We start from the raw sequence: 57671 nt of genomic DNA, 5'->3' as shown, positions 1-57671 counted from the left end.
CGAGGAGTAATCTCCTTCTCATCATTGAGCAATGTCCCGTCTACATCAAGGACTAACAGTTTATACTTCATGACCTCGAGTTTTTTGTTTAGATTACAAAGGTAAAATATTTAAGGCAACATCCCTGTTTCTTTAGGGAAAATTATACCATAAGGTACAGAAAGAAACCTGCGTCCGGACTCACAGAAGATGCGGGAATCATCGTTTCACCCGATAACCGGACAGAATGAAAGCACCACGCTTCAGGTCTGTAAACAAACGTACCGGACTGTTACTCTTAAGGATAAAAGTCCGGTCAGTACATCCAGCCTCTCGCAACGACTGCCAAGCCGAAATTTTCATTAAGAAGGTGTTTTTGTATGGACAGAAAGGTCGATGCCCTCTCTTACCTACCAACCGGAACTAAGCCTTAAAGAAAGGATATCCGACATGGGGGTGTCGACACATCCGACATGGGGGTGTCAGCATGCCCGACATGGGGGTGTCGGACAACGTTGGTTTAAAGGATAAAAGGGTTAGGGTGGAATGTATCGGGGGAAAGCTCGCCGACCCAATGCCATATACGACAAACGGTGGACAAATAGCACTGCACTGCAACTCGTCCACCGTCTTGATCCGGTCTTTTTTATGAAGCGAATCAGAATTCGCTTGTAAAGTGGAACCGGATATTTTTGAAATCCATCTGTGCCATCTGAAGCACATAGTTCGAATCGGCCAGGAAAACATCGCGTCCTTCACGATCCTTGGCCATATACTGATATTTACGTTTCTTGAATGCTTCCAACTCTTCCAGGTCATCGCTTTCAATCCAGCATGCTTTGTACAAACTCAACGGCTCCCAACGGCAAGAAGCATTGTATTCGTTCAGCAAACGATATTGAATAACCTCAAACTGCAACTGACCTACCGTACCGATAATCTTGCGACCGTTGAACTGATTGACAAACAACTGGGCCACACCTTCGTCCATCAACTGGTCGATGCCCTTGGCAAGCTGTTTCTGCTTCATCGGATCGGCATTCTCTATGTACTTGAACATCTCCGGTGAGAAGCTCGGCAAACCACGGAAATGAAGTTGTTCTCCTTCGGTAAGCGTATCGCCAATCTTAAATGTTCCGTTATCCGGCAAACCGATAATATCTCCGGCCCAAGCCTCGTCAATAGTCGTCTTACGTTGTGCCATAAACTGGGTGGGTGAGGAGAAACGCACAGTCTTACCATGACGTACATGCAGATAAGGGGCGTTTCGTACAAACTTACCTGAACAGATTTTGCAGAAGGCTACGCACGAACGGTGATTGGGGTCGATGTTAGCCGTAATCTTGAAAATAAAACCGGTAAATTTAGGCTCCTCGGGGATCACCTCACGTTCTTCTGCATGTACGGGACGGGGGGCGGGGGCAATCTCAACAAAACAGTTGAGCAGTTCCTGCACACCAAAATTATTTAAAGCCGAACCGAAAAAGACTGGTGCACACTCTCCCTGCAGATATGTTTCTACATCAAATTCGGGATATACACCTTCTATCAATTCCAAATCACCGCGTAACTTATCTGCCAGCGTATCGCCGATCTGCCGATCCAACTCGTCAGAATGAATATCTATTTCCACTTTCTCCGTCACCACTTGTTTGGAAGGTTGATATAGGTCCAGTTTCTGTTCGTAGATATTATAAACTCCCTTGAAACGGGGGCCTTGTTCGATAGGCCAAGACAGAGGACGTACCTGAATCATCAGTTCTTCTTCCAATTCATCCAGCAAGTCAAACGGATCTTTACCTTCACGGTCCATTTTGTTCACAAAGATGATTACCGGCGTATTCCGCATCCGGCAGACTTCCATTAGCTTGCGGGTCTGGGTTTCCACACCCTTCGCTCCATCTACCACGATGATGACACTGTCTACCGCCGTCAAGGTACGATAGGTATCTTCGGCAAAGTCCTGGTGCCCCGGAGTATCCAGAATATTAATCTTATAGTCCCGATAGTCAAACTCCATCACCGAAGTTGTCACCGAGATACCACGTTGTTTCTCGATCTCCATCCAGTCGGAAGTTGCCGTCTTTTTGATCTTGTTACTTTTTACTGCTCCTGCCACCTGAATCTGTCCGCCGAACAACAGTAACTTCTCAGTCAACGAAGTTTTACCGGCATCCGGGTGTGCAATAATGGCGAAAGTGCGCCGTCTTAGTATTTCTGTATTATCTGCCATATTTCGAGAATTGAGGATGAAGAATCAAAGTGTCTCCATTCTTAATTGATTAATGCAACGCTTCAGGCTCTCCTCCCAATGCGGGATCTCAATGCCAAATGTATCTTTTATCTTTGTTTTATCGAGTACGGAATAGTGTGGACGGGGTGCCTTTGCCGGATAATCGGCGGTATGCAACGGTTTTACCTTACACGAAGCAATGCCCGCCAGGCGATGGATGGCTATGGTAAAGTCATACCAGGAACAAACTCCTTCGTCACTGAAATGGTAAATGCCGCGGACAACGCCTTTATTGATCGCTGCAAAAATAGCCTGGGCCAAATCATTAGCATAAGTCGGTGTACCGATCTGATCGAAAATGACTCCCAAAGAATCACGCTCCTGCCCGAGACGAATCATTGTCTTTACAAAATTATTGCCATAGATGGAGTACAACCATGCCGTACGAATTACCATAGCTTTCTCGCAATGATCCATCACGTTCTGTTCGCCCGCCAGCTTGGTAGAGCCATAAACCGAAGCCGGACAAGTAGGTTCCTCTTCCGTATAAGGAATATGCGCTGTACCGTCAAACACATAATCGGTAGAAACTTGAATCATTGCAGCGCCATTAGCCTGAGCCGCCCGTGCCAGATATCCCGGTGCTATATTATTCAGTTTGTCGCAAAGTTCGACATTATCCTCAGCCTTGTCTACCGCTGTATAAGCAGCGCAGTTCACGATGATGTCAATCTTATGTTCACTCACATAGGCATAAACAGCCTGTTCATCACAAATGTCCAACTCCTGTACATCCGTAAAAAAATACGTATGCTGCAGGTTTTCTCTGGCAAGTACCTGCATTTCATTGCCAAGTTGCCCGTTGGCTCCGGTGACCAATATATTCATTTCGGTATTTTTTTAGTTGGATTCACCACAGAGTAACACGGAGTCTCACAGAGTTTTAATCTCTTGTTTATAGGATATTAAGAGAAAACCATCTCTATGGAGCCCTGTACTACTCTATGGTGAGTCTGATTCGTTTTATTCCAGTTTTAACTCTCCTTTTCTATCCTTATCATAATAGTTGGCCAACATAGACAAAAAGCTACTGATAGCTTCCATTGCCTTCGTAGTCTCCGGACTGACCGGCTTCTTTTGCAAGCGCAACAGCATCATGCCATACAAAGCTTCGAAACAGGTTTCCAGCTCCGGTTCTTCCTTCTGACCGTTTTTATTTCGTAATTCTACAATAAAGGGTAATGCTTTGAAATAAGCCGAACTATAGAAAGGAAATTTAGGTGATGCCAACAGGGCAGCGTGCAATTCGGTCAGGTTAATGATTACGTTCCGGTTAATCTGGAGATGTCCTTTCTCACGAACTCCCTCTTCCCGCATCATCGAAGCCAGATTGGCATACCATTCTGTCAGTTCACGACGCTCTTCATCGCTCACTTGATAACGGGAAACGATATTCTCCTCAATCCGGTCGACATCACAATCATTGGCACGGATCAAATCCTCTATCTGCCACATATAAATAAGGTATTCGGCAATGTTCTTCTCCTTGAGTTGTTGCGCTATTTTCATCTTCTGTCTTTTCTCCTATCAATAAATAGATTCTCCCAGCAAAGTGAATATGAGTCCGAACACGGATACTGCCATCACGATACTGCCAATCACCCGGTTCAAAATCCAGATACCCCGCAAATTGAATCGCGTCCGCACTTTATTAACAAAGAAAGTTATTCCAAACCACCACGCCAGCGCTCCGAGGGCAATGGCCAGATAGCCCGTAATCTCTTCAAAGACCAATACTCCGGGTTGTACAAAAGCAAAACGGGCAAACAGACCGATAAAAAGAAAAATAATAAGCGGATTGGAAAGTGTAACTGCAAAGGCGGTAATGAAGTTGTGGAAATAAGAACCTTTATTGGCCGATACAGGCCGAATGGATTGCACAGGATTGCTGCGGAATGTATAAATACCAAAAGCCAATAGCATGATACTTCCGAGGAGTTGCAGATAAAAAATATTTTTATTGATATAATCGAAAACGAAGCTCATGCCATATCCCGTCAAAAGAGCATAAGCAATATCACTCAACGAAGCCCCCAGTCCGGTGACAAATCCATACCAACGCCCTTTGTTCAAAGTACGCTGAATACAAAGGACACCTACAGGCCCCAGCGGCGCAGAAACCACAATGCCGATAACGAATCCTTTAACCAGTATATCAAGTATAGTCTCTATCTGAATCATTCCGCAAATATCGCATTTTTTTATGATATGCCAGTATCTTGTTAACGTTTTCTATCACAATTTTGTCCTATTAACCGGTACACATCTTCATTCTCACCTACCACCCACACTACATCTCCTTCTTCAAAAGGAACATTCACGTCAGGCGTCATCAAAGCTTCTCCTCCCCGCTCCACGCCGGCAATCAGGCAATGGTATTTATCACGAATGCCCGATTCACGCAGCGTTTTGCCCAGAAAAGCAGAGTCTGTATCGATCAACAATTGCTTCAAAGTCATTTCACTCTTTTCAAACACTCCCGAATCGATCACAGCAACATGTGACATCTCTTCTGCGAAGGTATTCAGCTGGTCATCAGTACCGATCACTTGTATTTTGTCCATCGGAAACAGACGGATAGAACCACCCGGAATGTTAATCCTACGTTTTCCCCGAAGAATGGAGACTACATGCACTCCATACTTCTTACCCAGATTCAGTTCAAGCAAGGTTTTTCCGGCCCAAGCCGACTCTCCCGGTATTTCAAAATCAGTCAGATGCAGATCTCTTGAAAGCAAACGTCCGGCATAAGCCGGTTTTTTCTCTCCCAAATACTCAGCGCGCATATCACGTGAACGAAGATTCTGAAAAAATTTACGTTCTATCAAAATGGATTGTTTTTTTAACTGCCTCGAAAGTATCATCAGAATCACCAGTAACAAAGCCACTCCGAACATCAGTCCTACCGAAGCTTTAAACAAACGGGTAATGACAAACATAACAAACAGAACTGACACTGCGACACGAAATACAACCGTGGAAACCAGCGGTCCGCGATTGACACGATTATCATTCCACAAAGTTATAAATTCGACCGAGTGATTCTTCTTCACCATAATGGCCCGCAAAAAAGGGGATATGCACAAGATAGTAAAAACAGCTCCTGCCAATGGGCCCCAGATACCCGGCAAATGTTCGCGTAGCAAAGGTACTACAAAACGGAACGAAAGGGTAATTACCGAAATACTGACAATGGAATACACCACCAGAATACGTGCTAAGGCAAACAATAGCTTCCGCCACAAACTTTCGTGATTGACAGTCCGCGTACCGGTAGTATATCGCATCAGGAAACGTCTCCAGGATTCGGGTAACTTACGATCGACGAAGTTTGAGGCAGGCTCGGCAACACGAATCATATAAGGGGTCAGAAATGTCGTGATCACGGAAACAGCTACTACAATCGGATATAGGAAATCACTTGTCACATGTAATGATAAGCCCAGAGAAGCAATAATAAAAGCAAACTCCCCTATCTGCGTCAGGCTAAAGCCACACTGCATGGCAGTCTTTAAAGGCTGTCCTGCCAACATAACCCCCATTGTTCCGAAAAAGGCCTGTCCCAGAATCACTGCCAACGTAATGACTATGATAGGAACCGCATATTCAATAATCATCGCAGGATCTACCATCATCCCGACCGATACAAAAAAGATAGCACCAAATAAGTCTTTCACAGGCTTTACCAATCGATCGATAGATTCCGCCTCAATTGTCTCGGCCAGGATAGACCCCATAATGAAAGCACCAAAAGCAGCCGAGAAACCGGTATTGGCAGCAATAGCCACCATACCGAAACAAAGAGCCAAAGATACGATTAACAGCGTTTCTTCACTCATCAGTTTCCGACAGCGCTTCAGGAACTCGGGTATGGCATAAATGCCAACGACAAACCAAAGAATAAGGAAAAAAAGTAACTTACCGATACTGCCCAGCATTTCTGTCCCTTCAAAGTTATTGCTGACTGCCATCGTCGAAAGCATGACCATTAAAACAATGGCAAGTATATCTTCAAGAATAAGAATACTGAGTACTAAACCGGTAAACTGTTTCTTCCGCAATCCTAAGTCATCAAATGCCTTATAAATAATTGTAGTAGAAGACATGGCGATCATACCTCCCAAGAACAGGCTATCCATACGTTGCCAGCCGAACCCCATCCCGACGGCAATGCCAAGAAGAATCATACAGAAGATAATGGTACAGGCGGCAATAACAGCCGTACCTCCCACCTTGACTATCTTCTTAAAACTAAATTCCAATCCAAGAGCAAAAAGCAAAAAGATGACTCCAATATCAGCCCAGGTTTTAATATTGGCTACATCCATCACCGAAGGTGTATAGGGCATATGTGGACTGGCAAGAAATCCGGCAACCACATAGCCCAGCACAAGCGGTTGCTTCAACTTCTTGAATAACAGAGTCATTATACCGGCACAAATCAGAATCAGGGCGAGGTCGGCTATTAATGTTGGAAGTTGTGACATTCGAATAGAATTTAAATCGAATGCAAAATTAGTGTTTTCTGTTAACTAACAACAGAAAAACTATAAAATCACACTTTATAATCTACTCATCTCCCCTTCCACCTGTCGGGCTTTCGAACCGGCAAGTGAATGTCCCAGTTGTGCAGCATGTTCAAAACATTCTTTTGCTTTGTTCAGAATATAGTATCTGGTATTTTTAATATTCCGCTTATCTTTTCTTCCTTTTACTTTTGGTAATTCTTCTACGACAGAGTGTAGCTCAGTACCTAATTTATACCACATTTCCTGTTGTTTATTCATTAACTCCTGGCTCTGAGCATCGATCGTCACCTGTTGGCTCGCAATTGTATTTTTCTGATTAGCTATTGTTTGTTGTTGGTTCGCAATCTCCTGTTTGAGATTGTTGATTTCAATCTCTTTTTGCTCAATAATACTTTTCAATTTATCCATCGTTGCCAACAGGTTCTTACTGCCGTCACTACGCTTACCTTCAACTGCACTTAAGCGCTTTTTCAGAGTCTGAAGTTTCTGATTGATCTCTTCTGCTTGACTCAATTCCCCCACTCCATGCTCTACATTCACACGCAAAGAATGTGTATTGCCGGCTATCTGATTTAATTCCGTCACCACATTATTAATAATTTTACTTTTCTCTAAATTATCTTCAATAACAGCCGCTTGCTGTTCGTTCAACTCCTTATACTCGGCAATCTTAGCATCATACTTACTTTTAGCAACCATCTCAGTTGATGAGTTGCTGCAGGACACGATAATAAAAAACAAAAATGGAATCGAATAAATCACTTTGAAATTGTCCATGTCGTTTGTTCATTTATATTAAATACTATTTTAATTTTATCCAAATCTTTATCATAGTGGATTGCTCCATTACCCAGTTCTCCTGAAACAAATATCATTTTATCAGAATTAAAATCCAACTTATACACTTTAGGAGAAGATTTACCGGTTATCAAAAGTTGAAACGTTCCATCTTTCACCTTTTTTATAATACCACTGGATACTTGGATCTGCCCCACAATAGATTTACTAACAGTATAATTTCCTTCCAGTCTATCCGGAGCAATCAATTCCATCTTTATTTCATTCCGATCAATTTCTTTTTTATCCGGCATGGGATTAAAAAACAGTCCTATCAGAACAGTTATAAAAGCTATTGCAAAAATGATAAGTAAATTGGTTATTAATGCCCTTCTTCTATCTCCCTTTATTTGTGCCGGAAGCGTATGATTACTCACCACATGATAAATCTTCACACATTGCCCGACCAGCGGGTAAATGGTTAAAGCAATACCCATTATAATCAAAGGCCGCGGAATCAAAAATAAAGCCGCTATTGCCAATGAAACAATAGTCACGGTTTCCTGTTTAGATACACGCGAAGTGAACAATTCGGAATATGGTTCGGAACTTGTTTCAACTTCATTGAGATCCGCTTCGTGTCCTATAACCAAAGCAGTCTTTTGAGCATCGCTCAAACTACGATAAACTTCCTGCTGCTTGGCTGGTTCCAAAAGACTCATTAAAAAGATATCTGATACAATATTTCGTTTCAATGCATACATTAAAACAAAAAAGAAAGCGGCAACAAACGATGTTTTCAAAACATAATCTGTAGCGGCAATCTGAAAATTCTCCATAAAAGGAATTCCAATAGCCTGCAACGCTATCGCATCTTCCATTCGTCCACTGGACAAAATAATAGCCGAAGCTGCTGCAGAAATTGAAAATAATAAACCAAGTCCCCAATTAATGATCTTTTGAGTCCACATAAGGGCTATAACATTCTCTCCCAATAAACGCTTCACTAGCAGAAACATCATCCAACGGCATAAAAGCATTATCAGACATACAAACATGAAGGTCAACAACCATGATTTAAAAATATAATACCCAAATGATGTTATTTTTAAAATGGGGGTTAAAACACACTTTCCGTAAAAGTTCTCCGAAGGAGTTCCTATGTATTCCAAACAAGTAGAAATTACTGAAATTGCAGAGTTGATTCGATATTTTTTATATGAAGGTAATTCATTCAACTCCTGAATACGAACTGAAGTGTTTTGCAGAAACAATGGAAGAGTTTCTTCTACACCTCTCTCCTGTATTTGCTTTTGCAAATCTAAATAATCCAGTCCGGAAGTTGCTCCTGTCATATTGCAATAAACCCGATATCGATTACCCAAACGTATTTGAATGAGTTTCGGATTTTTCGAAACAAGCACCAACATCCCTCTATGCTTAAAATCTCTTGACTCGGATATCGAATCTACAAGATCATTAAAACATTCATCAGCATAAGCCCCCATTTGGATGGGCTCGATACTATCTACGGCAAAAAGAATTGGAACAATCCCGGCAGGATAATCAAAATTAAGAAATTCTTCTTTCACTCTATTGCTCAATAGATCACCCGTATCAAAAACTTTAGGGGAATATAAACATTGCTCAGTATCGTCAGTACAAGCCGAAAACAAAAAGAGAGCAATAAAAAACGACAAAAACAAAGATGTCTTTTTCATATAAAAGCCCGTAAGATTAACAATGTAAATTATAGTAAGTTAGTATGCAGTTCAAAGAACAAAAGCTGTTCTTCAATACACATACAAATTCAGTAAACCTTCTGACAAAAGAAAAATATGAAAATCTTCTGATATTCCGCATCTCCGCAAACAGAACATTACGGTTACCGATAAGATTCGTCATTGTCGGTAGTTTCCGTTATCACCAGAATTACACTACCTTTATTAAGAAAGCAACGACAAAATCCATTTTCTAATATCCGATTTTCTAATACCAATAAAATATTTGTTATGTAAGTGTAATACCTCTATCAAATCTTATTATCAAAGATCCTAATTTTCACTTAGTAGATCTTTTCTAAGAAAGAAATGATAATCATTGAACAATCGATTAACATTCTTTCAATATCTTAAATTTTCTATTTAATATCTTTTAGTGTTACAGCAAATATAGTGCTTAGATTTATTATTTCCAATGATTAAGAAAAAAATTATTCCAATATTTACTAAATTCATGTTATAAGGCTCACTATTTACCATCATACAACGATATTTAATACACATTTGTCACTGAAAACAGTGATACGCCTATCACTTTTATATTACACATTCAGTTCATAGGAAACAAAATACAATCATTTAATTGATCTAATTATTCTTTCTATTGCATTATATATATAGATCAAAAATACAAATAAATATTAATTCCAAGAAATCAAAAAAAGTAGAAATCAGAATATAATGCAAATATAATAGCCTATATAGGCAGAAATAGAGATTATTCTGAAATAAAAATATTTCATAGACATAACCAAGAATAATATTAGAAAGGAAATAATATGTTTGAGTATAGAGACAAATTGACTAAGGAAGACTTTTATATCTATTAAATGAGACCTCTAATATTCCAAACATATCCGAAAGAACGTAAACTTTCCATTTAAACAAAAATCCCCCTCTGCCTTTAAAGACAGAGAGGGATTTCAACGCTTTATTCGTCAATATTCTATTTACGGAAAGGCGGTTTTACTACTACAGCTTTCAACTTACGTCCACGCATATCAATACATATTTCTGTACCGATCTTACTATATTCAGGTTTCACGTATCCCATACCAATACCAATCTTACGAATAGGAGACATTGTACCTGATGTTACTACCCCGATTTTATCACCTTCCGCTGTTGTCAACTCGTAACCATGACGAGGAATCCCCCGGTCAATCATTTCAAAGCCCACTAATTTGCGAACGGTGCCTTCAGCTTTTTGTTTTTCAAGCATCGAACGATTTGTAAAGTTCTTGCCGTCCACAAATTTAGTGATCCATCCCAGTCCGGCTTCAATAGGAGACGTAGTATCGTCCAAGTCATTACCGTACAGACAGAATCCCATTTCAAGACGAAGAGTATCACGCGCACCAAGCCCTATCGGTTTTATGCCAAACTCAGCTCCGGCTTCAAAAACTGCATCCCAAATCTTCATGGCAGCATCCGGATAAAAATATAGTTCAAATCCACCTGCTCCGGTATATCCCGTATTGGAAATAATCACATTCTTCTCACCGGCAAACTCACCGACTTTAAATGTATAATAAGGAATATCGGCAAGATTAATATCCGTCAATTTTTGCAGAGCTTGAATGGCTTTCGGACCTTGTACAGCAAGTTGTGCCATATTATCTGAAGAGTTTTCCAACTCAGCACCTTCCGTATTGTGAGAAATGCACCAGTTCCAGTCCTTCTCTATATTCGAAGCATTAACAACCAAAAGATATTTTTCCGGTTCATATTGATAGACCAGTAAGTCATCAACGATACCCCCGTCTTCATTTGGAAAACAAGTATATTGAATTTTACCCGGCACCAAAGCTGCCACATTATTTGAAGTCACTTTCTGCAAAAAATCCAACGCATGAGGACCTTTCACCCAAAATTCGCCCATGTGTGACACATCAAAAACACCGACACCGTTACAAACTGTAAGGTGTTCGTCGATGATACCCGAATACTCAATAGGCATGTTATATCCTGCAAACTCGTGCATCTTAGCACCAAGTGCAATATGTTTCTCGGTAAATGGAGTGGTTTTCATGAAATGAGAATTTAAGAATTATATAAATAATGATTACTTCGAAGCTACCAGTTCAGCGATCTTCACAATGACCTTCATTGCCTTTTCCATATTCTGGATGGGAACAAATTCATAGCGACCGTGAAAATTCAAGCCACCGGCAAAGATGTTGGGACAAGGTAACCCCTTGAATGATAATTGTGCGCCATCCGTTCCTCCACGAATAGGTTTCACATTCGGTTTCACCCCTACGGCTTCCATTGCAGCAAAAGCAGTGTCGATAATATGCATTACGGGTTCTATCTTTTCACGCATGTTATAGTACTGGTCACGCAATTCGAGCGTAGCAGTGCCTTCACCAAACTCTGCATTGATCTTATTCACCAAATGTTCTATCTCTTTTTTACGATCCTCAAATTTATTACGGTCATGGTCACGAATAATGTAGGATACAGTGCTCTGTTCCACATCTCCTTGGATACCGATTAAGTGGTAGAAACCCTCATATCCGGAAGTATGTTCCGGAGTCTCGTGCCGGGGAAGCATAGTAATAAACTGATTGGCTATACGGATCGAATTGATCATTTTATGTTTAGCATATCCCGGATGCACATTACGTCCTTTAAAAGTGATCTTGGCAGCGGCAGCATTGAAATTTTCAAATTCCAACTCTCCAACTTCTCCTCCGTCCATCGTATAAGCCCACTCACAACCGAACTTCTGAACATCAAACTTATGAGCACCCTCACCTATTTCTTCATCCGGATTGAAACCGATCCGAATTTTACCATGCTTAATTTCAGGATGCTCCTGCAGATAGACAACAGCTGATACTATTTCGGCAATACCTGCCTTATCATCTGCCCCTAACAGAGTTTTACCATTGGTAACAATCAGATCCTCACCCTTATGATCGAGCAACTCAGGAAACTGACTCGGTGAAAGTACGATATTCTCTTCGGCACAAAGCACAATATCCGAACCATCGTATTTTTCTACAATACGTGGAGTGACATTTTTTCCACTCATATCGGGACTCGTATCCATATGTGCTATAAAGCCGATGACAGGCAATTCTTTCTCTGTATTGGCAGGTAAAGTAGCAAAAAGATAACCGTTCTCGTCCAATGTTATATCTTCTAGCCCCAACGACTCCAACTCAGACTTTAGATATTCCGCAAATACCATTTGGCCCGGAGTGCTGGGGGTAAGTCTTGTCAGTTCATCCGACTGTGTATCAAAGCTTACGTACTTCAAAAAACGTTCTACTAAATTCATATCTTTAAAATTTAATAATTTGCTAAAATCTTATTTTTCACGCCTGTAAAGGTAAAAAAAGAGCCGTGAACTGCCAAGCAATTCACGGCTCTTTTTTTATACATAATCTTATATTCAGTCACTAATAGCCACTTAGAAACAACTGGATCCGTCAAAACAATGGGTACAAACTTTACACTTTGGCAATCCGATGGCTTCAATCAGTGTTTCAATCGTGTTGAATTTGAGAGACGAAAGTCCGAAACGCTTGGCGATGATGCCTACCATCTTCTCATATTCCGGCGAACCTGTAGTAGCATATTTATCCAGATTCTTATTTTCATCTCCCTCCAGTTCTTTTATTATCTGCCTGGTGATAAGTTCCATATCCGACTTTGAAGCCGTAAAACCAATAAACGGACAGCCATAAATAAGCGGTGGGCATCCGATACGCATATGTACCTCTTTTGCACCATAATCAAAAAGAATCTTCACATTATCATGCAACTGCGTACCACGCACAATGGAGTCATCACAAAAAATAATACGCTTATCTTGAAGCATAGCACGGTTAGGGATCAACTTCATCTTTGCCACCAAAGAACGTAATTCCTGCTTGCTCGGAGTAAAACTACGGGGCCAGGTAGGAGTATACTTGGTAATAGCACGATGATAAGGAATGCCTTTCCCTTCTGCATACCCCAATGCCTGCCCGATACCCGAATCCGGAATTCCACAAACACAATCAGCATCACAGTCATCTTGTTCACCCATTTTCAACCCGCTCGTAAAGCGTACCTCTTCTACATTCCGGCCTTCATAACATGAATTGGGAAAACCGTAATACACCCACAAAAATGAACAGATTTGCATTTTGTCATCAGGCTTGCGAAGTTGTTCAAGACGGTCAGCCTGCATACGGACTATTTCACCGGGTCCTAAATAGCGTTCTATTTCAAAATCAAGATTCGGAAAACTGTTAGATTCACTCGTGGCTGCATAAGCGCCCTCCTTTTTCCCGATAACAATAGGAGTACGTCCCCATTTATCTCGTGCGGCAATCACTCCATCTTCTGTCAACAGAAGCATAGAACACGAACCTTTTATATGGTTATATACATTCTCTATTCCTTCTACAAAATTTTTACCCTGAATAATCAATAAAGCGATAAGTTCCGTTTGATTGGTACTACCCGAACTAAGTTCGGCGAAATGCATGTTTTGTGAAAGTAGTTCCTCTTCGAGTTCTTTAAGGTTTGTGACCTTAGCAACCGTAACAATGGCAAATCTACCGAGATGTGAGTTAATAATAATAGGTTGGGCGTCTGTATCACTGATAATACCGATACCGGCATTTCCTTTAAATTTATCCAGTTCTTCCTCAAATTTGGTACGGAAATATGAACTCTGCAGGTTATGAATCGAGCGGATAAATCCCTGTTCTTCACTATATGTCGCAAGTCCTCCCCGTTTTGTTCCCAGGTGTGAGTTATAGTCTGTGCCGTAGAATAAATCGGTCACACAGCTCGTTTTCGAGACTGTTCCGAAAAAACCTCCCATATGATTCTTTTTTGATGTTGTTTTTAAAAAGATGGCGCAAAAGTACAAAAAAGATTCGTGTTGGCATAGGTTTCTCCTAGAAATCACTTTTTCAAACGTTCCTCCAGAAAAGCTTGTAAAATACGGGCATGATTATAAACCGGCTCCTTCGAAGCATACAAAAGAGTCACTGATTCACAGGATCGTATCCGGGATAAAAACTCGGACGTTTTATCAGAAGTTTCAAGTTCTTTTCGATACATCTCTGCAAACTCTTTCCAGTGTCCCGGAACATCGTCATGAAACCATTTTCTTAAATCAGATGAAGGAGTCAGTTCCTTTGCCCAATAGTCATACTTTAAATGTTCTTTTTTCATTCCGCGCGGCCAAAGGCGATCTACTAAAACACGATACCCATCTGTATCAGAAGGATCCTCATATACACGTTTTATTTTTATTTTAGTCATACCTAATCCTATTTTAATAAAATAACCCATAAAAGCCGAAAAGGTTTATTTTAAAAACACCCTCAAACGGGCACAAAAGGCTTTTCACGAAAGTTACAGACATAATCGATTAAACGACCTCCTTTATTTCTCATAACGGAAGTTACAAAAGATGAAATATAGAACATTCCTGTTTAACATACCCCTTACTAGTGCTACAAAGAGATCATAATAATGAATACCTATTTAATAAAGACAATATACTGAGAAACAAACAAATGGAAAAGTGATTCCACAGACAAATTGTCCGGATTTCATTCATAAGCATATAATCTTCTATTTCACAAAGCTTTGCATCTTTACAAAATCAGACAATCTTAAAATAAATGAAGAAATATTTGCAACCAACAAAAACTATTTATATTTTTGCGACCGTTTTGCGAATTAGGCGTATCAAACGCCGGATTATTAAAAACAATTATTGGCGAATAATAACAATTAATGTTTAACCAAACCAATTTAAAATTTAGAGAAATGAAAAAAAGTATTTTTATGTTTGCATTGGCAACATTGATGAGCGCAAGTGTATTTGCTCAAGACAATGATGCAAAACGTCTTCCGGGATATAAAACAACCTTTGAAGGCAATGGATTTTGGAACAACTGGTTCATGTCAGCAAACTTTGGTGCACAATCTCTGTTCGCAGAAAATTCAAAAGACGCTAAATTCAGAAACACAATCACTTTCATGCCGACACTTTCTGTAGGTAAATGGTTTAATCCTTACTGGGGAGTTCGTTTACAAGGTACAGGCGGTTCACTGCACGGATTTACTTCTGGCGCTAACTCAATGTTGCACTATCAATATGGTGCTGTTCACGCAGACTTTATGTTCGGACTGATCAACTTCTTTGCTCCTTATAAAGAAAACCGTCGTTTTGACATCGTTCCTTTTGCAGGTATTGGTGGAGCATTTATTCGTAAAGGCGACCAGTCGTTTACAATCAATGCAGGTATCCAGGCACGTTACCGTATCTCAAAACGTTTCGATATTAACGTTGAATACCAAGGAGCTATCTTGGATGACGATATGGTGGTTCGCGGTGGTTTCCCGAATGATGGAATCAGCGGTCTGACAGCCGGTGTTACTTTCCGTTTCGGCAAAACAGGTTTCAAGAAAGGCTACTCTTCACGTCAGTACAACGCTATCAAGAGCAACTACTCTGATCTGGAAGCAAACTACGCAACTTTGAAAAAAGAAAATGCTGCACAACAAGCTGAAATAGCAGAACTGAAAGCACGTAAACCGGAAATTGTCAAAGAAGAAACAATAATCGACAATTCTGAAATCAAGGCTCTTCCGAGTACAATTACTTTCCCATTCAACAGCAGCAAAATCGAGCTTTCACAGGAAGTTAGTATCTTCAATATTGCTGAATTCCTGAAAGCAAATCCAGAAATCCGTGTTCGTCTGACAGGTTATGCTGACAAACGTGGCTCAGAACAAGCCAACAGAATTGTTTCTGAAAGACGTGCCAATGCAGTAACTGAAGTGTTTGTCAACAAATACGGAATTGCAAAAGACCGTATCACTACAGAGTTCAAAGGTACCAGCACTAAGTTTGAAAATGATGACTGGAACCGCGCAGTAGTGGTAGAGCTGATCAAGTAATAACAATTATATTACCTTCAAAAAAGCGCATTGATTGAGAATATCAATGCGCTTTTATTTTAATGATCTTTTTTCAGCTCTGCCGCACATTCAGCACAACAGCCTTTCAAGACATAATTTATACTTCGTACAGCAAATCCCTCGGGTAAATCGACCACAGGAACGTGGATATTCTCAAGGCAAAAAGTCTTATGACAATATTCACAATAAAAATGTGTATGTAGATCCTTTACCGCACAAGTACATTCACTATCACAAACCGCATATTTCAAAGACCCTGTACCATCATCTACACTATGTGCCAAATGATGAGAGACAAACAAAGTAATCGTACGAAATATGGTCGACTTATCAACTGTATCCAGCTTATTTTCCAAATCAAGAAGTGAAACAGCCTGCTCCGTCTCCATCATGGCCTTTAAAACCAACATCCGTATGGCTGTAGGTTTTATGCCTCTCTGCTCCAATATCTTCAAACACAAATCTTCCATTATCATTTAATCATTTTCTGTATACGAACAGCATTCATAATTGCAATCAATGTAACACCAACATCCGCAAAGACAGCTTCCCACAAAGTAGCTATACCGCTTGCCCCTAAAATCAGCACCAACAACTTCACACCAAATGCCAACAATACATTTTGCCAGATAATCCGACGCGTACAACGCCCAACCTTAATAGCTGTTGCCACTTTCGAAGGCTGATCGGTCTGGATGACTACATCCGCCGTTTCAATGGCGGCATCGCTACCCAGTCCTCCCATAGCAATACCCACATCACTTAGAGCAAGTACCGGAGCATCATTCATCCCATCACCAACAAAAGCAATCTGATTGCCCTTCTCCTCCTTCAATCTCTCAATATGCTCCACCTTTCCCTCCGGCAGGAGATCACCATAAGCTTGAGTTATTCCCAACTTATTTGCAAAAATGCTAACAATACTCTGTTTATCGCCCGACAATATCTGAATATTCTTAATATTTAACTCTTTAAGTGCCTTGACAGTATCTGACGCATCGTCTTTTAACACATCCGATAAGATGATACAACCTATATATTTATCCCCGACAGCACATACAACCGTTGTTTCTGTTATTGAAAACACAGCCTTCGGAAACTCAATGGAATATTTCGATAACAATCTGGCATTACCTACCAGCACCCTTTTTCCATCAATCTCAGTCATCAACCCATAACCTGCAATCTCTTCTATATTCTTAGTGACAATCAGATCAATCCCTTTATCTTGAGCATAAGCTACAATAGCCCTGGCTATCGGATGGTTACTGTTTTTCTCAATGGAAGCCACTACACGCAATAAATCTTCTTCTGAAGTCCCGGGAACAACCCGACAAGATTCTACTTCGAAAACTCCTTTAGTCAGAGTACCTGTTTTATCGAATACGACTGTATTCACACGAGTTATGGCATCCAGATAATTTCCACCTTTAAACAGAATACCCAATCGGGATGCTGCCCCAATTCCCCCAAAATACCCTAATGGAATACTGATAACCAATGCACACGGGCAAGAAATCACCAGAAAAACCAATGCTTTATACAGCCAATCATTAAAAACAAACCCAAACAACGGATTTATAAATGAATAAATATATGGAATCAACACAATCAGAAATGCAAAGCCGATAACAATAGGAGTATAAACACGTGCAAATTTTCTAATAAACAATTCTGCAGGTGCCTTACGTTCGGAAGCATCCTCTACAAGTTCCAGAATACGAGCCAATGCACTTTTATCAAAAGGCTTTGTCACTTTCATCCGAATTACTTTGTCTGTGACAATCATACCTGCAAGTACCTCTTCTCCCCTACTAATATCCCGGGGAACACTCTCTCCGGTAAGAGCTGCCGTATTGAATGCCGCCACTTCATCCAACATTACTCCATCCAACGGTACACGCTCACCGGCTTTTATCTCAATAATTTCATTTATAAGAACCGATCTCGGATCCACCGTAACAATCTCATTACTTCTCACAACCACAGCCTTTTCAGGTCGAACATCCAGCAAAGCGCTGATATTACGCTTAGCCTTGTCTATCGCTTTATCCTGAAATAATTCACCAACCGAATAAAATAACATAACGGCAACTCCCTCCGGATATTCACCAATATAAAAAGCACCTAACGTTGCAACCGACATCAACGTAAACTCACTAAAGAAGTCTTTCTGAAGAATACTCTCCCATGCTTCTTTTATCACAGGTAAACCTACAGGCAGATAAGCCAGTATATACCAAACCAAAGATATCGTATTATCTCTGAAAAAAGCAACATCCAACTGATTCATTATTGCACCCGCTATCAACATTAATAATGAAAGTATTACCTTCCAATATTCCTTTATGAAGCCATTCGCTTCCCGACAGCTTTCTACTCGCACATTTGCATTCATTTCACATTTACAATGTCCCATAATCCAATCTACTATTAGGTTTATGATGCAAAGGTAGTAGTTTTCAAGTGCAACAAAGTTGCAAAAATTCTATCGGGAAAAGAATCAAGGATATTCAGAGACCGGAAGAAACATCTTCTTACATTAAGACAGGAGCAAGGAGTTTTACCAAAAAATATCCTCCGACAATTAGCCATAAATACAGCAAAGAAGCAAGTACAAATGGCTTGGCACCAGCTTTCTTAAATTTGTCGATACTGGTTTCCGCACCTAATGCAGTCATTGCCATAGTCAGCAAGAAAGTATCCAGATTATTGATAAAAGCTATTAAACTTTGTGGCAATAGATCAAAGGAATTAAAACCGATAACCGCTAAAAAACCGATAGCAAACCACGGAATAGATATGTCCTTCATACTACCTCCTTGTCCACCAGCTTTCACGGCAGCCCTGGATACCATAAAGCTGGTTATCAACAAAACAGGTACCAACATCATCACACGAATCATCTTCACGATAATAGCAACATCCGAAACCTCCTTCCCCATCGCATTTCCCGCACCAACAGTGTGCGCCACTTCATGCAACGTAGCACCAGTAAATATCCCCATCTCGTTGGGTGAAAGCACAAAAGTTCCATTTCTATATAATATAGGATAGATAAACATGGACAAAGTTCCGAAAATAACTACAGTAGAAACAGCTACCGCCGTTTTATATGGTTTTGTCTGAATGGTCGATTCGGCCCCTAAAATAGCCGCTGCACCACAAATTCCACTACCGATAGAAGTAAGTAACGCCACTCCACGATCCATTTTAAGCATACGACCGATTAAGATACCTCCAAGAATCGTTATGGTTACTACAATAGCATCAATCAATATCGCGGGCAGCCCCACCGCCAATACATCCTGAAAAGTCAACTTAAACCCATAGAGGATAATGCCTATCCGTAAAATACGTTTTGAACAGAACTGTATACCCGGTACCCACGTCTCAGGAAGGTTGTTTCGGAGACTGTTAGCATACAACATGCCCAAAATGATTCCGACAATCATCGGGCTGAAAGAGAGTTTCTTTATGAACTCCATGTCACCTATATAAAAGGCCGCACATGAAAACAGGGCTATCAACAAAACCCCGTGAAGCATACTGTTTCTTTTCTCGCTCAACATAAATGAATTTATTTATAGTGTCTTTAATTAGTACACTACAAAGGAAGCATTTTAAATTGAGAGACAAACACTTAATTTTTTTATCCCTTATAACCTATGGTTATTCACATCCACTGAAAAAGACAGCAAGAACAACCGGTATCTTGAAATAGCAACCACACTATTCAATTCAACATGTGATTCTCCGGTGCATCCGCCAATGATAAAATCACTGCAAAACAACTTCCTTTACCTTTTTCAGAGTGTACTTTTATACATCCCGACAACCGCTCGATAATAACTTTAGAGATGGCAAGACCAAGACCACTTCCCTGTTCAAACTCGTCAGTTTTATAGAAACGCTCAAAAATCATCATAAGTTCCTTTTCATCAATTCCCTTACCACTATCTTCCACATATATACGAACCTCCCTATGCTTCTTGTCTACTTTACACCCCAAAGCGATATATCCATTTTGGGTAAACTTGTTAGCATTATTCAAAAAGTTTGAAATAACCTGAGCAAAACGGAGACGATCTGTATGAACAGGCACAGGAACAGTATCATCCAATTCGAGACGAAACTGTAAAGAAGGCCGGATTAAGGGTTGGTACGTCTTATAAATCTCTTTGACAATATCTGTCATATTCCATTCCTTCATGTCAAAATCCAGACTTCCGGAATCTAGGCGGGAAATTTCCAGTACATCATTAATGAGCTTCAAGAGCAATTCATTATTATGATTGATAATCTCAAGCATACTCGCCTTTTCATCCGGATCAATCTCCTCGGAGCCTTCACCCAACAATACATTTGTAAACCCCACAATGGCATTGAGTGGAGTACGGATTTCATGACTCATATTATTAAGGAAAGATTGTTTCAGTTCAGCTTTCTCAGCCATTTGTTTCGCCACAATCAACTGATGCTCACGTTCTACCGACTCTTGAATATTCTGCATGATTCCCGCCAGCATCATCTCTCCTTTAATATCCTTCAGACTGCGGCATCGTAATTCATACCATTGATAACCTTTCTTTTCATCAAAACGGAAACGTACCCGTTGTATTTCTACACCCGGAGATTTGCACAACGCTTCATAAAAAGAACTTAATAACTGCGAGTCATCAGGATGTACATACTCCAAAAAATCAGTTCTCTTAAACTTCCTTTTTTCTACTCCTGTCAGACGCGCATAATTATCATCAAACTCGATATCACTTCCCTGCATATTCCAAAGCGAAATCTGTCCTCCATCCGCAGAAAGAGTCAAACGCTTGTGTGCTTCTTCCAATATTTTCAAGTTTTTGCGTTCAATCAGCGAACGCCGCCGAGTATGCAGCAAACTGACGGAAATAAAAATGAATGCAAAGACAAATAATACCCCCAATAAATAAAATTCCTCACGATAATGATCATAAATAGGATAATTAATAATACGCACATTCTTGCCCACGTTTTTAATATCATAACCATTATAAGTAGAAAAAACGCTCCAATCAAGTACATATTCTTTTCTCAAATCCCTTATTTTAGGCATACCTATTTTTTCTTTATTCATCAACCGGGTAGACAGATCGGCTGCAGCCTGCACAGAAATCTCTTTGGTGGCCATATAGCCGCCAACAATTTTATTTCCTTCTCCGAATCCGGCATGTACACAACTAAATGAAGGTATGCTTAAGGCATTCACTATCGGAAACGATACCATATCGAATTTATCAAGCAGAAATGCTTTCTTCCCCTGCTCACTTTTTGAATTTTCCATCATTACAAGCAAAGAAGCACCTTTAATATACCGGAAGGGGCAAAGGCTTATTGTCAACTCATTCTTTTTTATCCGGTTATTTGCTACGGCAGGCATCAGATTATAAAACTCAATCATTTCTCTCATTTCTTTATATTCATACTCCATGGAGAATGCTGATTTATGTCCCAGAATCTGTACATCTTTTCTATCAACCACCTGATTTAATAAGTCAAAAGATTTATGACCGAGAGGCGTCAAGTCAATGTTATAAACGATTTCCAGACCAACATGTGGCTGCAAAGACCTTATAAATTCCATATTATGCTTAAAGTCGGGGGTATCTCTTAGAGCATATACTTTTCTGGACTCATATTTTTTCAAAAGGTTTTCATCAGGAAAATGCACATTACAAGCTACCACCGGAACAGAATAGAGCAAAGGATGTCGAGTCGATAATAAAGAATGGGTAGCCTGATCTCCCATCACCATAATAAGATCTATCGGCTTACTTTTCAGTACACCAAGATAATTACCGATGTGTTCCATCTCGACAGCCTGACCGAAACGGTTACAATCAAGATAGTATTTATCAAATATAGGTTCTACACCCTTCGACCTAAATTCTTTCTTCAGCAGTTCTTCAAATTGTCCCCGGTCAGCCTCTTTTTTTGAACAAGAATAGATAAGAGAAATATGTTTTTCGTTTCGATGGTTGGTTACATACCATTGTTTGAAATTATACCCACATAAAAAGCCCCCCAACAAAAGAATGGAGGCAAAAATATACTTAAATTTAGGATTTATGAATTCCATAGTTAATTCTCTATCCAGGCAAAAGTAACATAAATTTAATTAATAAAGCAATATCTGACTAGAAAATGGCAATTGAATTCCATCTTTTATTCTTATTAGTATCCGGACTTTTCTCAATCCTATTTCTTAGCTTTTTTCTTGTAAACCCGATATCTTTTTAATATCTTTATCCCGATTATCAATAAATTTATGATTACCCTGTTCCAATCTACTTAATAACCTTTTTAACTAACCACAATGAACAATAGAATAGTTAGCCGAAGTTTGATGGGAGCCCTCTGCAGTGCATGTTTCACAACAGTAAGTGCACAAGAACGCCCCAATATCATTGTTTTTTTAGTCGACGACATGGGATTAATGGACACCTCCGTTCCCTTTGTTACGGACAAAAACGGAAATGCACAGAGACAACCGTTAAACGATTGGTATCGTACTCCCAATATGGAGCGCCTGGCAAACCAGGGAATCCGCTTTTCTACTTTTTATGCACAAAGCGTGAGTTCCCCTTCCAGAGCATCCATCATGACCGGGCAAAATGCGGCCCGTCACCGCACTACGAACTGGATCAATGCGGAAAGCAACAACCGCACTCCATACGGACCATTCGATTGGAATTGGAAAGGGCTCACTCATCAGGATATGATCTATCCCTATTTATTACAACAAGCCGGATACAAAACGATCCATGTGGGTAAAGCACACTTCGGATGTCTGAAAAGCGAAGGAGAAAACCCTACGAATCTGGGCTTTGATGTCAACATAGCCGGTTCGGCAATCGGCCATCCGGGTAGTTATCATGGAGAAAACGGGTACGGCTGGATCAAGGGTCAAAGAGCAAGAGCCGTGCCCGACTTGGAACAATATCACAAAACTCACACCTTCTTAAGTGATGCACTCACATTAGAAGCCGGTAAAGAGATAGAAAAAGCCGTTGCAGAAAAAAAGCCTTTCTATCTAAACATGGCACACTATGCCGTTCACTCTCCATTCGAAACCGATGAACGCTTCATCAGCCACTATACCGATCCAAACAAATCTCAACAAGCACGCGCTTTTGCCACCCTGATCGAAGGTATGGATAAATCGCTGGGAGACATTCTGGATAAACTCGAAGATATGGGGATAGCGGAAAATACTCTGATCATCTTTTTGGGAGATAATGGTGGTGATGCACCACTCGGGGATGCTGCCGATTATGGTTCATCTGCCCCATTCAAGGGAAAAAAAGGATCGGAATATGAGGGGGGAGTCCGTGTTCCTTTCATTGTCAGCTGGGCACATCCCAACCCAAACAATAAATTCCAAAAGGCATATCCTATAGCCCAGAATGCCATACAAACCCAAATGGGAACGGTTATGGATATATATCCAACCGTACTTTCTGTTGCGGGTGTCAAACCTGCTCCCAACCATATCTTAGACGGAGCCGATTTAAGAAAACTGTTAAAGGGAAAGAGAGATAAAAAGCATCGTGATGATTTCTTAATGCATTTCCCACATGAGCATCGCGGCAGCTATTTCACCTCTTATCGTAAGGGAGACTGGAAATTTATCTATTATTATAACCCACAGACTCCGGAGGCGCCTACCTATAAACTGTTTAACCTCTCAGAAGATCCTTACGAAAAAAATGATCTGTCAAAAACAAACCAACAAAAAGCGAAAGAACTCTTCCGTCTAATGGTTCAAAGGCTGGAAAAAGAACAAGCTCTCTATCCGGTAGATGCCGATAAAAACGTATTGAGTCCGATATTTGTTGCCGAATAATCCCCAAGACAGGGATCTTGTAACAATATTTGCAACACGGGTTACACGGATTATCACAGACTGAAAGCAAATAAAGCAGTGCTTGTCTTGATAATCCGTGTAATTCGTATTGCCTTTTCAGGATTTAAAGTCTTTCACTGCTTTCTTCAGCCTTTCTAAATCCAGTTCTCCGGATTGCCTCCAAAGCTGTTCTCCCTTTCTCATTAAAATAAATGTCGGAACCGATTCGATCGTATAGAAATTAGCCAAAGCATCTTCCTGATCGATATCGATCTGTACTACCTCGAGAGTCCCTTCCATAAGTTTCTTGAATTCTTCTACAACGGGCTGCATACGTTTGCAATGAGGACACCACGTAGCATAAAATTCTGCCATTACCCAATCAGCAGTTGCTAATTTTTCCCTGTTCCGTTTTTGACGGGCTTCTTTTTTCTCTTCCATATCGGTATGTTTTTAAATAACTTACTGCACTCCGAAACAATGCCCAAAGAGAAAAGTTTGTGATATAACATTTATTTAAGCTATAGCGGCCTAAAGAATTTAGATCTAAGCCATGGGAAAATGTTTTTCTTTAATTTGATAAGAACCGGATAACTGTAAGTATAACTTCGGCATATCACTCCTTGAAAGTTGGAGCACGAAGTTCCCAAAAAGCCACAGAAGCAGCAGCCGCCACATTAAGTGAATCTACACTATGCGACATAGGGATGCGAACCACATAATCGGCTTCGGAAATTGTCTCGTACGGCAGTCCGTCTCCTTCGGTACCCATTATGATAGCCAACTTGGGCTCAGTCTTCAAAACCGGATCATCGATAGAGATGGAATCATCAGTAAGTGCCATAGCAGCCGTACGAAATCCCAAATCGCCAAGCCTGCTGAGAGAACCATCTATCCAAGTCCATGATACAAGAAATATTGACCCCATAGATACCCTGACCGCACGGCGATTGAGCGGATCACAAGAGTTCCGCGTCAGCAAAACAGCATCTATGCCGAGGGCAGCAGCCGAACGAAAAATAGCTCCGATGTTAGTGGTGTCAACAACTCCATCTATTACCACGATACGTTTGGCTTCGCGGCATACTTCCTCCACACTTCTTAATTCAGGACGCCGCATGGCACAAAGCACTCCGCGGGTAAGTGTATATCCGGTGAGTAAAGCAAGTATATCACGCTTGCCTGTATAGACAGGAATATCACCACAACGCTCAATGATAACGGCAGCGTCACCGATGATATGTTTTTGCTCACATAAAATAGCCAAAGGTTCATAACCGGCGTCTAAAGCAACTTGAATAACCTTGGGGCTTTCTGCTATAAAAATTCCCCGGTCGGAATCGATGCGATTACGCAACTGGGCTTCAGTAAGGGTACTGAATATCTCTACTCCGGGATGAGACAAGGATGATATTTCTATGATAGGCATTCTCTTTGATTTGATTAACTCTATGATTTTTCCTTTTTCAATTGTAATATGTGCAGAAAGTGTCAATACAAACACTCCCCTACCTGCCTCCCGTTATAGCTATCTTGATAACTCCTTCCAGCTTGTTTTCAAAGATACGATAAGCTTCCTCTATTTCGTTCAACGGAAACCTATGCGTAATAAGAGGAGTAGTGTCTATCCTGCCTTGCTCAATCAGACTGAGAATCTCAGCACAATCGCAACCATCTACCCCACCTGTTTTGAAGATCAAGTTCTTGCCATACATATCGGGCAAAGGTAAAAACTGAGGTTTGTCATAAAGGGCTACGATGGTAACGATGGCATTGGGGCGGGCACACTCCCACGCCAGACGGAAAGTTTCTTCGGAACCCGCCACTTCCAACACGACATCCGCTCCACCATGATCGCTGTTGCAGAGTACAAAATCCCTACAGTTTTCAGGTTCTGTCACCAGCACGTCAGGATAATGTTCACGAACAAACCGGATTCTCTCAGCAGACCGTTCACAAACAATAATGCGCCGTGGCTTCTTTAACATCACACAGAGCAAAGTACAGATTCCGGTAGGGCCGGCACCTATAATCAAAACCGTATCATCTTCGGATATCTCCGAAATGCGGGTAGCCCAGAACCCCGTCGCAAGCACATCACCTACAAACAGAGCTTGTTCATCACTGACATTATCGGGAATACGATTCAATCCCTGCTCGGCATACGGAACCCTGACATATTCCGCCTGTCCGCCATCAATACGGCAACCTAATGCCCATCCTCCGTCGGGGTCAGTACAGTTGTTCACATATCCGTGCCGACAAAAGAAACATTCTCCACAAAAGGTTTCGACATTGACTGTCACTCTATCACCGGGTCTGACGGAAATGACGCCGGAGCCTACTTCCTCCACAATGCCCACCATCTCGTGGCCGACTGTAATACCAGGAACTGCACGCGGAACACTGCCATGTTTAATATGAAGATCACTGGTGCAGATACTGCCAAGTGTTACACGTACGATTGCATCCCGGGCATCTTTTATTTGTGGCCTCAACTTCTCCAAAAGTTCAAACTTCCCATGTTCGACATATGTATATGCAAGCATTATATCTCCTCCTGATTAATCAATATATCCATATATGCAGCAAAAATAGTGATTTCATCGGTAAAACATATACTTTAATATCTGTTTCTGACTCATGGATAGCATCACTTCACCGGATAGAGTATGTTTTCTGTGTACCCTTCCCTGGAGCATTGCCACTTCAATATCGGCCTGTTTCCCCGTTTCTTTCTATAATTAAGTATACTTTTACAAGTGGTATGCCGTACATTTTTATCAGAATTACGCCAACATTGCATCGTGTCTTTTTGTTTTCTTTAAAGTATGGAGAACGGGATTAAAAAAATATTAAGAGATAAATACGGACTTTTTGAAAAAGATATAGAAATATTGCTTGAAAAGTTCACAAAATTTTCTGTGCCCAAGAGAGAGATTATCCTTCAAGAAAGGCAAACAGATCACTATATCTATTTTGTTGAGAAAGGGATTGTAAAAAGTACGATTCTAAGAGAGGGCAGAGAATTTATCATATTTTTTGCATTAGAAAATGATGTCCCACTCAGTTCACCCAACCTGACAGAGAGCAGACAATCACTATATACTTTAGAGGCAGTAGATACTTGTATTTTATGGAGAATCTCCCGTAAAGACTTAGCCACCTCATTCAAAGACTCTCTTAATTTATCCAATTGGGGAAGAATGATTCTTCAGGAATGGCTTACTTCATCTTCTTTCTATTTTTCATCTATCCACTGGATGAGCAAGAAAGAACAATATCAATATCTACTTAAAGAAATGCCCAAACTGATACAAAGATTATCAATGAGAGACCTCTCCGCATGGCTGGACATAACTCCACAATCCTTAAGTAGAATCAGGGCCGATATGCATTAATTACCTTTTGGTAACTTTTCATTCTTCCCTGTAACCTACCTTTGCGCTCAAATTTTAATTCTGTATGATATGAAAAGTTTAAAAGGTATTATTTATGCAATGATTTCATCAGGTACATTTGGGCTCATTCCATTATTTACAATTCCATTAATGGGAAATATGGAAATGAATGAATCCAACATTCTTTTTTATCGATTTCTATTTTCTACCCTTATGATGGGAGCAGTATGTCTTTTGCACAAAAGTACTTTAAAAATAAATATGAAACATCTGATCTCTATCATCGGTTTAGGTGCCTTGTATGCTCTTACAGCGCTATTTCTTATTTATTCCTACCATTATATAACTAGTGGAGTGGCTACAACCATTCACTTTCTCTATCCAATCTGTGTCAGCTTCTTAATGGTAGTATTCTTTAAAGAACAAAAATCCAAATCTCTATTCTTAGCAGCCTCACTCTCACTAATCGGTGTTGCACTTATGTGTTGGTCGGGAGGAGGCAGTATCCGATTGATGGGTATCGGACTCGCAGCTCTTACGATATTAACCTATGGGATATATATTGTTGCTCTGAATCAATTGGATATAGGTAAATTACCTGCTGAAGTGCTTACGTTCTATGTGCTTTTAGGCGGTTGCGTAATCTTTTTCATCTACAGTCTATTTACAGCAGGTATATCCTCCATCCCCAGCACAAAAGCCGGATTTTATATTTTGGCATTGGCATTTCTATCTACCGTCATCTCCGACCTTACGTTGATTTTAGCGGTAAAATATGCCGGTTCGACAACAACAGCCATCCTTGGTTCAATGGAACCTTTGGTCGCAGTGGTTGTAGGCGTATTGGTATTTTCGGAACATTTCACATTACAATCATTAATCGGTTTATTACTGATACTAATGTCTGTTATCATTGTAATATTAGCCGATCAACAAAAAAAGTCGAAGAGAATCACAGAACAGAAAATCATTAAGCCACATTGAGGAATAGAACTCACAATTAGTCTCAGACAATTGTCTTCTACCAATATCTTTATTAAAAGCGTAATGAAAAGTCATTAGAAGGAAAGAGAGGGTATCTGATTAGCATATCTCTGTCGCCTTCCAGCACCTTCCTGTATTCAGCGATACAATATACCTATGGGGGACAAACGAGAAAAGTCCGATCATGCGCACATGACGAGGGTCAGGAGACCGATCCGCAAGTAGCCGATTCTGATAATCATGAATATCGTGAAAATCATCGTCACAATAACGGTCATTCTTTCTAAGAATCTGTCTCCCCCCTTCATACCCCGATTAAATGTTTATTTCTCACAACCTTTTTATTTTGATATTTTCAATCGCTTTCTACTTTCTTTCTTCTTCTCATTCTCTCTCACTACTTGCAGCATTTCATTGATCAATTCCTCTCCGTCTTGCGAATAAAAATACTTTGTCTTTTCCACCCTCTCAACCATATTTCCCCATTTATCATATTTAGAAAGTACAATACGTTTAGACGTATCCGAAAGATAAACGCATCTTACCTCTTTCCCATTCTTATAATAAGTGCTATCAATATCCGTGCAATCGTCCAGTACAATACGATCAACGTGAATATCAAAACTATCCGACTTAAATTCCGTGAAACTACCTGTGAACTTCATGTCAGCGTCGAATATAAATTCCTTTTTCCCTTTTTCGTCAACAATCGTCTTGTTAATAGAACTGACAATACCATTCTTTATACATTTCCTGATAAGGGTGTCTCCTGCCATTTTCTCTATATCGCACACGATGTCATAGTCCTCGTCTGTACGGGGAATCCTTTTTTTAGCTTCCTCATAAGATAGTCCCCGAAAGAAGTAAGTGGTTCTTTTTTTCCCTATGTCAAAATAGTATTGCACTCTTTTTGTTAGATTACCATTCCCGTCGTATTCATTTTTTTCCTCATAGTCGTTGTCTTCATGCAGTACATAGTCATTGTTTATATTTCTAACATACACTAATTTGAGTTTACTTTTATCGTAATATTTCTGCAATAAATAATCAATGGTATCCCCTTGAGCATTTAATGTTAACACCTCCTCCCTTTGGGGAGCATATCCCATAATCTTGATATTTCCCGACCTCTTTGACTTTCTTCTTACCGTAAACTCTTCGTTGTTGATATACGTATAATAATACGTGCTTTTATCATCAATTAAATCAATTGTTTCAGAATCTTCTTCATACCTATGATGAGATGTTCTGGTCAATTGTACCTCTGACAAACGATTATTTTCATCATACTTGTTTTCATAAGTCGTCATGGTTATTCGATCATAAGATTTCTCTTCCGAAACCGTTTTAGTTCCACACGCATACAGAACGAAGACCAAAAACAATAATTTTACTTTCATTGTATATCTTTTTTTAGGGCAGGGCAGTGTCGGCAAATCAATAGATTTTCTTATTAATAACTCCTTCCTGTAAATCCCGTATCGTTAATCGTTGATATTCTTGTTTTCTTCTCATGAATGTCACATCAGAATACGTATTCAAACTTCCTGCGTATTCTTCTATTAGCCTAATCAAATCTCTATTTATTTGTATTTTCATTTAAATCATCAACTTCAACAGATCCCATTAGTGTCAAAGCACAATAAATTTCATTTTTCACACATTCATTACATAAGGGCAACCTATATAAATCGGCAGATTGTTGCTTTGGTTGAGACTTACCTAAACAACTTATGACAAACAACATGCAACAAACAATTCTATTGATTTCATAATACAAAATTAGTGTATAGTCTTTTTGCCCGTCTGTACAGCCTGCAAACGTTATTTGATTATTGTTATGTTCTTGGCTGCGATGACAGGCTAATCATGTTTTTCACTTGTCCAAGCATAAATATAAAAAGTCCCGTAAAATCAAGATTTTACGGGACTTACTTTTACTTTTCCGTCATTTATCTTTGACGCTCAGCGGAGAGCGAGGGTTATGAACCTGCTCCCTTATATCCTTGAAATTCAACTCCTTTTCAAAATGTCAATGCCTTAGGGGGTACAACTTAGGTTACAAAAAAGACCGAATTTTGTCTGTCTTTGGCTGTTCATTGTCTGCCTAAAACTTCGGTTCAAAGATACAACTTGTTTTTGAAATACGCAAATCATTGAATATAAATATTCTGCGGTTAGTGCAAGGTGCAAGCTATATTTATATATATACTTGCACCTTGCACTAAAAGAATTTTATTGCCCCCTATGCTTCTTCCTAAAATCAGTAGGATTACAATCTTTGTATTTCTTGAATAGCCTATTCAAATGGCTTTCATCCGTAAATCCCAGTTCCTCTACTATCTCGCTAATTCTCATTTCGCTGTGTAAAAGCCGACTTTCCACCATTTTCATCTTATAGTTTAAGATATACTGCTGCATGGTTTCGTTGGTCTGCTTTTTGAAGTATCTCCCAAGATAATTGGGTGAAATACCAAAATGCTGGCTTATCGCTTTGGCTTTTATCTTTTCGGGATAGCAAATGTTGGATTGGATATATTGCAAGATGTTCAGTGACTTTTCTTCTGAATTTTCATCTATCTGTTCAGGCAGGAACATAGCAATGTTACGGGCAACAACAATAACAATCGTGTTGATTAACTGCGTAATAATTTCACTGCTGTATATATTCCTATTCACATATTCACGGATAATCGCTTCTATCATAGGTTTTACCAGCAATTTATCGGTTTGATTGCGTAATATACAGCCGGGGCGGTGATTGGCGTGTTGCAATATAAATTCCAGCCGTTGAATGTTCTCCGCTCCAAAAACAGCCGAATGAATGTAGATGTCATTGAATTTTATATAGACGAACTTTGTCGTAGTGTGAATGTCGAAAGAATGTATGTCACCGGGAGTAATCATGAAAAGATGCCCGTCATGATATGGAAATTTGTTGTTGTTTATCCACTGAATACCTGTTCCCGATAGAATATAGACCAGTTCAAAAAAAGTATGGTCGTGTTCCTTTAATTGTGATTCGTCCAGTTCACTGAAACAGATTTCAAACGGTTGGTGTAGATTTTCCCTTTTCATTTTGTGAATTTTTCTATTAGGACGTAAAGATACAAATAAAAAGAAAAATAATACATATATTTACGCTCGGATATGTATAACTTTGCCACAAATAAGATGAAGCAGTAACTTTTATTAGGATGAGGTATGAAAACAGAATTGGAAAAATGCTTGTCGGGCGAATGGTATGATTGTCATGCTCCCGTATTTATGGGGTTTAAAAGAAAGACGCATGAATTGTTGCTGAAATACAATTCATTGCCGTATGATTATAAAGAGGAAAAGTATGCGCTATTGAAAGAAATGTTTGAAAGCGTTGGCAAGAAAGTTTCAGTAGGGCATTCTTTTATATGCGATTATGGCTGTAACATCAGCATAGGTAATAATGTCAGCATAAACACTGGATGCACCTTTGTGGACTGCAACAAAATCATTATCGGCAACAATGTATTGATAGCCCCCAATGTGCAAATCTATACGGCTACCCACCCTGTTGAATTGAATGAGCGGCTAACACCGACAGAAACGGAGGACGGGACAGCATATATCCGTCACACGTATGCCTTGCCTGTTACCATTGAGGACGGTTGTTGGATTGGCGGCGGTGTCATTATCCTGCCGGGTGTTACTATCGGTCGGGGAAGCGTTATTGGAGCGGGAAGTGTTGTCACCAAATCCGTTCCGGCAAACAGCCTTGCCGTAGGAAATCCATGTAAAGTAATTCGGGAAATCAATACTTCCATATAGCCATGATTAAATTAGTCGCTTTCGATTTGGACGGCACGATAGGCAACACCTTGCCGATGTGCATACAGGCTTTCAAGAAAGCCACACAACCATATATCGGACATGAATTGTCGGATGAAGAAATGGTTCATACTTTTGGTTTGAATGAAGAAGGTATGATTGGGTGTGTCGTTGATGAACCCTATCGGCAACAGGCATTGAATGACTTTTATGTGATTTATAAGGAATTGCATCAAGAAATGTGTCCGACACCTTTTGAGGGAATACGTGAGTTGATAGCCTTGTTAAAGCAAAAGGGTATCATTGTGGCACTTATCACCGGAAAGGGGATAAATAGTTGTGATATAACCTTAAAGCAATTCAATATGAAGGATTCTTTTGCAAAAGTCATTACGGGAAACGCAGAAAGGAACATCAAGTCGGAAGCATTGAAAGAACTCTTGCATGATTATCATTTGGCTGCAAATGAAATTGTATATGTCGGGGATGCACTTTCAGATATAACGGAGTGCAGGAAAGCCAATGTGATGTGTCTGTCTGCCGCTTGGAGTATTCCACAAAATGAAGTGACAGCCTTAGAAAACAGTAACCCTAAAAATGTGTTTTATTCGATATCGTCCTTATTCAAATATCTTAATATAAAAACATGATTATCTTATTTACAGTGAATTTTATCAACTCAATTAAAACAGAACAATATGAAACAGAGAATTTGCCAAAGTTGTGGCATGTCTATGCCCACTGATGATTTGTTAGGAACTCACGGTAACGGATGTTTGTGTACTGAATATTGCTGCCACTGCTTCCAAAAAGGATTTTTCACCAACAATTCATTGGAGGAACAAATCGAACTGAATACCCAACCCGAAAGTCTGGCTGCATTTAACGAAGCGTCAGGAAGTAATTTTACCAAAGAAGAAGCTATCGAAGGACTACATAAGTTCCTGCCTACGCTTAAACGCTGGATGCCTATCAGACGGCAGGCTGAATGGGTACTTGAACAATGCGGCTACATCACACTTTCCACTATCAGTGAAAATGGTTATCCTCGCCCGGTAGCTATCGACCTATTGCGCCATACCGATATATCAACTTTATGGATGACAACAGCCTTATCCACAGAAAAGGTAAAACATATCAGACAAAATTCAAAAGCCGGAGTTTGCTTTGTTCACGAAGCAGACAGTGTTACTCTAACCGGAAAAATAGAAATACTTACTGATGCGGAAACCCGTCAGACCTTTTGGCAAGATTATATGCTACACTATTTCCCGCAAGGTGTAAACGACCCGGATTATTGCATTCTTTGTTTCCATACGGAAGAAGCAGTTTTGTGGATAGACAGGAAATTTGAGCGCATCGTGTTATAATGTAGCCATTCTTGTTTTCGTATGAAAAGTTTGTCTTATCATACGAAAACAAGAATAGCTATTTAGGGTAACTTTTTCTCTGGCTTATTCCGTATATTTGCTTTCAAATAAGAGAACTATGGATATAGATAACGAAAAGAAATATTGCCAAAGTTGTGGTATGCCATTAGACATTGAGGGTATTTCAGAATATGGAACAAATTCTGATGGTACACTCAATCAGGAATTTTGTTCCTGTTGTTTAAACTCCGGCAAATATCTTTTTGATTTCTCAATGGAATACCTCATTTATCTTTGGGGGCTTTTCCCCGATTCCTATAATCAAATTGCAGGTACTAATTATAAAAGCGAGGAATTAAGAAATGTTTTATCCGACAGATTGCCTAATCTAAAGCGGTGGAAGCAAAAAATAAACACTGCCCATATACACTATGCCCTTATAATAAATGTTCAGGAATATATCAATCGGCATTTATTTGAGGACTTAAACTCTGACAATTTATCTCATATCGCTTGTATGTCGATATATCACTTTCGGAGAGTATTCAAAGATGTTGTAGGAGAGAATGTCGGTGATTATATTCAGAGGTTAAGGTTGGAATATATTGCTTTCAAACTTATTTCAACAAATACAAGGGTATCGGAACTGCTCGAACAGACAAATTTTCACAACAAACATACTTTATCAAGGGCATTTAAAAAGCATTTTCAAATGTCTATCCCTGCTTTCAGGAAAACATATTCAAGTGTTGCTTGTGAAAACAAAATTATAAAACAGCCTGACTGTTCAATAAAGAGGATTAAAGAATTCAAAGTTGCATATTTGAAATTTGAGCGAACACATAGAAATAAGCAAGCATATTCTACTTTGTGGGGGCAGATAATAGAATTTGCCAAGAAATACAATCTGACAGATAAAGGTTTCAAATACGTTAGTATCAGTTTGGATAGTCTTGATATTACGGAAATAGATAAATGCCGATTTTTGATAGGGATAACTGTTCCTTATTCAATGGAAGTCCCTAAAGGTTTTGGGACTTTGAACATACAAGCAGGGTTATATTCTGTATTTAATATAAAAGGGGGGTACCATGAATTAAATAAAATTTACCGGAATGTTTACCTTGATTGGCTACCAAATAGCAAGTACCGTCTAAGAGAACAAATGACCTTTGAAATATATGCCAATACTCCCAATAAAACAAGCACGGATGAATTGGTGACAGAAATTTATTTACCCATTGAAGCAAAACAAAAGATAAAATGAAAAACGAAATAATTCAATTTTTAAGAGAGAATATCATTGGCAAAACATTGCTTACTGGTGCAGTTTATAAATTAGAGAACGGAAATTTAGAAGGCGTGTATAGCGATAAAATGACATTCTCAAATTTGGTGACAACAGAAAACGGCTTTAAGTTCAATATGACAACTGTCACCCAAGAATTGGTTTACAATTTGGATAATAAAGGAGCAAGAACCACCATAGCCAAAGATTATACAGGAACAAGTGTGTTTTGTTATGAATTGGCAATGCGAAAAAGCACAAAGCAAATCACAGGTTATATGCGTTGTGTTTCAACAACAGTTCAAGATTCCACAATGGAAGCTGTAGTTTGTGGAATATTTGATGTGACTTTTGACGGGAAAGAACTGAAATGGCAAGAAAATCAATTGCTATATAGAGATAATCCCATAGGAGAAGATAAATATAAACCAGTCGCCTTTAATTCCAAAGTTCGTTTTTATCTTGATAACGGGAAAGTCATATTTGAATATTTGCCAACGCTTTGGGATATATCCCCTGACACATTGGAAAAGAGATTGTCTAAAGATGATTATCCTCCTTATATATCAAAAGAACAATAACCGAATAAAAAAGAAGTAGAGCCGGATAATAGCATAAATGAAATAAGCTGTTTATACAATGAAAGAGGTAGTAGATAGGATATTAGAGCAAGTAGAGGCTGATATTTCGGAAATCGACCTCTACGGTTATAATATTATCGAAACTTCTCTTTCAATGGTACATAGGCTGCAAACTGTTCTTAATGATTTGAGAACGAAAATACAGACTTATGTATTTCTAACCAAAGAGGATGAAATCTTGTTTTTCAAGACACAGAAGCCGGAGATACTCGGTCGGTTGCTATTTTTCTATAAGATATACAAGATTGAAACGCAATGCCCTAATGGTAGTGATGAAGCGATTAGAAATTATATCAATCGGGAACTGGATAATCTGACTTATTTCTTCAATCGCAATTTGGACTTTTACCAATATTACCGTTCACATTCCACTGTGTACGATGAATATTACTTTGTACGTGGGAAAGCTGATTTGCGATTATGTACTGATAGCGCACAGTTTGACAAAGACCCTAATTTCTCAACCGGATATGATTATAAAGTGGCAAAGATTATCGCCAATGAAATGCTACGCATCTATCTGAATAAACGACTGGTGAAACTGGGAACTAATAATCAGATAGAAGACAATTTACAAAAATGCTTCAAATATCCGTTCCGCTTTACAGGCAAAAAGGCATATCTTATCGAACTGGGATATTCGCTTGTATCTTCGGGCGACATAAACAATGGCAATGTGGAGATAAAAGAAATGATGAATTTCCTTAGCACGATATTCCATATTGATTTAGGGGATTATTACGCTTCATATATAGCTATGAAAGAGAGAAAAGACCGAACGGCATATCTTCATCATCTTATAGATAGTCTGATTAAGCGGATGAACGAGGATGATATGAAATGTTAGCATAACCAACAATTACGAAAAACATTGTTACTGAATTTCTATAATTCAATATGCAACACTTCTACTTTTTCATTTGTTGAAAGTGAAAGAAATGCATTAGGAGTATTGCCTGAAAGCCTTTTTACTTCCCTATATAGGTGCGGTGTATCATAATATCCCGCTTGGATAGCAACAGACAAAAAGTTATCGAATGAAGTATTGGATTTTAAAAGGTGAATAGCGTTCCAAAACTTGACGATTCGACTATATTCTTTGGGCGAATAACCTGTATAAAATTTAAACTTGCGCTCAAATTGTCGTAGGCCTAAGCATGCTTCTGTTGCCAATTCTTTAATCGAAACAATACCTTTCTGCCTACTAATCAAGGAAACAGCATAAGATATTTGCTTTTCTGTATCCGTATTGTTTTTGTACACTTGTCTAACCAATTCATGTTCAATAGCATCAATTGGATTTTGATTGGATTCGCAGAGTTGATATATGAAAGATTGACTAAAAAGAACTGGAAATTCATGGCTGTCAATCCCTTGATTTGTCAATTCGTTTAGCGGAATATCTATAAATCGAAAAAGTCCACACGGACGAAAACGTACCCCTATAATATAAATGAAGTTTGTGTGAGCAACCAATTCCGTAAATGTATTCATCGGTCCAAAGAAATAGGAATGATAAGGTTTCATTATCAAGCTATTCCTGATGCAATCTGCGGCATTGCCCACGATGAAAACAAAATCAGAACGACCATGAGGTGGAATGTTGAATTTCAATCCATTTCTTGTTTCTCCTTTATATTCCCAAAAGTGATAGATAAAAGGAGCTAATACGCTACATGGGGAATATTCTTTATACATATAACAAAGATATATCATCAACTCTAATTCTAAGAAATATTAGTGGTTAATTTTTTGTCTTGATTGATAAAGCTCATCCACGAATGGTGAATATGATAAAGAGAAAGTATAAACACGCATGAAAAGTAAATATGTTCCGATGTCCACAATAGTGGAACACTCGAACTAAAATGACTAATTGTTTCCACATATACTATGTAAACTACTAAGGATATAAATGCTATCAATAAAGAAGCGACAGCATGACCTATTCCCGAAACTGCACTAAAAAATACGAATGTAGGTACAGCTATCAAGTAAGAAGTTAGCATAACTTTTAATGTAGGGATAGCCTCAAACACCAATACTGTATTGTCACTATAAATCCGCAAAGTAGATGATGGAAAAAACAGGAACAATACCATTATCGGCAAAATAGTCATGTAACATAAGAATATTACTTTTTTACATACATATAGGATAGAGTTACCTTTATTCTCTCCTATGAGATTTCCAACCAAAGAACTAACAACAGATGCAAAAGCTTGTACGAAAAGAAAAAGAAAGGACGAAATATTTCTCACAATATTCGTAATAGCTAATGACCTCTCCCCGAAATGCTCCATTGTAATGAAAAAAACAAACCAACTGCCAAATACTAATCCATGCTGTAACATCATCCAAATAGAAATAGATAGTATCTTTTTTAATATTGTACAATCTATGGTTATTCGCCTTTTTAATCCATATTTGCAAGAACTTACGTTCTTTTGGGTATATATGATAAAATGAATTACCGCAACCGCTTCGGAAATGACTGACGCTATGGCTGCTCCAGAAATGCCTAATACGGGAATACCTAATGCTCCAAATATTAAGATATAATTCAGAATAACATTAATTGCTACCATAGTTATAGAATTGAGCATTAATGCGGAAGTGTGTATTATTCCGATATAAAAGGCTCTAAACATGATAATTGTAAAAGAAAAAAAGAAACCATAGATTCTCCAATCAAGATATTGTAAAACAGCTTGGAGTACAGATTCAGAATCTATAATTGATTTTAATATAATTGGTGAAATTATAGAAGAAAACAATATTACTATTACCGCAATTATCAGCAAAAACAATATGCCCTGTGAGAGAATTTTTCCAGCTTCTTTATACTGTTGGTTTCCATTATATTGGGCTATTAAGATTTGCGCTCCTATGCTGAACCCAAATCCAATCATGTATATAATCATATAATAAGTACCAGCTATAGCTGATGCAGCCAATTCAGTTTCTCCAACTCTTCCTAAATAGGCTGTATCAGTAAAACCTATTAAGTATTCCATTAATAAACTAACCAATACAGGCAGACTGGTTTTATAAATTGATATATAAGTAATATTCATATTCATTTCATTTATCCGGCAAAGTTACTTCACTTGGTTCGTATTAAATTGTATAAAAACGACATGGATGTTTTTATATGGCATCAAAGAAGCAAATACGATACTTACAAGATATTAGCAACCGTTTCTTGACAATTTCACGTTGGTTCAAAAAAGGATGAAAATGATATGAACTATAAATTTCTGTATTCCAATATGTAGAAGTACCATGTTCACCCCAATATGGTACTTCCTTTTTATGGTGAAATATATTTTGAAAATGATATTTTTTGGGGAATTTTTACACCGATATTCCCCAAAAATAGCCTAAAAAAAATAATACCATGATAGGTACAACCATGACTTTTAGGTTATTTCTTCTGCCGAACTTTGCGGCAAATCAATAAGTTAGCAATATGGAGATTATAACATTTGAGTCAAAAGCCTACAAGGAACTTGACAACAAGATTACCGCTATTGCCGATTACATTTTCAATCATTTGGACGAAAACAAGACCGATGAAGATGAAATTTGGGTGGACAGTTACGAAGTATGTACTTTCTTGAAAATCAGTGGCCGAACCCTGCAACGCCTGCGGGCGGCAGGGATGATTTCTTACTCTGACATCAAGGGGCATTACTTCTATAAGATTAAGGAAGTCAAACGAATGTTGGAAGAACGCCTGATTAAACGTGACAAGGAGTGTATAAACGAACTGATAACCAATCATCAGAAATATGTTAAGGAAAGAAGAAATACTAAACAGGACAAATAATGGTCTGCTCGTTTTCAAACATTACTTACCCGGTGACTGGCGTATAGGCAGGCATTTTCTTAACCCGCTCTATCAGGACAGGAAAGCATCGTGTAATATCTATTTCGACCGCCATAGCGGTATGTACAAGATGAAAGATTTCGGTAACGACAATTACAGCGGTGACTGCTTTTTCTTCGTGGGGCAGTTAAAAGGATTGGACTGTAACCAGGCAGCTGACTTTGTGGAGATACTGGAGATTATCGACCGGGATTTGGGGTTGGGACTGGGGTTGGCGGCAGGAACTTCGATAGCTATTCCTACAACAGTAAATAATCGGAATGCGGCAGACAAAACCGAAGAAACACCCGAAAAGCCAGTCAAGCCCTACCAGTTCCGGGAACAGAAGTTTCCGCTTGCAGAACTGATGTACTGGCAACAATATGGCATCACGCCCGAACTGCTGGAGCATTACAAGGTCTGTTCACTCCGGGAGTATAACAGCGAAACGGTAGATGGAAAACCATACGCCTATGTTTCATCGGTGACAGAACCTATGTATGGCTACAAGGGCAAACAGTATATCAAACTGTACCGTCCGTTCTCCACTCCCCGCTTCCTTTATGGCGGTAGTTTCGGCGAAAACTACTGCTTCGGGCTGGAGCAGCTGCCCGCCAAAGGTGATACCCTGTTTATCACGGGCGGCGAAAAAGACGTGCTTTCTTTGGCGGCACATGGATTTCACGCTATCTGCTTCAACAGTGAAACGGTGACTATACCGCCCACGCTGGTATATCGGCTGACGTTCCGATTCAAGCACATCGTCCTGCTCTTTGACATGGACAAGACGGGCAGGGAAAGTTCATGCAAGCAGGAAAAACTGTTGGAAGAATTTGGAGTGAAACGCCTGCTCCTGCCGCTTCCGGGTACGAAAGAGGAAAAGGACATTTCCGACTACTTCAAAGTCGGGAACACCCGTGAAGATTTTCTGAAACTGTTTATCGAATTTTTAGACAACCTGTATAGCGACACATTGATTATGCTAAAATCATGCGAGATAGATTTCAACAACCCGCCCGCCAAAGCGCAAGAGATTATTTCGGCGGGTGACGTTCCGTTAGGAACACAAGGCAACCTGTTCGGCATCACCGGAGGTGAGGGAACGGGCAAGAGCAATTATGTAGCCGCAATTGTGGCAGGCTGCATCTGCCCGGCTGGTACGGAAGTAGATACGCTGGGAATACAGATAACCACCAACGGCAGACACAAGGCGGTCTTGCTCTATGACACCGAACAGTCGGAAGTGCAACTGTTCAAGAATGTAAGCAACCTACTGGCACGAGCCAAGCAGCCGGACAAACCCGATGAACTGAAAGCGTTCTGCCTGACGGGTATGTCACGCAAAGAACGCCTGAACGCCATTGTGCAGAGCATGGATAAATTCTACTACCAGTACGGCGGCATCCAGTTGGTCGTCATTGACGGCATCGCCGACCTTGTAAAGAGTGCCAACGATGAAGCGGAAAGCGTGGTGGTGATAGATGAACTCTATCGGCTGGCGGGCATCTATAACACGTGTATTCTTTGTGTGCTGCACTTCGTCCCTAACGGATTAAAGTTACGTGGGCATTTGGGTAGCGAACTGCAACGCAAGGCGGCTACTATCCTTTCAATAGAGAAAGACGAAGAACCCACGCAGTCGGTAGTGAAAGCCCTGAAAGTAAGGGACGGAAGCCCGCTGGACGTTCCTCTGATGCTTTTTGCGTGGGACAAGAAAGCCGGGATGCACGTGTACAAGGGGGAAAAGCCCCGTGAAGAAAAGGAGAAGCGCAAGGAAAGGGAACTGGTGAACGTAGCCCGTGACATCTTCGGGCGACAGACACATATCACCTACATAGACCTTTGCGAACAGTTGCAGCAGGTCTTGGATGTAAAGGAGCGTACTGCCAAAAGCTACATCCGATTTATGCGTGAACGGGACATTATCATCAAAGACCCGTCCAACCAAAGTTATTTTATGATTGGTTTAATTTAATCAGGCAGCCTTATGTATATAGATAAAGACGTTTTTACCGTATGGATGGAACGTATCATGGATAGGTTCGACATGCAGGACAAGAAGATAGACCGGGTAATAAAAGGACGTAATTGTTTGGACGGGGAAGAACTGCTGGATAATCAGGACTTGTGCCTGCTTCTGAAAGTAGCTCCCCGAACACTGACCCGTTACCGAAAAAAGGGAATACTCCCTTTCCTTATGCTGGATGGCAGATGTTATTACCGTGCTACGGACGTACACAAGTTAATCCGGGAAAAAACCGATTAATTTTTTCTTTTCTAATGGCTTTCAATCCTGTTTTGCCGTGAGATAAGGCAGGATTTTTTTTATTGTATGCCAGACTTTTCAAGGATTTGGCTAACTTTGCAAAAGTTACATAAGAAAATAACGGCGATTGAGCAGTAACCTGTGATTTCGCCTTTATATATAACATATTCGTTCGCAGAACGTCTCAAAGTAGAGAACTGGCACTTTTCAATAATGACGAGATTTTCAGCGCAATGTCTATGCTATGTTTCAACATAGCGTGGGCTTGCCTGTTTCGTCATTAAGGTATGCCAGTACCTCTACTTTGAAGCAGTGTAAGTTCACGCTTCTTTTTTGGGGTCAAGTCAAAAAGTATGTGGGTATAATATTTGAGAAACATTTAAAGTTTGCAATGCTAAAAACATACATCCTTCCAAAGTATTATAAATCAAGCACATCAGACGAACATCTGATTGGACGTCAGCATTGTAACTCAGAGGTCATGTTTATCACCCACAGGGTTTTCGGATTGACCCCTTTTTTGGCGTACTGGCGAACAGTTTATAAAAAGTAACTGTTAAATACTCAATTATGAAACATTTAAAAACTTGTATTGCCGTTTCTCTTGATGGTTTCATAGCCACAAAGGATAATGAATTGGACTGGATGCCTGAAAACGTCAAAAAGGAAATTTCGGAAGCCTATGAACAGCCGGGTGTATTGCTTGCCGGAGTTAATACCTATACCTATATTTTTGAACATTGGGGCGGATGGCCGTACAAAAGCAAAAAAACTTTTGTAGTGTCCCACTACGATACCAATGTGTCGGAAAAGGAGAATGTAAGCTTTCTTACTGATATGCCATTACGTGCGGTCAATGAACTTAAATCAAATTCGGAAACCGATATTCAGGTTATCGGCGGCGGTAAGTTCATAACATCCCTGATTGAAGCGTCCCTACTTGATGAAATAACGCTATATATTATCCCGGTCATGCTGGGGAACGGCATCAAGTTTATAGGTAAAACTTTCGGGTCGAAGTGGGAACTGACCCAAAACAAGATACTGGATAATCAGGTCGTTTGCCTGACCTACCAGTATAAAGGAGAATGATTAAAAAAGCACCCGGTGTCCCTCCGGGTGCTTCAACCACAAAAATTTCAATTATAATCTATCTATAATGAAACTTTCTGTGGCAAATATAGCGATTTTCGTTTTACTTCTTCGACTTACCTTTCTTTTCAGGAAACACGAAAGTAACATTAAACTGCTCGTCAAAGGTAAGTGAAGCGTCAAAGACTTTGCCGTTCTTGCTTTTAAAGCCTTTGATTAGCCCGGTTTTCCCGGTAGTCACCAGTTCGGTAATCTGCTTGTCTGTTAGCTGCTTGTCGCTCTTATTGCGAAAGATGGTAACGGAACAATCCACATTGGAACATTTGGCGACTTTCGGATCGAAAAGGATGCGTCCGGTCTTGCATTTGGGGCAAATGCAACCACTACCCGAAGCGAAAGAAAGCTGAACACCCAAAAGTTCAGCCGTAATTTGCCGTGCATACACTTCGATGCCTTTGCGGAACGTGTCGGGGTTCATTTCTCCGCTTTCTATTTTGGCAAGCGTGTTTTCCCACATTCCCGTCATTTCAACGTCTGCTATCTTCTTATCCCGGATAATGTTGTAAACGGCAAGCCCTTTCTCGGTCGGGACAAGGTTCTTTTTCTCCCGGACGATATACTGGCGGAAAAACAGCGTTTCGATGATGGCTGCCCTCGTAGCGGGCGTACCGATACCCGTATCTTTCATGCTGGCTTTCAGGTCGGCGTTTTCCAGTTCCTTACCCGCTGTTTCCATTGAAGAAAGCAGGCTGCTTTCCGTGTGTAACGGCTTGGGCTTGGTCTGTTTCTCCAGTAGTTCAATGCCGGAAAGTGGCAGAGTGTCACCGTCCTGCATGACGGGCAAAGTGGCGTTATCCTCTCCGTCTTCTTTCTCGGCGAATACGGCACGCCATCCGGCGGATTTGATTACAGACCCTTTGACCGTGAAAAGCGACCCTGCACATTCCAGCGTTACACTGGTAACGTCTTTGACGCATTTTTCAGAAAAGGCTTCCAACATCCGTCCGGCTATCAGTTCATAGATTGCCTGTTCGTCCGTTTCCATCTTGCCGGGCAGATTTTCCGTTACTATCAAAGCGTGGTGGTCTGTTACCCTGCCATCGTTCACAGAACGGGAATTTAAGGCTTTGCCTTTCATCCCGGCAGCATACCCGGCAAAACGAGCGTACTGTTCCAAATTAACAAGACGTTCCGGGATTTCCTCGAACACATCCTGCGATATATAACGGCTTCCGGTTCGGGGGTAGCTGATTAGTTTACCCTCGTATAACTTTTGTGCAATGGATAGGGTTTTGTCTGCGGAAAAATTCAGTTTGGCATTCGCTTCTTTTTGCAGCGTGGTTAAATCATAGAGCAAAGGCGGTTCTTGGTTCACTTCCTTACGCTCTACGGTTTTCACCTGAACCGTTTTCGCTTCCTTTATCCTTTGCAACGTGTCGATGGCGGCTTGCTGCATATCGTATTTATCTGCGGATAGTGCCGTAAAAGCTATATTATCCTTTGCCGACTGTAATTTCAGTTGCCAATACTTTTGCGGGACAAAGTTCTTGTTCTCCAAAAAGCGAGTGCATATCATTGCCAACGTAGGTGACTGTACCCGTCCCAAAGAGAATATTCCTTGTCCGGCTGCCACGCTTAAAGCCTGTGTTGCGTTTATTCCAATCAAATAATCCGCTTCGCTGCGTGCCTGTGCCGAACGGAACAGGTTATCATACAGACTACCGGCTTTCAGGTTTTGCAGTCCCTCACGGATTGCCTTGTCCGTAAGGCTGCTTATCCATAAACGGACAAAGGGCTTGTTGCATCCGATATACTGGTAGATGTACCTGAATATAAGTTCTCCCTCTCTTCCTGCATCGGTGGCGACTATAATCTTGTCCGACTGGTCGAATACCTCTTTGATTACCTTTAGCTGTTTCAATGCGCCGGGGTCTGCCTTGTACCCTTTTTCCGCTTTTACTTGTCGGGGGGTAAGTTGAAAACTATCCGGAATGATAGGCAGACTTTCCCGACGGAAACTCTGTATGCCGTATGCTTCCGGCATTGCCAAACCTACAAGATGGCCGAACGCCCAGGTAACGAGATACCCGTTACCTGAAAGGTAGCCATCCTGTTTTTCACTCGCTCCTAAAATGCGGGCAATGTCCCTTGCCACACTTGGTTTTTCTCCGATTACTGCAATCATTCTAATTTTGATTTTAATTGTTCCACTTCTTTTTGTCTTAGGATTTTCCGGTCATAGTAGATGTGATAGCCATTTATATAATATTGTCGGTTCTGCTCGTCTATGGTTTTCCAGTCCGTTTTGTAACAGGCAAAGAGAAACAGGACGAAACCGATAGCCGAAATAAGGATTAATACCGTTATCATCTTTTGCGTCCCCTGCTTTGTTTGGGTTTGTCCGTCTGCTCCTGCTTCTCCTTTTTATCCTGCTTGGTTTTCTGTTTTTCAGTGGGCTTGTCCTGACCCTTTTTCAAAGGTTCTTTCACTTTTTTGGTGGCTTCGTTGGTCTTGCCCTCCGAATTAACTGCTACCTGTGTGCGGTTCTTGCTTGCCGGAGTAATCTCTTTCACGGCGGAACGGTCAAAGCTGGGATTGTCACTGTAAAAGCCTAACTTCTTCTTATCATGGTTCACCTGAATATAAGCATCGTATTCGACCCCTCGCTTGTCTTTCAGCCCGGCAACAAAGATGGTTTTGTCATTGACTAAATCCTGCTGTTGCTGGCGTGTCAGTTCTATTCCTGAAATGCTCTTGGGGATGGTTACACCGTCACTGGTGACAAGGTTGTTTTGCTGCTCCAGTTTCTGCCGTTGCTCCTGTGACTGTTTGGCATTGGGATAGATAAATTCCAGACTTTTCTTGTCGGCATTGACCTGAACGGTTGCGGAAAAGGGATTTTTACGGTTGGAAATCATATTTTCAAGGAATACTCCCTTTCCCTCCCGTAAGGCTTCCTTTTGTTCCTTGTTCAGTTTGACACCCTTTATTTCATCGGGTATTTGGACGCTACTTGCACGCATGGAAACCAGCTCGTTCGTCACCTTATCCACGCTGACGAAAGAGGGTATCATTTCTCCTGTGATATAGTTTTTCAGGTTTACGATCCGTCCCATATTGCCCGTTTCAAGAAGATTGGCTTTATCCTCTTTGGAAAATTCATGCCCGAAGAACGGACGTTCAAGTTCCGGCTTTTGGCGGATGCCGTGTATCGCCAAAACCACTTTCCCATCCTTGTCATGCCGGAAAGATAGGCGTGCGTCCAGTTTCATAATGGCGGAATTGTAGTTACCTGCGATGGAGAACGCACCGGGCGACTTGTACCCCCTTAACATGGGTTCTAAAGCCTTTGCCTTTTCAAGCTGTTCTTTGGAAAGCCCGAAGTTTTTTAGAGCTTCCCAGTCCACCTTATCAGGATCGATAACATACTTGCTTTTGTCAGGTTGCTGCAGTGCTTGTGCCGTTGTTTCCTGCTGCGGTTGCTGTACCTGCTGCAGTGTTTGGTTCGGTTGTCCGTTCGTCACCCCCTGTTTCAGCGTTTCGGGTGTTACCCGGTAACGTTCTATCTCCGCTTCATTCTTGGCGGTCGGATGGTCGAAGTTGTCCCTGATTATCGGTACAATCTTGGGAAGTTCAATCTTGGGGATTTTAAAGAAGTTGAAGCGGGTCGGGTTTTTCAACTGGTTCATCATGTTGGAAAAGAAGTTGGAAAAGAAATCGCCGTGACGGTCGAATTTCAGAAGTTCGCTGTTGTTTTCCGGCGGTACGGTTTGAAGTTCCCCGTTTTCATCCACGCCTTTCACTGCACTGATTGTCTTTTTCTCCTTATCCAGTACAAGAAGAATATCCATCATCTGTTCGTCAGTGGTGGATTGGTTGGCTGTATTTACATCCATAACTTTTTGAATTTTAGTGAGTAAATAAAAATTTCGGAAGTAAAAGTAAGGATGAAATAGAGTATATTTAAGGATTTGGGAATGGGTGGCTTCATTAGTCTTCGTTTGGCTTCATTTGTCTTATACATCAAAATCTAATTTTAAAAAGGATAAGAGTTATAATAGAAAATGATTTTTTCTTTGTAACTTTGCAAATTAGGATTCTATGCATTATAGAAAAAACAATAAATTAGCTTAAGTAGAAAATGGCTGAGATAAAAAATATAATAGCATCTCTTGGATTAAACGAAAAGAATGGGCTTTTTTTCGTTGAGGATAGCCATTGGAAAACAAAAACATCTTTTCCTAACAGGGTGAAAAGACTTATAGAATATAAAATAAAGCCTAAGGCTTTCTTTTGTTTTGATAATAAACCATTACTCCTTTTCTTTGAAAATCCGTCTAACAAGGAAAAACTTTATGAAGCCATATGGAACTTCAATGAATCTCCTATTGCTATCATCATTGAAAATAACTGTGTTGAAATATATAATGGATTCAATTTTTTAAAGAATGAAAAAGCATTAGAGAAATTGGGGGGAATTGATAAACTAAACAATTTTTCCTATTTTGAATTAGTTACAGGTAAAACTTGGGAACAATATGCAGAACCATTAAATTATAAAAACAGAGTTGATTATTATCTATTACAAAACATAGATGCCGCTCGAAAAATATTGTTATATGAGCAAAAATTAGATTCCAAAATAGCGAATGCTTTAATTGGAAAAGTAATTTTTGTTCGATATTTAATTGACCGCAAAGTAAAACTTTGCTTCGAAGGAATTTCCAAATACTGGACAAATGAAGAATTTTGCATTCTTCTTAACGACCCTAAAAAAACTAAAGATTTTTTTGATTATTTGGAAAATTCAGAAACAGGATTTAATGGAGATTTATTTCCTTTGCGCGATGAAGAATATATTCAAATACAACCGATTCATTACAGCACTATAAGAAGACTACTAAAAGGAGAAGACCTTGACGAAATGCAACCTTCTCTTTTTGAGTTTTATGATTTTTCAATTATTCCTATAGAATTTATAAGTAATGTGTATGAACTCTTTATCGGTAAAGATAATCAAGAAAAGGAAGGTGCATACTATACACCATTATTTCTTGTTGACTATATTTTAAAAGAAACTATTGAAAATAAATTGAACACTCAAGATGGTTATGAATGTAAGGTTTTAGACCCTGCATGTGGTTCGGGGATTTTTCTTGTTGAAACTCTTCGAAAAATAATTGAAAAATATATAGCATCAGGAGTGGATGTGAAATCTACAGAATTTAAAAATGAAATTAAAGAGATTACGAAAAGAAATATTTTTGGTATTGATAAAGATTTAAATGCTGTTCAAGTTGCAATCTTTTCTATCTATTTAACGTTGTTAGATTACTTAGACCCTCCAGCAATAGCAGAATTTAAATTCCCTTGCTTAATTAATGAGAACTTTTTTGAGTCAGATTTTTTCAATGAAGAAACAGAATTTAACATTCTATTTAAAGATATAAAATTTGATTTTATAGTTGGTAATCCTCCTTGGAAAGGTGGAGGAATAGGTGATTTAGGTAGTAAATATTTAAAAAACAGAAAAAAGAGAGAAAAAGAACTTTCTAAAAAATTTGATATAGCTATTAATAACAATGAAATAGCAGAAGGTTTTGTATTTAGAGTTAGTGATTTTTGTTCTGACAAGACACAAGTCGCTTTAATAATAAGAAGTAGTAGTCTATATAATCTTGGGTATAACAAAAAACATAACAGTCCATTTAGGCAATATTGGTTAGAAGAATTTTTTATTGATAGGGTTTTTGAATTAGCCCCTGTTCGGCATGAAGTCTTTGAAAAATCAAATGACCCTGCAATTGCTCCTGCTGCAATATTATTTTATAGATATGCAAAAGGAGTGAATACAAATAATAATATTGTAAATCACATAACATTAAAGCAAAGTCGTTTTTTTTCTTTATTTAAAATATTTACCATCAATAGAAGTGATTACAAATCAGTTCGACAACAGAAATTTAAAGAATTTGATTGGCTTTGGAAAGTATTAGTATATGGTTCTTATTTAGATTTTAATTTCTTAAAACGTTTAACAGACGAACACAATTTAATAAAGGATATTATTTCTGATGAATCTAAATTTATAGAAGGTACTGGTATTCAATATAGTAGTAATCCACTATATGATTCTACCCACTTAATTGGATGTCCTTTTATAGATTCTTATGGCGTAAATTCTTTTTTTATTGACCCTTCAAAAATCTCTCCTTTTGAAAGGTCTAAAGTACACAGGCTTAGAGATGAAAGGCTATTTAAATCTCCGATGCTATTAATTAGAGAAGGAATTGATTTGCAAAAATTAACAGCCAAATGCACCATCTCAAAGCAAGACATACTTTTTAAGGATTCTATCACATCTATCAAAATTTTAAACGTTAGAGATATAGATGCGATTTATAATATAGCAGCAATACTAAGTTCTTCTTTGTTTGCTTATTATGCTATAAATACATTTGTATCTATTGGTATCGAACGAGAAAGAGCTAAAAATTATAATAAATATAATTTGCCGTATATTGATTTAAATATCAAAAATAGAATTGAAGTTATTGAACAAGCATATCAAGAAAGGTATTCAGCGAAGAAAGAAGTATTGCAGGATGACAAAAAAATAAATGCCCTAAACAATACAATTCTATCTGAATTAAATAAAATAAACAAAGTCATTTATGACAAATTGCAATTGAATGACATTGAAACCGCTTTAATTGAATATGCATTAGATATTAATAAAACTTTCATTATTGGAAATGATGAAGAAAAAGCTCGATTATTTTTACCACTAAAATATGATGACATTATTTTAAATGAATATGTATCATTATTTATTCAGCAATTCAAATCTAAATTAAATGATGAAAACAGAGTCTTCATTGCTGAAATATGGTATACAAAACAAATTATTGGAGTATTTTTTAAAATGATACCTATACAAGATTATAAACAAGATATCGTATGGGTTAATAAACAAAACAATACTGAATTGTTATCTTTTATATCAAAAATAGGAACAGAAAAAATCACAGACAAACTATTTGTACAAAAAGACATTCGTGGATTTGCTTCCAATGGGAATGATTTTTTCATTATAAAGCCTAATGAAAAACGTCTTTGGTATAAAGCTATTGGCTACATGGATGTAAATGAATTTTCTGATGCTATTATTAAAATAGGGAGGAGTTTCTGATGTTTTCCGAATTAAACGCTTCAACTTATAAATATTCATCTGCTTATTATAATGCTGAATTTGAATATATTCTATCTAAAATAATAGCTTGTTATTATTTAATATTAAAAGAAAAAACAAACGTCTGTAATAATGAGAATAAAATTAGGGATATAATATTATATAACTATTTAAAAAAAGAGAATTACAAACAACAACTTGGTCTTACTAATTATTTATTTGACCCTGAAATACCAGAAAATACAGGAAGAATAGACATTCGAATAATGCCTATCAATCCATTTATAAATGATGATGCATACTACATTATAGAATGTAAAAGATTGGATACTAACAATCCAAATGGAACAAGCGGATTGAATGGAGAATATATTTCGGAGGGTATTTGTCGCTTTGTTTCTTCAAAATATTCATGCTATTACAAAACTAATGGAATGATTGCTTTTATTGTACAACCAATGAATATTCAAGAAAATGTAGCTTGCCTTAATAATATTATAAACACTTCAGGTTTTCCTTCAAATACCCAACGAAATATTCAACAACGAAAAATTGTAGATGATTTTAATTATTCCTATTATTCAATACATAGTATCGATAATAAAGAAATTACTATTTATCACTTAATGTTGGATTTCTCAAAAAACATTCAAGAAGAAAGTAAAACGGTCTAAGAATTATTCATGTTTCAGTAAATTTTGCAAATTTGGATCATTTTTAATCCTTTCTATTTCGTCCGTGATAATCTGCTGGACTTCCTGCTTGACCCGGTTGTAATTTGCCTGTATTTCTTCCTGCATCCGGTCATTCCCGTCCTCGTCCCTGAAATCTATAATTTGGGGTAGTTTCTTGTAACTGGCTGTTTCTCGCTTCACTTTCTCGTTATCCACCATAATTTCCGCATGGAATATTTTCTGCTCTATCCGTTCATCGAAATTGTCGCTGACCGCACCCACAAACATACCCTGTGTGAGATTGGATATTTTGCTGGGTGGTATCAGGCTATCCATCTGCGTACTGATTGAGGTTGATTTGTCGTTCCGATTGATAGTCATGCTTTGCCGTTTTTGCAGTACCTTACCGAAACGGTCTGAAAGCGTTTTAGCCGTTTCTGAAACCACCTGACCGGAAAAGATATTACCCACAGTATTTTCGATAACTTTGCTTTCCTTGTCGCCATAGTCCCGGCGTAACTGGCTGAAATCCTGAAAGCCCAAACAGACCGCTACCTTGTTGCTTCGTGCCGTTGCTATCAGGTTATCCAGTCCCCGAAAATAGATGGTCGGTAATTCATCTATGATTACGGAACTTTTGAGTTGGTGCTTCTTGTTTATCAGCTTCACAATACGGGAATTATACAGTCCCAAAGCACAGGAATAGATATTTTGACGGTCGGGATTATTGCCTACCACCAATATTTTAGGTTCTTCCGGATTGTTTATATCCAGTGAAAAATCGTCCCCTGTCATTACCCAATATAAAGCGGGTGAAATCATCCTCGAAAGCGGGATTTTAGCACTTGCAAGCTGCCCCTGCAACTGGTCTTGCGCATTAGATTCCCATGCGTCCATAAACGGTGAAAGGTAGTTTTCCAGTTCGGGATAACTGGTTAAAATAGTGAATGTATCGGCATATTTCTTGTTCAAAAATTCAATGGCGTGCGGGAATGTACAATACTTACCACCCTGATAGATTTTCAAAAACCAAATGATAGAAGCCAGCAGGATAATCGGGCTTTCTACAAAGAAGTCTCCCTGCTTGGTTATCCAACTGCGATTTAAATTTAACATGATTGTATAACTGGCTTCGTATGCGTCCGATATGTCCGTCATAAACGCCGGATTTATCGGGTTGCATCGGTGGCTTTTACGTGGGTCGTCAAAGTTAATCATGTAGAATTTAGGTTTCACTTTATATCCATCTAAATAACTGATTAAGTGGTTGTAAGCTATCTCTGAAAGGTCAGGAAATTTGTAGTCATAAATATAAACAGCAAAGCCTTTTTCGATTTGCTGTTTGATGTAATTATTGACTATCGCATACGATTTTCCCGAACCGGGCGTACCCAATACCATGCTTGCCCTGAACGGATTTACAACGTTTATCCATCCGTCATTCCATTTCTTTTTGTAGTAGAACCGTGTCGGCAGGTTGATGGAATACTCGTTTTCTATCAAGCGTGTTTCTTGTGCAAAACTTTCATTCTCGGTATTAAACACATCATCCATCAGGTTATTTTTCAGCAAACGTGAAATCCATACTCCGGCAGCCAACAGGGAAAGATACCCGGCGGTCATGGTAAAGATATACAATGCCGTGTTTGCCGGCAGCGGCAGAAACAACAGCCACCAATTCAGGAAAAACAGGATAAAACCGATTGTCAGGAATACATAAATCCTGTTCCATGTGATTTTTTCCTCTTTCACTCCCTTTGTACCTAAACAGGAAAGCGCAAGAAATACCACTGAAAAAAGTTTGGTATATAGGATATTGGAGAACAGCCCGGCGGTACGCTGGAAGTTCAGCAGGATTTTATCGACTACCCCGATATTGATACCCCATTCCCGGAACGACTGGTAACAAAACCAGTAAATGTTTATCACTACAAATAAAATACTGATTGCCCGCATAAAGTCCATAACCTTTGCAAGTCCTCTTAAATCATCTTCATTCTGCATAATTGAAATTTTTATAGTTATTAAATACGTCTTTGTTTCTTCTTCTTTCTTTTCTTGGATGGTGGAACTTGGCTGTTATCGGGTGGCGTATCGTTCCCACCGGATAACAGGCTGAACAGTCCCGCAATGGTTTTGCCTGTATTTTCAAGGTGTCCGGTAGAGTTAAATTCCGGCGTGTGTTCCTGCATTTCCTGTTTGCTGTTTCCCGTCAAAGTACGGGAGCCGGAAAACAGGTTGTTGAACACATTGGCAGAAAAGTCCTTTCCCAACCGTGAACCGTTCAGGACGGTACGGTTTTCATGGTCGATGAATGTTACACCGTATATCCTGCCCGTATCGTTCTGCCGGAAAAGAACATCTATACCTTTCTTTTTCAGTTCTTGTTCCAGTTCCTTACGGTTATAGGTGGATTTCATCACTGCACCAACCGTCCTGCGGGTACGCTCTTTCAGGTTCTTGCCCTGAATGTCCTTTGTGGATTTCTTGATGTGTCGCTGGATAGCTTCGTAACCTACCGACTTACCCAAAGAGGAAGATTTGAACGGGTTTCCCTGCTTTTCTCCTTTGTCATTGGTCGCCGAATAGACAATGCCGTTATAGGGTTTGCCGTTCACTTCCCCTTTCACTTCCTCTGCCTGTACATTATATATAGATAGCAGAGCTTTGTATTCGGTGAAACTCTGGAAACGGTAACTGCTGGCAAGGGCTTTCACCGTATTGGATAACTGGTGCTTTACGTCCCCTGCCCGGTAATCCACCTTTTTAAGTTCGGGGCGTTCGGCTGCCTGTTTCTTCTCTGCCGGATGCAGCCCGTACTTCTGTTCCAGTTCACGGGTGATTTGTTTGCTACGGATATGCTCGAACTTGTCATTTATCTTTTTGCCCGTATCATCCACCCGGATGGAAACGATATGGATGTGATGTCTTGCAATATCTTCATGCTTGTACACTATATATGGCTGGTTGCCGTACCCCAACTTATCCATATACTCTTTAGCGATGTCCGCAAGCTGGCTGTCTAAAAGCACATCGTCCGGGTGCGGGTTCAGGGAGATATGGATAATCGGCTTTTCCGTTTTCAAGTCGGCGGGCAGATGTATATCGAAACATTCCATACAACGCCGGATGCTGAAATTTCCGTCCTCGCTCTCGAACATCCGGTTGCTTAAAAGTACCTTTCCCTGCTCTTCATCCACCTTGTTTTGGTTGTAAGAAAGCGCACCGAACAGGGAACTGCCTACGCTTATCTTTGCAACCATCTTGTTTCAAACTCACGGGTCAGTTCAATAATTTGTCGGTTCAAGTCGGCAAGTTCTATCGTTGCCTTTTCCAGTTTATAGAGAAAAGCGAGAGCTTTCTTCTCTGAAAAATTGGTATTGAGAGCCTTTACCACCTGATTATAATTCACGGCAATACCCCTGTACTGGGAATATAAAGCGGTCAGCCGGGTATAATATTCTACTGCCGCCTTGTCGATTTTAATCACTTTGAATGGTTCGCCGAAGATACGGGCGGTGATAAAATGCGCTTTAGTGCGCATACCGGACTGGTCGAACAATGCCAAAAAGCGGGCGTGGTCTATCGCATTGAAGCTGATAGAGTACCTGAACACTGCCGGGTCTGCTTTGGGCTTGCGTCCTGCGCCACCCGGACGGGGCGCATTTTCATTTTTCTGTTTCATGCTTCTTTTTTTAAAGGATTACGACTTCGGAGTGACCCTATCCCGGCTTCGTCCGGGCAACGCGTTCAAAGCTGCTGAAAGAATTTCAAGCTGCTTAGAACACACCTTGCTATTTGCCAGTGCAAATAAAAATCTATCTACCGATGGATTGGAGTTAGCGGAGATTGGAACGCTCCCGGTTTCGGGGGCTTGGTTAGCCTGACCGATACCTTTCGGTTGCAAAGTAACGGGTATTAAAAATGCTGTGAAATAGCAGGTTATAGGACAAATGAGGACAAACGGGGACATTTGAGGACACCTTTCAAAAGGGGTTGTTTTTCTACGTTTATTTGTCCCAGATTTAAGAAAAAAAGCAATATGGACGGATGGAAATATGTAACGGAAAGCGGACGGAAAGAAAGCGGTTTTGAAAACTTGAAAACAAGATTTCAAGATTGCAATCTTTCAAGAAAGCAGGAAAGCAAACCGGATGGAATGATTGAAAGGAAACAGTTATTCAATCGGGAAAGCAAACTGTCCGCAAAGAAAACAAACTGTCTTTGTGGAAAGAATGAAAACAAAAAAGCAAGGAAGAAAACAACCTGCCTTTGTAGAAAGATAGCAAGAAACAAGGAAAGAAAAAAAGAAGTCATTCTCTCTTTCGGAGTTTCAACATGGAACGAAAGAGAACCATCCGTCAATCTGTACGGATGGAATGAAATAAAGATGTATCACAAAAAAGAATTATTACAATGAAGAAAGAAACCTTGTATGTGGCTTTCTCCACCCAAAAGGGCGGGGTCGGCAAAACAACGTTCACCGTCTTGGTGGCAAGTTACCTGTATTACCTCAAAGGGTATAACGTGGCAGTCGTGGATTGCGACTACCCGCAACATTCTATTTCCGCCATGCGCAAACGGGATGCCGAACGAGTGAACAGTGATGAGTATTACAAACGGCTTGCTTTCAACCAGTTCAAAACACTGGGAAAGAAAGCGTACCCGGTGCTGTGCAGTTCACCGGACGAAGCGATAAAAACGGCAGATGAATTTCTTGCATCTGCCGGAATGGACTATGATGTGGCCTTTTTCGACTTGCCCGGAACGGTGAACAGTGAGGGCGTTATCAATTCCCTTTCAGGGGTGGATTATATTTTCACCCCCATAGCCGCCGACCGGGTGGTATTGGAAAGCAGCCTTTCCTTTGCGGTGGCTATCCATAAACTGCTGGTAAAGAATGAAGCGTGCCGACTGAAAGGGCTGCACCTGTTTTGGAACATGGTAGATGGACGGGAAAAAACAGACCTGTACACCCTGTATGAGCAAACCATCGGGGAACTGGAACTACCCCTTATGAAAGTATTTATCCCTGACACTAAAAGGTTCAAAAAGGAACTGGACGCACAGCGTAAAACCGTGTTCCGTTCTACACTGTTCCCGGCGGACAAACGGCTGGTAAAGGGCAGTAATATGGAAGAACTGATAACCGAAATCGCATACCTTATAAAACTGTAACGATATGGCAAAGCAAAGCGGCGGGAAACCGCAAATAGACGAGGATTTTATGAAAGAGATTATTTCACAGGGCTTGCCCGTGAAGAAACAAGAAACGCCGTCGGCGGCAATGGAAACGGAAATAGAAACACCGGATAAACCGGATGATAAAACAGACAAGCAGGAAACGACAAGGGAAGAAAAGACCGTGAAAGAACCTGCCCGCCGGAAAAAGAACACTCCGGGCGATTACCGGGAAACCTATTTCATGCGGGTGGACTTGACCGACCGCCAGCCGTTATACGTCAGCCGTACCACCCACGAAAAGCTGATGAAGATAGTAACCGTTATCGGCGGGCGCAAGGCAACCGTGAGCAGCTATGTAGAAAATATCCTGCTCCGGCATTTCGACCAGTTTCAGGACGAGATAAACGAACTGTACGAAAGCAAATTTGAAAAGCCGTTCTGATATGTTGAAATGGTTTATTATCGGAACGCTCCTGTATTACGCCGTTCTCTTATGGCGATACTGGGATAGCTTGGGAACATGGTTCACGGATAGGAAAAAGCAGCCGGAACAACCGGAAAGCAAAACGACTGTGAAAACCGGAAACGGTGATTCTCTTGTAGGTGCAAGCCGTTACCGGATGGGACAAATGAGGACAAGCGGGGACATCTTAGGACACCTTTCAAAAGGGGTTGATAATGCTTCTATATTTGTCCCGCAAAGCGAGGAAACGGTAACGAAAACGCTTGATAACGAGCTGGCAGATGAAAAAAAAGCCGATACCCCGCAAGCGATTGAAACCGAGTTTGAGATGGAGTTTGAAACAGAAGATGCGGAAGAAACGGACGTTTCGCCAGATGAAATTGAAGCGGAAGAAATCGCCTGTTACATGGGTGACGGTGAGCCGGAAATGGCGCAAGGTATCACGCTGGGGGAACTGGGTCAAATGGTACAGGTCATTCAGGTTAAGCAAGCGTCTGACACGGAAGAACGGCAAGCCGTTCAGACCATCTGCCGGACAGAAACAAACCTCTTTCATTCGCTGGTGGAACAGATTAACGGGGGCAGGTCACGGGTGGCGGAACTTTTACAAAAGCATGAGATACCCGTGCCTGCCATCGTCCCGGCTGCCGGAAATAATGAAATGGCAGACTTTGACATGAACGATTTTCTTTAATGGTAAACTTTAAATAAGTAAGATGATGAAACAAAGAGATTACGGTTAAACAGACCTTTTAGAACATGGGGAACACTCCCCACAACCACAAAAATTCAATTATTAATCACTCCGCCGGGCGGACTATCCAACCGTCCGGCAATTTAAAAATCAATATATTTATAATGAAAAAGAAAGTTCTCTTTTCGGCAGCCGTTCTTTTGGCTGCATCCTCCGCCTTTGCACAGGGTAACGGCATGGCGGGTATTACCGAAGCTACCAATATGGTAACCAGTTATTTCGACCCGGCGACAAAGTTAATTTACGCTATCGGTGCGGTGGTCGGCTTGATTGGCGGCGTGAAAGTGTATGGAAAGTTCAGCAGTGGCGACCCTGACACCAGTAAAACGGCGGCTTCGTGGTTCGGTGCATGTATCTTCCTGATTGTGGCTGCCACCATCCTACGTTCATTCTTCCTCTAAAGAAATGAGCTATGGCAGACTATCCGATTAACAGGGGAATAGGTAAGCCAGTTGAATTTAAAGGGTTGAAAAGTCAATATCTTTTCATTTTTGCGGGCGG

At 39.9% G+C, this 57671-nt stretch carries 52 protein-coding genes (2 of these 52 cut by a window edge); 22 read left to right on the top strand and 30 right to left on the bottom strand.

Going from position 1 to position 57671, the window contains the following annotated elements:
- The 13 genes from BF9343_RS06020 to BF9343_RS05960 form a co-directional block, all read right to left on the bottom strand.
- Window positions 1–71, bottom strand: the start of a protein-coding gene (locus BF9343_RS06020) for a Cof-type HAD-IIB family hydrolase (RefSeq protein ID WP_005786023.1). 1162 nt of this gene lie to the left of the window's left edge; the window shows 71 of its 1233 coding nt (coding positions 1–71); the start codon lies at window positions 69–71; its stop codon lies beyond the left edge, outside the window.
- A gap of 127 nt (window positions 72–198) precedes the next feature.
- Entirely contained in the window at window positions 199–342 is a 144-nt protein-coding gene (locus tag BF9343_RS23600; protein WP_164088338.1) for a hypothetical protein, read from the bottom strand.
- Window positions 343–637: 295 nt separating this feature from the next.
- Window positions 638–2212 (bottom strand): peptide chain release factor 3, encoded by a 1575-nt coding sequence (locus BF9343_RS06015; protein ID WP_010992423.1) that lies wholly within the window; start codon window positions 2210–2212, stop codon window positions 638–640.
- 24 nt (window positions 2213–2236) lie between these two features.
- Entirely contained in the window at window positions 2237–3100 is an 864-nt protein-coding gene (rfbD, locus tag BF9343_RS06010; RefSeq protein WP_005786018.1) for a dTDP-4-dehydrorhamnose reductase, read from the bottom strand.
- A gap of 135 nt (window positions 3101–3235) precedes the next feature.
- Window positions 3236–3781 (bottom strand): DUF4924 family protein, encoded by a 546-nt coding sequence (locus BF9343_RS06005; RefSeq protein ID WP_005786016.1) that lies wholly within the window; start codon window positions 3779–3781, stop codon window positions 3236–3238.
- Between the two features lie 18 nt (window positions 3782–3799).
- A complete protein-coding gene (locus BF9343_RS06000; RefSeq protein ID WP_005786014.1) occupies window positions 3800–4453 on the bottom strand; it encodes a LysE family translocator in 654 nt (217 codons plus the stop codon).
- 41 nt (window positions 4454–4494) lie between these two features.
- Window positions 4495–6759 carry a cation:proton antiporter domain-containing protein gene (locus BF9343_RS05995; protein WP_005786012.1) on the bottom strand — a complete coding sequence of 755 codons (2265 nt, stop codon included), beginning with the start codon at window positions 6757–6759 and terminating at the stop codon, window positions 4495–4497.
- Window positions 6760–6834: 75 nt separating this feature from the next.
- On the bottom strand, window positions 6835–7578 hold the full coding sequence (locus BF9343_RS05990) for a hypothetical protein (protein WP_005786010.1): 744 nt from the start codon (window positions 7576–7578) through the stop codon (window positions 6835–6837).
- Window positions 7560–9299 carry a hypothetical protein gene (locus BF9343_RS05985; RefSeq protein ID WP_010992421.1) on the bottom strand — a complete coding sequence of 580 codons (1740 nt, stop codon included), beginning with the start codon at window positions 9297–9299 and terminating at the stop codon, window positions 7560–7562. Before BF9343_RS05985 ends, BF9343_RS05990 begins: the two co-directional genes overlap by 19 nt.
- Window positions 9300–10305: 1006 nt before the next feature.
- Window positions 10306–11391, bottom strand: a complete 1086-nt coding sequence (gcvT, locus tag BF9343_RS05975; protein WP_005795559.1) for a glycine cleavage system aminomethyltransferase GcvT — start codon at window positions 11389–11391, stop codon at window positions 10306–10308.
- 33 nt (window positions 11392–11424) lie between these two features.
- Window positions 11425–12648, bottom strand: a complete 1224-nt coding sequence (pepT, locus tag BF9343_RS05970; RefSeq protein ID WP_005786005.1) for a peptidase T — start codon at window positions 12646–12648, stop codon at window positions 11425–11427.
- Between the two features lie 132 nt (window positions 12649–12780).
- Complete coding sequence (locus tag BF9343_RS05965) at window positions 12781–14187, bottom strand: amidophosphoribosyltransferase (protein ID WP_005786004.1); 1407 nt, start codon at window positions 14185–14187, stop codon at window positions 12781–12783.
- Between the two features lie 83 nt (window positions 14188–14270).
- Window positions 14271–14633 (bottom strand): DUF488 domain-containing protein, encoded by a 363-nt coding sequence (locus tag BF9343_RS05960; RefSeq protein ID WP_008768120.1) that lies wholly within the window; start codon window positions 14631–14633, stop codon window positions 14271–14273.
- A gap of 513 nt (window positions 14634–15146) precedes the next feature.
- Between BF9343_RS05960 and BF9343_RS05955 the strand changes: the two genes are divergently transcribed.
- Window positions 15147–16283, top strand: coding sequence for an OmpA family protein (locus BF9343_RS05955; RefSeq protein ID WP_008659068.1), 1137 nt, complete (start codon window positions 15147–15149; stop codon window positions 16281–16283).
- A 59-nt stretch (window positions 16284–16342) separates the two neighbouring features.
- On the opposite strand, the gene BF9343_RS05950 is transcribed toward BF9343_RS05955, so the two are convergent.
- From BF9343_RS05950 to BF9343_RS05935, 4 genes are all read right to left on the bottom strand, one after another.
- On the bottom strand, window positions 16343–16774 hold the full coding sequence (locus BF9343_RS05950) for a Fur family transcriptional regulator (RefSeq protein ID WP_005786001.1): 432 nt from the start codon (window positions 16772–16774) through the stop codon (window positions 16343–16345).
- 2 nt (window positions 16775–16776) lie between these two features.
- Entirely contained in the window at window positions 16777–18723 is a 1947-nt protein-coding gene (locus BF9343_RS05945; RefSeq protein ID WP_010992420.1) for a heavy metal translocating P-type ATPase, read from the bottom strand.
- Between the two features lie 118 nt (window positions 18724–18841).
- A complete protein-coding gene (locus BF9343_RS05940; RefSeq protein WP_005785999.1) occupies window positions 18842–19876 on the bottom strand; it encodes a YeiH family protein in 1035 nt (344 codons plus the stop codon).
- A gap of 164 nt (window positions 19877–20040) precedes the next feature.
- The gene (locus tag BF9343_RS05935; protein ID WP_010992418.1) at window positions 20041–22419 is read right to left on the bottom strand and encodes a sensor histidine kinase; all 2379 of its coding nucleotides are present in this window, start codon (window positions 22417–22419) and stop codon (window positions 20041–20043) included.
- A 237-nt stretch (window positions 22420–22656) separates the two neighbouring features.
- On the opposite strand from BF9343_RS05935, the gene BF9343_RS05930 reads away from it, so the two are divergent.
- On the top strand, window positions 22657–24186 hold the full coding sequence (locus BF9343_RS05930) for a sulfatase (RefSeq protein WP_010992417.1): 1530 nt from the start codon (window positions 22657–22659) through the stop codon (window positions 24184–24186).
- A gap of 117 nt (window positions 24187–24303) precedes the next feature.
- On the opposite strand, the gene BF9343_RS05925 is transcribed toward BF9343_RS05930, so the two are convergent.
- The 3 genes from BF9343_RS05925 to BF9343_RS05915 all read right to left on the bottom strand — a co-directional run bounded on the left by BF9343_RS05925 (window position 24304) and on the right by BF9343_RS05915 (window position 26735).
- Entirely contained in the window at window positions 24304–24627 is a 324-nt protein-coding gene (locus BF9343_RS05925) for a thioredoxin family protein (protein WP_005795584.1), read from the bottom strand.
- Between the two features lie 175 nt (window positions 24628–24802).
- Window positions 24803–25615, bottom strand: a complete 813-nt coding sequence (locus tag BF9343_RS05920; protein WP_005785995.1) for a TrmH family RNA methyltransferase — start codon at window positions 25613–25615, stop codon at window positions 24803–24805.
- A 79-nt stretch (window positions 25616–25694) separates the two neighbouring features.
- Window positions 25695–26735: an alcohol dehydrogenase gene (locus tag BF9343_RS05915; RefSeq protein ID WP_005785994.1), complete on the bottom strand. Its 1041-nt coding sequence runs from the start codon at window positions 26733–26735 to the stop codon at window positions 25695–25697.
- Between the two features lie 282 nt (window positions 26736–27017).
- Between BF9343_RS05915 and BF9343_RS05910 the strand changes: the two genes are divergently transcribed.
- Together BF9343_RS05910 and BF9343_RS05905 are read left to right on the top strand one after the other, a co-directional pair.
- Window positions 27018–27587 carry a Crp/Fnr family transcriptional regulator gene (locus BF9343_RS05910; protein ID WP_009291811.1) on the top strand — a complete coding sequence of 190 codons (570 nt, stop codon included), beginning with the start codon at window positions 27018–27020 and terminating at the stop codon, window positions 27585–27587.
- A gap of 69 nt (window positions 27588–27656) precedes the next feature.
- Window positions 27657–28571, top strand: coding sequence for a DMT family transporter (locus BF9343_RS05905; protein WP_005785992.1), 915 nt, complete (start codon window positions 27657–27659; stop codon window positions 28569–28571).
- A gap of 341 nt (window positions 28572–28912) precedes the next feature.
- On the opposite strand, the gene BF9343_RS05900 is transcribed toward BF9343_RS05905, so the two are convergent.
- Together BF9343_RS05900 and BF9343_RS05895 are read right to left on the bottom strand one after the other, a co-directional pair.
- Complete coding sequence (locus BF9343_RS05900) at window positions 28913–29971, bottom strand: hypothetical protein (RefSeq protein ID WP_010992416.1); 1059 nt, start codon at window positions 29969–29971, stop codon at window positions 28913–28915.
- An 835-nt stretch (window positions 29972–30806) separates the two neighbouring features.
- The gene (locus tag BF9343_RS05895; RefSeq protein ID WP_007665467.1) at window positions 30807–31649 is read right to left on the bottom strand and encodes an AraC family transcriptional regulator; all 843 of its coding nucleotides are present in this window, start codon (window positions 31647–31649) and stop codon (window positions 30807–30809) included.
- 126 nt (window positions 31650–31775) lie between these two features.
- Here BF9343_RS05895 and BF9343_RS05890 point away from each other — a divergent pair, with 126 nt between their 5' ends.
- The 6 genes from BF9343_RS05890 (at window position 31776) to BF9343_RS05865 (ending at window position 36521) form a co-directional block, all read left to right on the top strand.
- Window positions 31776–32375, top strand: a complete 600-nt coding sequence (locus tag BF9343_RS05890) for a sugar O-acetyltransferase (RefSeq protein ID WP_010992415.1) — start codon at window positions 31776–31778, stop codon at window positions 32373–32375.
- Between the two features lie 2 nt (window positions 32376–32377).
- Window positions 32378–33025, top strand: coding sequence for an HAD family hydrolase (locus tag BF9343_RS05885; RefSeq protein WP_010992414.1), 648 nt, complete (start codon window positions 32378–32380; stop codon window positions 33023–33025).
- A 48-nt stretch (window positions 33026–33073) separates the two neighbouring features.
- A complete protein-coding gene (locus BF9343_RS05880) occupies window positions 33074–33745 on the top strand; it encodes a pyridoxamine 5'-phosphate oxidase family protein (protein ID WP_077687857.1) in 672 nt (223 codons plus the stop codon).
- Window positions 33746–33863: 118 nt separating this feature from the next.
- A complete protein-coding gene (locus BF9343_RS05875; protein ID WP_010992412.1) occupies window positions 33864–35012 on the top strand; it encodes a GyrI-like domain-containing protein in 1149 nt (382 codons plus the stop codon).
- The gene (locus BF9343_RS05870) at window positions 35009–35614 is read left to right on the top strand and encodes a hypothetical protein (protein ID WP_010992411.1); all 606 of its coding nucleotides are present in this window, start codon (window positions 35009–35011) and stop codon (window positions 35612–35614) included. The genes BF9343_RS05875 and BF9343_RS05870 overlap by 4 nt, the downstream gene beginning before the upstream one ends.
- A gap of 58 nt (window positions 35615–35672) precedes the next feature.
- The gene (locus BF9343_RS05865) at window positions 35673–36521 is read left to right on the top strand and encodes an RteC domain-containing protein (RefSeq protein ID WP_008766816.1); all 849 of its coding nucleotides are present in this window, start codon (window positions 35673–35675) and stop codon (window positions 36519–36521) included.
- A gap of 38 nt (window positions 36522–36559) precedes the next feature.
- On the opposite strand, the gene BF9343_RS05860 is transcribed toward BF9343_RS05865, so the two are convergent.
- Both BF9343_RS05860 and BF9343_RS05855 read right to left on the bottom strand, forming a co-directional pair.
- A complete protein-coding gene (locus BF9343_RS05860) occupies window positions 36560–37372 on the bottom strand; it encodes an AraC family transcriptional regulator (RefSeq protein ID WP_010992410.1) in 813 nt (270 codons plus the stop codon).
- A 29-nt stretch (window positions 37373–37401) separates the two neighbouring features.
- Window positions 37402–38751 (bottom strand): MATE family efflux transporter, encoded by a 1350-nt coding sequence (locus BF9343_RS05855; RefSeq protein ID WP_041926188.1) that lies wholly within the window; start codon window positions 38749–38751, stop codon window positions 37402–37404.
- Between the two features lie 395 nt (window positions 38752–39146).
- Here BF9343_RS05855 and BF9343_RS05850 point away from each other — a divergent pair, with 395 nt between their 5' ends.
- From BF9343_RS05850 to BF9343_RS05835, 4 genes are all read left to right on the top strand, one after another.
- Window positions 39147–39506, top strand: a complete 360-nt coding sequence (locus tag BF9343_RS05850) for a helix-turn-helix domain-containing protein (protein WP_008766819.1) — start codon at window positions 39147–39149, stop codon at window positions 39504–39506.
- Window positions 39469–41520 carry a bifunctional DNA primase/helicase gene (locus tag BF9343_RS05845; protein ID WP_010992407.1) on the top strand — a complete coding sequence of 684 codons (2052 nt, stop codon included), beginning with the start codon at window positions 39469–39471 and terminating at the stop codon, window positions 41518–41520. The genes BF9343_RS05850 and BF9343_RS05845 overlap by 38 nt, the downstream gene beginning before the upstream one ends.
- A gap of 12 nt (window positions 41521–41532) precedes the next feature.
- The gene (locus BF9343_RS05840) at window positions 41533–41811 is read left to right on the top strand and encodes a helix-turn-helix domain-containing protein (protein ID WP_007665493.1); all 279 of its coding nucleotides are present in this window, start codon (window positions 41533–41535) and stop codon (window positions 41809–41811) included.
- Between the two features lie 570 nt (window positions 41812–42381).
- Entirely contained in the window at window positions 42382–42903 is a 522-nt protein-coding gene (locus tag BF9343_RS05835) for a dihydrofolate reductase family protein (RefSeq protein WP_041926187.1), read from the top strand.
- Between the two features lie 103 nt (window positions 42904–43006).
- On the opposite strand, the gene BF9343_RS05830 is transcribed toward BF9343_RS05835, so the two are convergent.
- The 3 genes from BF9343_RS05830 to BF9343_RS05820 are packed head-to-tail and all read right to left on the bottom strand — an operon-like array spanning window position 43007 to window position 46799.
- The gene (locus tag BF9343_RS05830; RefSeq protein WP_010992404.1) at window positions 43007–45088 is read right to left on the bottom strand and encodes a type IA DNA topoisomerase; all 2082 of its coding nucleotides are present in this window, start codon (window positions 45086–45088) and stop codon (window positions 43007–43009) included.
- Window positions 45085–45273, bottom strand: coding sequence for a hypothetical protein (locus BF9343_RS05825; protein WP_041926186.1), 189 nt, complete (start codon window positions 45271–45273; stop codon window positions 45085–45087). Before BF9343_RS05825 ends, BF9343_RS05830 begins: the two co-directional genes overlap by 4 nt.
- A complete protein-coding gene (locus BF9343_RS05820) occupies window positions 45270–46799 on the bottom strand; it encodes a DUF3945 domain-containing protein (RefSeq protein WP_010992403.1) in 1530 nt (509 codons plus the stop codon). Before BF9343_RS05820 ends, BF9343_RS05825 begins: the two co-directional genes overlap by 4 nt.
- 245 nt (window positions 46800–47044) lie before the next feature.
- On the opposite strand from BF9343_RS05820, the gene BF9343_RS05815 reads away from it, so the two are divergent.
- Together BF9343_RS05815 and BF9343_RS05810 are read left to right on the top strand one after the other, a co-directional pair.
- Window positions 47045–50095: an N-6 DNA methylase gene (locus BF9343_RS05815; protein ID WP_010992402.1), complete on the top strand. Its 3051-nt coding sequence runs from the start codon at window positions 47045–47047 to the stop codon at window positions 50093–50095.
- On the top strand, window positions 50095–50769 hold the full coding sequence (locus BF9343_RS05810) for a hypothetical protein (protein ID WP_010992401.1): 675 nt from the start codon (window positions 50095–50097) through the stop codon (window positions 50767–50769). The genes BF9343_RS05815 and BF9343_RS05810 overlap by 1 nt, the downstream gene beginning before the upstream one ends.
- Before the next feature lie 3 nt (window positions 50770–50772).
- Here the strand turns inward: BF9343_RS05810 and mobC are convergent, their stop codons facing one another.
- From mobC to mobA, 3 genes are read right to left on the bottom strand one after another with little or no spacing between them, the layout of a single operon-like run.
- Window positions 50773–52773 (bottom strand): conjugal transfer protein MobC, encoded by a 2001-nt coding sequence (gene mobC, locus BF9343_RS05805; protein ID WP_010992400.1) that lies wholly within the window; start codon window positions 52771–52773, stop codon window positions 50773–50775.
- Window positions 52774–52793: 20 nt separating this feature from the next.
- The gene (gene mobB / locus BF9343_RS05800) at window positions 52794–54032 is read right to left on the bottom strand and encodes a conjugal transfer protein MobB (protein ID WP_010992399.1); all 1239 of its coding nucleotides are present in this window, start codon (window positions 54030–54032) and stop codon (window positions 52794–52796) included.
- Window positions 54017–54454: a conjugal transfer protein MobA gene (gene mobA / locus BF9343_RS05795; protein ID WP_007216065.1), complete on the bottom strand. Its 438-nt coding sequence runs from the start codon at window positions 54452–54454 to the stop codon at window positions 54017–54019. The genes mobB and mobA overlap by 16 nt, the downstream gene beginning before the upstream one ends.
- Window positions 54455–54811: 357 nt before the next feature.
- On the opposite strand from mobA, the gene BF9343_RS05790 reads away from it, so the two are divergent.
- The 6 genes from BF9343_RS05790 to BF9343_RS05765 form a co-directional block, all read left to right on the top strand.
- Window positions 54812–55189, top strand: coding sequence for a hypothetical protein (locus tag BF9343_RS05790; RefSeq protein WP_041926185.1), 378 nt, complete (start codon window positions 54812–54814; stop codon window positions 55187–55189).
- Window positions 55186–55947 carry a ParA family protein gene (locus tag BF9343_RS05785; RefSeq protein WP_010992397.1) on the top strand — a complete coding sequence of 254 codons (762 nt, stop codon included), beginning with the start codon at window positions 55186–55188 and terminating at the stop codon, window positions 55945–55947. The genes BF9343_RS05790 and BF9343_RS05785 overlap by 4 nt, the downstream gene beginning before the upstream one ends.
- 4 nt (window positions 55948–55951) lie before the next feature.
- Window positions 55952–56395 carry a DUF3408 domain-containing protein gene (locus BF9343_RS05780; RefSeq protein WP_010992396.1) on the top strand — a complete coding sequence of 148 codons (444 nt, stop codon included), beginning with the start codon at window positions 55952–55954 and terminating at the stop codon, window positions 56393–56395.
- A gap of 1 nt (window position 56396) precedes the next feature.
- The gene (locus tag BF9343_RS05775) at window positions 56397–57110 is read left to right on the top strand and encodes a hypothetical protein (protein ID WP_010992395.1); all 714 of its coding nucleotides are present in this window, start codon (window positions 56397–56399) and stop codon (window positions 57108–57110) included.
- Between the two features lie 164 nt (window positions 57111–57274).
- Complete coding sequence (locus BF9343_RS05770) at window positions 57275–57571, top strand: DUF4134 domain-containing protein (protein ID WP_005926215.1); 297 nt, start codon at window positions 57275–57277, stop codon at window positions 57569–57571.
- 11 nt (window positions 57572–57582) lie between these two features.
- On the top strand, window positions 57583–57671 hold the 5' portion of the coding sequence (locus BF9343_RS05765) for a DUF4133 domain-containing protein (RefSeq protein ID WP_008775036.1). It continues 244 nt past the right edge of the window; only the first 89 of its 333 coding nucleotides appear in the window; it begins with the start codon at window positions 57583–57585; its stop codon lies off the right edge, out of view.

Source organism: Bacteroides fragilis NCTC 9343, assembly GCF_000025985.1.
GTDB lineage: Bacteria > Bacteroidota > Bacteroidia > Bacteroidales > Bacteroidaceae > Bacteroides > Bacteroides fragilis.
This window is presented reverse-complemented; position numbering and strand designations above follow the sequence as displayed.

Excerpts from the sequence above, each read along its gene's own strand:
- BF9343_RS23600 (WP_164088338.1), bottom strand. The coding sequence starts at position 342 with ATGAAAATTTCGGCTTGGCAGTCGTTGCGAGAGGCTGGATGTACTGAC.
- BF9343_RS06015 (WP_010992423.1), bottom strand. The coding sequence starts at position 2,212 with ATGGCAGATAATACAGAAATACTAAGACGGCGCACTTTCGCCATTATT.
- rfbD (WP_005786018.1), bottom strand. The coding sequence starts at position 3,100 with ATGAATATATTGGTCACCGGAGCCAACGGGCAACTTGGCAATGAAATG.
- BF9343_RS06005 (WP_005786016.1), bottom strand. The coding sequence starts at position 3,781 with ATGAAAATAGCGCAACAACTCAAGGAGAAGAACATTGCCGAATACCTT.
- BF9343_RS06000 (WP_005786014.1), bottom strand. The coding sequence starts at position 4,453 with ATGATTCAGATAGAGACTATACTTGATATACTGGTTAAAGGATTCGTT.
- BF9343_RS05995 (WP_005786012.1), bottom strand. The coding sequence starts at position 6,759 with ATGTCACAACTTCCAACATTAATAGCCGACCTCGCCCTGATTCTGATT.
- BF9343_RS05990 (WP_005786010.1), bottom strand. The coding sequence starts at position 7,578 with ATGGACAATTTCAAAGTGATTTATTCGATTCCATTTTTGTTTTTTATT.
- BF9343_RS05985 (WP_010992421.1), bottom strand. The coding sequence starts at position 9,299 with ATGAAAAAGACATCTTTGTTTTTGTCGTTTTTTATTGCTCTCTTTTTG.
- gcvT (WP_005795559.1), bottom strand. The coding sequence starts at position 11,391 with ATGAAAACCACTCCATTTACCGAGAAACATATTGCACTTGGTGCTAAG.
- pepT (WP_005786005.1), bottom strand. The coding sequence starts at position 12,648 with ATGAATTTAGTAGAACGTTTTTTGAAGTACGTAAGCTTTGATACACAG.
- BF9343_RS05965 (WP_005786004.1), bottom strand. The coding sequence starts at position 14,187 with ATGGGAGGTTTTTTCGGAACAGTCTCGAAAACGAGCTGTGTGACCGAT.
- BF9343_RS05960 (WP_008768120.1), bottom strand. The coding sequence starts at position 14,633 with ATGACTAAAATAAAAATAAAACGTGTATATGAGGATCCTTCTGATACA.
- BF9343_RS05955 (WP_008659068.1), top strand. The coding sequence starts at position 15,147 with ATGAAAAAAAGTATTTTTATGTTTGCATTGGCAACATTGATGAGCGCA.
- BF9343_RS05950 (WP_005786001.1), bottom strand. The coding sequence starts at position 16,774 with ATGGAAGATTTGTGTTTGAAGATATTGGAGCAGAGAGGCATAAAACCT.
- BF9343_RS05945 (WP_010992420.1), bottom strand. The coding sequence starts at position 18,723 with ATGGGACATTGTAAATGTGAAATGAATGCAAATGTGCGAGTAGAAAGC.
- BF9343_RS05940 (WP_005785999.1), bottom strand. The coding sequence starts at position 19,876 with ATGTTGAGCGAGAAAAGAAACAGTATGCTTCACGGGGTTTTGTTGATA.
- BF9343_RS05935 (WP_010992418.1), bottom strand. The coding sequence starts at position 22,419 with ATGGAATTCATAAATCCTAAATTTAAGTATATTTTTGCCTCCATTCTT.
- BF9343_RS05930 (WP_010992417.1), top strand. The coding sequence starts at position 22,657 with ATGAACAATAGAATAGTTAGCCGAAGTTTGATGGGAGCCCTCTGCAGT.
- BF9343_RS05925 (WP_005795584.1), bottom strand. The coding sequence starts at position 24,627 with ATGGAAGAGAAAAAAGAAGCCCGTCAAAAACGGAACAGGGAAAAATTA.
- BF9343_RS05920 (WP_005785995.1), bottom strand. The coding sequence starts at position 25,615 with ATGCCTATCATAGAAATATCATCCTTGTCTCATCCCGGAGTAGAGATA.
- BF9343_RS05915 (WP_005785994.1), bottom strand. The coding sequence starts at position 26,735 with ATGCTTGCATATACATATGTCGAACATGGGAAGTTTGAACTTTTGGAG.
- BF9343_RS05910 (WP_009291811.1), top strand. The coding sequence starts at position 27,018 with ATGGAGAACGGGATTAAAAAAATATTAAGAGATAAATACGGACTTTTT.
- BF9343_RS05905 (WP_005785992.1), top strand. The coding sequence starts at position 27,657 with ATGAAAAGTTTAAAAGGTATTATTTATGCAATGATTTCATCAGGTACA.
- BF9343_RS05900 (WP_010992416.1), bottom strand. The coding sequence starts at position 29,971 with ATGAAAGTAAAATTATTGTTTTTGGTCTTCGTTCTGTATGCGTGTGGA.
- BF9343_RS05895 (WP_007665467.1), bottom strand. The coding sequence starts at position 31,649 with ATGAAAAGGGAAAATCTACACCAACCGTTTGAAATCTGTTTCAGTGAA.
- BF9343_RS05890 (WP_010992415.1), top strand. The coding sequence starts at position 31,776 with ATGAAAACAGAATTGGAAAAATGCTTGTCGGGCGAATGGTATGATTGT.
- BF9343_RS05885 (WP_010992414.1), top strand. The coding sequence starts at position 32,378 with ATGATTAAATTAGTCGCTTTCGATTTGGACGGCACGATAGGCAACACC.
- BF9343_RS05880 (WP_077687857.1), top strand. The coding sequence starts at position 33,074 with ATGAAACAGAGAATTTGCCAAAGTTGTGGCATGTCTATGCCCACTGAT.
- BF9343_RS05875 (WP_010992412.1), top strand. The coding sequence starts at position 33,864 with ATGGATATAGATAACGAAAAGAAATATTGCCAAAGTTGTGGTATGCCA.
- BF9343_RS05870 (WP_010992411.1), top strand. The coding sequence starts at position 35,009 with ATGAAAAACGAAATAATTCAATTTTTAAGAGAGAATATCATTGGCAAA.
- BF9343_RS05865 (WP_008766816.1), top strand. The coding sequence starts at position 35,673 with ATGAAAGAGGTAGTAGATAGGATATTAGAGCAAGTAGAGGCTGATATT.
- BF9343_RS05860 (WP_010992410.1), bottom strand. The coding sequence starts at position 37,372 with ATGTATAAAGAATATTCCCCATGTAGCGTATTAGCTCCTTTTATCTAT.
- BF9343_RS05855 (WP_041926188.1), bottom strand. The coding sequence starts at position 38,751 with ATGAATATTACTTATATATCAATTTATAAAACCAGTCTGCCTGTATTG.
- BF9343_RS05850 (WP_008766819.1), top strand. The coding sequence starts at position 39,147 with ATGGAGATTATAACATTTGAGTCAAAAGCCTACAAGGAACTTGACAAC.
- BF9343_RS05845 (WP_010992407.1), top strand. The coding sequence starts at position 39,469 with ATGTTAAGGAAAGAAGAAATACTAAACAGGACAAATAATGGTCTGCTC.
- BF9343_RS05840 (WP_007665493.1), top strand. The coding sequence starts at position 41,533 with ATGTATATAGATAAAGACGTTTTTACCGTATGGATGGAACGTATCATG.
- BF9343_RS05835 (WP_041926187.1), top strand. The coding sequence starts at position 42,382 with ATGAAACATTTAAAAACTTGTATTGCCGTTTCTCTTGATGGTTTCATA.
- BF9343_RS05830 (WP_010992404.1), bottom strand. The coding sequence starts at position 45,088 with ATGATTGCAGTAATCGGAGAAAAACCAAGTGTGGCAAGGGACATTGCC.
- BF9343_RS05825 (WP_041926186.1), bottom strand. The coding sequence starts at position 45,273 with ATGATAACGGTATTAATCCTTATTTCGGCTATCGGTTTCGTCCTGTTT.
- BF9343_RS05820 (WP_010992403.1), bottom strand. The coding sequence starts at position 46,799 with ATGGATGTAAATACAGCCAACCAATCCACCACTGACGAACAGATGATG.
- BF9343_RS05815 (WP_010992402.1), top strand. The coding sequence starts at position 47,045 with ATGGCTGAGATAAAAAATATAATAGCATCTCTTGGATTAAACGAAAAG.
- BF9343_RS05810 (WP_010992401.1), top strand. The coding sequence starts at position 50,095 with ATGTTTTCCGAATTAAACGCTTCAACTTATAAATATTCATCTGCTTAT.
- mobC (WP_010992400.1), bottom strand. The coding sequence starts at position 52,773 with ATGCAGAATGAAGATGATTTAAGAGGACTTGCAAAGGTTATGGACTTT.
- mobB (WP_010992399.1), bottom strand. The coding sequence starts at position 54,032 with ATGGTTGCAAAGATAAGCGTAGGCAGTTCCCTGTTCGGTGCGCTTTCT.
- mobA (WP_007216065.1), bottom strand. The coding sequence starts at position 54,454 with ATGAAACAGAAAAATGAAAATGCGCCCCGTCCGGGTGGCGCAGGACGC.
- BF9343_RS05790 (WP_041926185.1), top strand. The coding sequence starts at position 54,812 with ATGGACGGATGGAAATATGTAACGGAAAGCGGACGGAAAGAAAGCGGT.
- BF9343_RS05785 (WP_010992397.1), top strand. The coding sequence starts at position 55,186 with ATGAAGAAAGAAACCTTGTATGTGGCTTTCTCCACCCAAAAGGGCGGG.
- BF9343_RS05780 (WP_010992396.1), top strand. The coding sequence starts at position 55,952 with ATGGCAAAGCAAAGCGGCGGGAAACCGCAAATAGACGAGGATTTTATG.
- BF9343_RS05775 (WP_010992395.1), top strand. The coding sequence starts at position 56,397 with ATGTTGAAATGGTTTATTATCGGAACGCTCCTGTATTACGCCGTTCTC.
- BF9343_RS05770 (WP_005926215.1), top strand. The coding sequence starts at position 57,275 with ATGAAAAAGAAAGTTCTCTTTTCGGCAGCCGTTCTTTTGGCTGCATCC.